Consider the following 57,671-nt stretch of genomic DNA (forward strand, 5'->3'; position numbering starts at 1 on the left):
AGTATGTGATTATTGTAAAAGTGAAAATTTGAAACAACTTACAATTAAGGCTCCTGTAAATGTTATTGGAACTAAAGTAAAAGGAAAGGTTTTTAAACTTAAGGATGGAAAAGTAGATATTTTAATAAGAAATGAAGCTAACGAAAAACTTTTAAAAGAATATGAACCTGCACAATTAAAGAAACTATTGTAATTTTTGATACAAAGAGACTATTTTGGTAGTCTCTTTTTGTATGCATAAAATTAATTTGCTTAATAAATTAGATTTTGCACATACAAAAGGTGAGTAATTAAGTTTTCGTTTTTATGCATAGTTAAATTATGATAAGATATAAATAACGATAATACATATATAATTTAAAAAAGGGGGATTTTTACTTGAGATATGATTTGATTTTTAAAGATGATGTTGAAGTTGATACAGAATATCCAGCCTGTATAAAAACAGTAATTTTGAAAAGTGAAGAGAAGAGATGTTTAGGTTCAATGTACATAGCACAGGGGAAAGGTCCACACCCTACTATAAATTTACTTCATGGATTTCCGGGATATGAACAAAATATTGATTTGGCACAGGTTTTAAGACGTGTAGGATATAATGTACTTATATTTCACTACAGAGGTTCTTGGGGAAGTAGTGGTAGTTATTCCTTTGGTAATATACTTGAGGATGTACAAGTATCTATGGAATTTTTAAATTCAGAAGAAGCGTTAAATGAATATAGAGTAGATAAAAACAAGATAACTCTTATAGGCCATAGTATGGGAGGGTTTGCTACTTTAATGACTGCGGCTAAAAGTTCTCAAATAAGAGCTGCAGTATCCATATCAGGATTTAATTTAGGAGCTTTTGCTGAAGATATTGAAGACAGTAAAGAAAAAATAAGTAAATCAATAGGTGAATGGATAGAAAATATATACCCTCTTAATGCAACATGTGCTAAAAGATTAGTCAATGAAGCTTTAAATAATCTGCATAATTATAATGTTATAAATTATGCAGATAATCTATCTAAGATACCATTGTTATTAGTTGCAGGAACTAGGGATAGTGATGCTCCTCCAAGCATTCACCACACACCATTAGTAAATGCTTTAAGGGAAAGGAATCCTCATAATTTAGAAGAAATTATATTGGATTCAGACCATGCCTTTTCGGATAAAAGAATTTCACTTATTCAAGCGGTAGTTTCATGGCTTGAAAAACATCAATAACACATTGATACATTAATTTATGTCCAAGAGCAGTTGGATGAAGACCGTCTACATATAACTCTCTTGGATTTTTATTTTTTAAGGCTTCTTTAAAACATTTATGAAAGTCTATATAATTTATTTTGGATTTATTGCAAAAGTCCATTATCCAATGCCTATAATCTTCTTCTATGCTATTTACTAAATCATAATTTACATCGCCACTCCACTTTTTTTCTGCTAATACAGCATCTATAGGAGGTTCTATACCTACTATAGGTACAATATTGTAGTTTAAAGCTTCCTTCAATAATTCTTCTAAATTGTCTTTTACCATATTTAATTTACGTCCACACATAAAATCATTGCATCCACCCATGATAATTACATGAGAAGGATTAAGACTAATTACATCTGCATAAGACCTAGATAGCATTCCAGCAGTAGTGTCTCCATTTACGCCTTTATTTACGATTTCCATTTGAAGTTTATTACTTAATATTGATACCCAACAATCTTTTTTAAAAACTCCATAGCCAAAAGTAATACTATCACCTATACATACTAATTTCATATAGACAAATCCTTTCTTTTTAAATTATTTTTTTGAAGATGCCTTAAGTTCCATAAGAAGTTCTTGCTGTTTTAGAATTTGTTGCTGAATGGACCAAGCATTGGCACCATAAATAAAGCTGTTATTTAAAATACTTTTTAAATTTGTCTGGCTTTCACTGGTTAATGAATTTAAAAGATTTTCCTGATGAACTTCAGGTATAGAATAAAAAACTTCTTTTATTTCTTCATTGAAAGCTTTTAAATTACTTGTTAATTCTTCTGTCCTTTTCTTGAAATTATTTTTACATACAAAAAGTGAAGCTGCAACTATAAATATAAAAAAAATTAAAACACCCATTAAAAATACCTTCCTTTAACACTGCAGTTATTCTAAATTTGTACTCTAATATCAAATTTATTAAGTATATTATAACAAAGTTGGAACATTGATGTTAAGCTTTTATTTTTAATGTTAAATTTTGTGTTATAATCTATAGTTCGTAATGGTACGAACTATAAAACTTAAAATTAACATAAGAAACTATTAAAATACGAATATTTTTATATATAGTGATGAAAATATATTGATTTTTAAAAAATAATATGCTACCATGAATACGTAAGATGAATAAAACGTCCATATAATCCTGATAATAAGGTTCGGGAGTTTCTACTAGGGAACCGTTAATTTCCTTTCTATGGGTTAATCTGAAGAATATGATACTTTTAGTTTTTTCTGAAGGTATCTTTAAAATTCTGCTGCCAGATTCCCTGTGAATTGGTGGTGGAATTTTTTATTATAAATATTGGAAAATGAGGAGGAACTTTAATGAAAGTTGCTATTATTTTTGGAAGTAAGTCTGATACAGAGAAAATGAAGGGAGCTGCTAATGCATTAAAAGAGTTTGGCATAGAGTATAAAGCTTACATACTCTCAGCGCATAGAGTCCCAGAAAAACTTATGGAAACAATTAAAAATATAGAAAATGAAGGTTATGAATGTATAATAGCAGGAGCAGGTCTTGCAGCTCATTTGCCAGGGGTTATAGCCTCACATACAATTCTTCCTGTTATAGGAGTTCCTATTAACGCAGCACTAAATGGAATGGATTCACTTTTAGCTATAGTTCAAATGCCAAAATCAATTCCAGTGGCAACAGTAGGTATTAACAACAGTTATAATGCTGGAATGCTGGCAGTTCAAATGTTATCTTTAAAATATCCAGAAATTAAAGAAAAACTTAAAAAATATAGAAAAGATATGAAAGAAAAATTTATAAAAGATAATGAAGAGGGAGTGGAGTTATAAAATGGAAAAGAGAGAAATGATATACGAAGGAAAAGCTAAGAAGGTATATGCTACAGATGATAAGGATAAGGTAGTTGTTTATTATAAAGATGATGCTACAGCTTTTAATGGTGAGAAAAAAGGACAAATAGAAGATAAAGGAGTTATGAATAATTCAATTACTTCAGCATTATTTGAACTTTTAGAGAAAAATGGAGTAAAAACTCACTTTGAAAAGAAATTAAACGAAAGAGAACAACTTTGCAAAAAAGTAGAAATAGTTCCTCTTGAAGTTATAGTAAGAAATGTTGCAGCTGGAAGCATGGCTAAAAGATACGGTTTACAAGAAGGATTTGAACTTAAAACTACAGTATTAGAATTAAGCTATAAAAATGATGATTTAGGAGATCCTCTTATTAATGACTATCATGCAGTAGCTATAGGAATTACAACTTTTGATGAATTGAAAACTATATATGCTATGGCATCAAAGATTAATGATATTTTAAAGGAATTCTTCTTAAAACAAAATATAAAATTAATAGATTTTAAATTAGAGTTTGGAAGATTTAATGGAGAAATACTTTTAGCAGATGAAATATCACCAGATACATGCAGATTCTGGGATGCAAAAACTAATGAAAAATTAGATAAAGATAGATTTAGAAGAGATCTTGGTAATGTAAAAGAAGCTTATATCGAAATATTAAACAGAATAGGTGCAAACAACTAGTAAAGTTACTAGTACTATTTAAAAATTAAAAAGAGGGGAATCTAATAATGTGCAATTTAAAAGAATGTATTAATAAGTCTTTAGTATTTGATTTAGAAGAAGATAAATTCAAAGATGAATGTGGTGTTTTTGGTATTTTTTCACCAGATAATTTAGACGTAGCATCTATAACTTACTATGGACTTTATGCACTTCAACATAGAGGACAAGAAAGTGCTGGAATAGCTGTATCAGATGGCAAGGAATTAAAATGTTATAAAGATATGGGTCTTGTTTCGGATGTATTTAATCAAAATATAATAAAGGATTTAAAAGGAATAAGCGCAATAGGTCATGTTAGATATTCTACTACTGGTTCAAGCAATGCAAACAATGCGCAGCCTCTAGTTGTAAAATATAAACTAGGTTCCCTTGCAATTGCCCACAATGGAAATTTAGTTAATACGGATATAATAAGAGAACTTCTTGAAGAGGGAGGATCTGTTTTCCAGACTTCCATTGATACAGAAGTAATCCTAAATTTAATAGCTAAGGGTGCAAAAAAAGGCATAGAAACAGCAGTGGTTAATGCTATACAGGCAGTAAAAGGATCTTATGCAATTGTGCTTTTAACTCAAGATAAACTTATAGGAGTACGTGATCCAAATGGTATAAGACCACTTTGTATAGGTAAGATAAATGATAGCTATATATTATCTTCTGAAAGCTGTGCACTTGATTCTGTAGGAGCAGAATTTATAAGAGATGTAGAACCTGGTGAAATTGTAATTATAGATAAAGAAGGAATTAGATCTATAAATTTTGCAGAAAAAACAAAGTGCGAAACTTGTTGTTTTGAATATATATATTTTGCAAGACCAGATAGTACTATAGATGGTATAAATGTTTATAGTTCAAGAGTAAAGACAGGCAAAAAACTATATGAAGAATGTCCAGCAGAAGCAGATATAGTTATAGGAGTACCTGATTCCGGTATACCAGCAGCTGTAGGATATGCAGAAGCTTCAGGAATACCTTATGGAACAGGATTTATAAAAAATAAGTATGTAGGAAGAACATTTATAACTCCTTCACAAGAATTAAGAGAAAGAGCAGTTTCAGTTAAACTTAATCCTTTAAAGGTAAATGTAGAAGGTAAGAGAGTTGTAATTGTTGATGATTCTATAGTAAGAGGAACTACAAGTAGAAAATTAGTAGAAGCTTTGAGAAAGGCTGGAGCTAAGGAAGTTCATTTTAGAGTTTCTTCACCTGTAGTAAAATATCCTTGTTATTTTGGAATAGATACTCCTTATAGAAGTGAACTAATAGGAGCTCATGCTGAAATAGAAGAAATAAGACAGGAAATAGGTTCAGACAGTTTAGGGTATGTAAGTATTCCAGGACTTTTAGAGGCTCTAGATATAAACAAAGGTTTTTGTCTTGGATGCTTTAGCGGAGTTTATCCAGTATCAGCTCCTATGGAGCAAGCTAAGAACCATTTAGAATAAATAGGAGATACTTATAGTATCTCCATTCTTGAATTAAATAAAATTTTGAGGGGTGCAGTTATGATAACATATAAAGATTCAGGTGTTAATATAGAAGAAGGATATGAATCAGTAAAACTCATTAAAGATCATGCAGCAAAAACTTTTATACCAGGTGTATTAAATAATCTTGGAAGCTTTGCAGGTATGTTTGAAATTGGAAATTATAAAAATCCTATTCTTGTTTCAGGAACAGATGGTGTTGGAACAAAGCTTGAATTAGCTTTTAAAAGTAAAAAATATGATACTGTAGGAATTGACTGTGTGGCTATGTGCGTAAATGATATATTGTGTCATGGTGCAAAGCCTATATTTTTCCTTGACTATATAGCTTGTGGAAAATTAGAAGCAAATGTTGCTGCAGATTTGGTTAAGGGTGTATCAGATGGCTGTCTTCAAGGCGGATGTGCTTTAATAGGCGGCGAAACTGCAGAAATGCCAGGCTTTTATCCAGATGGAGAATATGATATGGCAGGATTTGCTGTAGGTATAGTTGAAAAAGACGCTGTAATAGATGGAAGTAAAATAGAAGATGGAGATGCCTTAATAGGTATAGCTTCAAGTGGTCCTCACAGTAATGGATATTCATTAATCAGAAAGCTTATTAAAAACTATGATGAAGATTTTAATGGCAAGAAAATAGGTGATGTACTATTAACACCTACTAAAATATATGTTAAACCTGTATTAAAGCTTATGGAGAAATTCGACATAAGAGGAATGGCTCATATTACAGGCGGCGGTTTTTATGAAAACATACCAAGAATGTTTAAAGAAGACTTTACATCTGTTATAGATAAAAACAGCTTTGAAGTACCTGAAATATTTAAACACATAATAGAGCTAGGCGTAGATGAAGACCATATGTTTAATACTTATAACATGGGTATTGGTTTTGTTTTATGTGTAAAGAACGAAGATGTAGAAGGAATCATCAAAGAACTAGATACCATGGGCGAAAAAGCATATAAAATTGGATATGTTGAAAAGGGAGATAAAAAAGTATGTTTAAAATAGGAGTACTTGTATCTGGTGGTGGTACAGATCTCCAATCAATTATAGATGCAGTAAACACTGGATACTTAACAAATTGTAGTATTGAAGCAGTTGTAAGTGATAGAGATGGTGTATATGCTCTGGAGAGAGCAAAAAACAATAATATAAATGCTTATGTAATTGAAAGAAAAATATACAAAGGTACTGTTTCTGATGAAATACTTAAATTACTCTATGGAAAAGTAGATTTAATAGTTTGTGCAGGATGGTTATCTATACTTAAAGGTGAGCTTATAGAAAAATTTGAAAATAAAATAATAAACATACATCCTTCATTAATACCAGCATTTTGTGGAAATGGTATGTATGGAATGAAAGTTCATGAGTGTGCTTTAGAATATGGTGTAAAAATATCAGGTTGTACAGTGCATTTTGTGGATAATGGAACAGATAGTGGTCCAATAATTTTGCAAAAAACTGTACCTGTATATGCAGAAGACAGTGCAGAAGAATTACAAAAAAGAATTTTAACTGAGGAACATAAAGCTCTTCCAGAGGCAGTAAAACTTATTTCTGAAGGTAAAGTTAAAGTAAATGGAAGAATAGTTATAATAAAATAATAATTTAAATTGGAGGTATATATAATGTTAAAGCGTGCTTTGATAAGTGTTTTTAACAAGGAAGGTGTGTTAGATTTAGCTAAATTTTTAGTTAGTAGAGAGGTTGAAATACTTTCTACTGGTGGTACATACAAACATTTAAAGGAAAACAATATACCTGTAACAGAAGTTTCAGATGTAACTGGATTTGAAGAAATATTAGATGGAAGAGTAAAAACTCTACATCCATTTATTCATGGTGGAATTTTAGCTATAAGAGATAATAAAGAGCATATGGCAACTATAGAGAAAAAGGGAATAAAACCAATTGATATGGTGGTTGTAAACTTATATCCTTTCTTTGATAAAGTAAAGGAAAATCTAGAATTTCAAGAAAAAGTTGAATTTATAGATATCGGCGGACCTACTATGATAAGAGCTGCTGCTAAAAACTTTCAAGATGTTATAGTATTAACAGATGTTAATGATTATGCAAATGTTATGAAACAAATAGAAGAAAATGGTGATGTAGATTTTAATACAAAGAAGAAGCTTGCTGGAAAAGTATTTAATCTTATGTCTGCTTATGATGGAGCTATAAGTAACTTTTTGTTAGCAGAAGAAGAATATCCTGAATATTTGTCAGTTTCATATAAAAAGTCTATGAATTTAAGATATGGAGAAAATCCACATCAAAGTGCAGCATATTACACTTCTACTGCAGAAAAAGGCTCTATGAAGGATTTTGTACAATTAAATGGAAAAGAATTATCTTATAACAATATAAAAGATATGGATATAGCATGGAAAGTAGTAAATGAATTTGAAGAAATAGCATGTTGTGCTGTAAAGCATAATACACCTTGTGGTGCAGCTATAGCAGATAATGTATATGATGCTTATATGAAGACTTTTGAATGTGATGATACTTCAATATTTGGAGGAATTGTGGCAGTTAATAGAACTTTAGATAAGAAAACAGCAGAAGAATTAGTAAAAATATTCCTTGAAATAGTTATTGCTCCTGAATTTGATGAGGATGCTTTAGAAGTTTTAAAAACTAAGAAGAATTTAAGAATTATAAAGAGTGATATGAAACCTCAAAGCAAAGTTGAATTTGCAAAGGTAGATGGAGGAATATTAGTTCAATCATCTGATGATAAATTAGTAGATGAAGTAAAAGTAGTAACAGAAAAAGCTCCAACAGATACGGAAATGAAGGACTTAATGTTTGGAATGAAAGTATGTAAATATGTTAAATCCAATGCTATCGTTGTAGTTAAAGATGGTGCTGCAAAAGGAATAGGCGGCGGACAGGTTAATAGGATTTGGCCAGCTTGTGACGCTTTAAAGAGAGCTGGAGACGGAGTTGTTCTTGCTTCAGATGCATTTTTCCCATTTGGAGATATAGTTGAAGAAGCTGCAAAATACGGAATAAAAGCTATAATTCAACCAGGTGGATCTTTAAAAGATGATTTATCCATAGAGGGCTGTAACAAAAATGGAATAGCTATGGTATTTACAGGTGTAAGACACTTTAAACACTAATTATAATGAATAGTTTTGGAGGAAAAGTATGAAAATATTAGTAATTGGTTCGGGTGGTCGTGAGCATGCCATTGCTTGGAAGATAGCTCAAAATTCTAAAGTGGAAAAAGTTTATTGTGCACCTGGAAATGGTGGTACGGCAGTAGAAGATAAATGCGAAAATGTAAATTTGAAGAGCAATGAAGAGTTAGCTAAATTTGCTAAAGACAATGGAATATATCTTACTGTAGTTGGACCAGAAGTTCCTCTTACAGAAGGTATTGTAGATTTATTTAAAAGTCAGGGATTAAAGGTTTTTGGACCTTCTAAAGAAGCTGCAAAGCTTGAAGGTAGTAAGGCTTTTTCAAAAGAATTCATGAAAAAGTATGGTGTTAAAACTGCGGAATATGAAGTTTTTGAAAATGAAGATGAGGCTCTTAAATACTTAAAAACATGTGCATACCCAATAGTTATAAAAGCAGATGGATTAGCTGCAGGAAAAGGCGTAGTCATTTGTGAAGAATATAAGATGGCAGAAGAAACTATAAAAGACTTCATGGTTAATGATATTTTTAAGGGTTCAGGAAAAAAAGTAGTAATAGAAGAATTTTTAGAGGGACCTGAAGCATCAATACTTTCTATAACTGATGGAGAAACTATAATTCCTTTTATATCAGCTAAAGACCATAAACAAATATATGATGGTGGAAAAGGTCCAAATACAGGTGGAATGGGAGCTATAGCGCCTAATCCTTACTGCAATGAAGAAGTTCTTAAAGCTTTCGAAAAAGAAGTAATTGAACCTACACTAAAAGGCATTAAAGAAGAAAAGTTTGACTACACAGGTATAATCTTTTTTGGAATAATGATAACTAAAAAAGGACCTTATCTTTTAGAGTATAATGTAAGATTAGGTGATCCTGAAACTCAAGCTGTACTTCCTATAATGGAAAGTGATTTATTAGAACTTATAGAAGCAGCTTTAGATAAAAAACTTTCAGAGTTTGATGTTAAATGGTATAATGGAGCTTCTTGTTGTGTGGCTGCTGTTTCTAAGGGATATCCAGGAAAATATGAAGTTGGATTTGAAATTAAAGGTACAGATAAAGCTAAAAGAGTTTTTGTAGCCGGAGCACAATATGAAGATAATAAGCTTAAAACAAGTGGTGGAAGAGTTTTATGCACACAATCCTTAGGAAGTACATTAGATGAGGCTATAGATGCTGCATATGACGATTTGAACAAAATAGAATTTGAAGGTATATATTACAGACACGATATAGGAAGAGTGAAATAGATTATATAATTTCTTATTAAATTTTAAACATATTTATTAATTTAAAAATTTAAGGTTAAGTTTCTATATGAAATTGTACCTTAAATTTTTTTTATTTATAATTTAGACACAAATATATCTTATAATAAATACGTGTATGGTTATAATTAAAGAAAAAATAGTATGAAATTATGTAATGTTAAAAGGTGGTAGAAATAATTTCAATTTAATAGTAAAATGTGATATGTATTTATTTTTTGTTGTAGAACTGAAATGTTTAAATTGTTTGGAGGTAAGTATGCAAAACAATAGGAGAGTAAGGAAAAAAGTAAAAACAAAAAAATTATCTTTAAAAAGACTTATATGCTTTATAATTTATGAGTTGATAGTAGTAATTATAGCTGCACCACTCCTAATATTCTATGGTCCTTTTAAAAATGTTAGAACTAAATTTGTAGGTACGGCTATGGCTACTTTTACTCATCAATATTTTGCCACAACGTTTTTATCAAAGGATAAGATAAATGAGATATTAAATGATAATAAAAGTGGTGGAGTTTCAGGAAGTGAGTCTGAGAATTTAGGTGGTGTTAGCGTAAATTACTCTAATGATAGTGGAATAGATAGATATGAAATAGATGATACTAAATTTCACGCATGTATACTTGAAGTAAAGAACCCTACAAGAATGAAAATTGGGTACACAAATAAATTAAAGGAAGTAGGGCAAAAAACAAGTGAAATAGCAGAAGAAAATGGAGCAGCAGCTGCTATTAATGGAGGAGGATTTACTGATAAATCTTCAAATGGAAAGCTTTGGACTGGAACTGGAGCATATCCTCAGGGAATAGTCATATCCAATGGAAAAGTCGTTTATAGTGATGTTAAAAATAATGAAGCAGTAAATGTTACGGCCTTTACCAAGGATGGAAAATTGATAGTAGGGGATCATACTGTGAGTGAATTATTGAGAGATAATGTTACGGAAGCTATATCATTTAGAAATAGTCTTATTATAAATGGAAAGCCTGTTGCTTTAGCGGAAGAAGGGCTAAATCCTAGAACTGCTATAGGACAAAAAGCAGATGGTACTATTATAATGTTGGTTATTGATGGAAGAAAAGGCTTAAAGGCAGGTGCGTCATTAAAAGAAGTTCAAAATATATTGCTTCAAAGAGGTGCTCTAAATGCAAGTAGTCTTGATGGAGGATCTTCTTCTACTATGTATTTTAATGGAGAGGTTATTAATGACCCTTGCGATTGGAATGGCGAAAGAACTGTAGCTACGGCAGTATACGTAAAGTAGTAGAGAGGAGTTTAATTAATGAAGAGATTAAAGAGAATACTAGCTTGGACAATTCTCCCTATAATGTTAGAGATTTTTGCATTTTTCTTTGTGGATAATTTCTATTTAAATGATAAGACTACTTTTAATGCAAAAAAAATAGATTCAACTAAAAAAACGTCTAATAAAATCAGTTTTAAAATACCAGATGATGCTAAAGACATATCTGCTTCTTATAATGGAAACTATGTTGCCTACTGTGTTGATGGAGTAATTAATGTAGTGGATACATCAAATAATAAGAAGAAGGAAATAAAACTTGATGATGATGCTAAATTGTCTGCATTTAAATGGTGGCCTAATGAAAATATTATACTTATAGCGGAAAAGTATAATGATGGGGATTCTAGTTATCTAAAATTTGAATCTTATAATGCTAAGAGAGATGAAAAAAGTGCATTAAGCAATGAAAAAAATAAGGAATTGAAAATATCATTGCTAGATAATAAATATGATGTTTCTGATATAGCTATGTCAACTGCTAGTAATGTAACTTATGTTAAAATTTCAAAAGAAGGATCAAGAAGTAGGCTATATTGTATAAATGTAATGACAAATACAGAAGAAACTAAGTATCCTAGCTGTAAACTTGGAAAGATATTTGTTGAAAATAAGCAGGATAGATTAATATATGAAGACAATACAAATAATAGAATAAAGGGTATTGGATTAAAAAGTCCTATAGCAACAGGCGAGAACGGAATTCATTATTTACTAGGTATAGATGGTGAAGATAGAATATATATTGGAAATGGTGAAAATCAAAAAGTTAAGAAAATATTTGTTATAAATTTGAAAAAGACATCAGAAAATCAGAAATACTCTTTGTCTGAAGCTGCAGAAAAAAGTAATATACATATTACTCGAAATGGAAAGATATATGTAAATGATCAATCGAAAAATGTAGTAACGGAAGTATCTAGTGGTAAAACAATAGAGTATAAGGGAAATTTGGTAGAAATATACGATTTTGGTATATTGTCAAAAAATGATGGAAAAATAGTTAATACCTTATTTTAAAGAAAGATAATTTTGCACAACTATAATATTAGTTGTGCAATTTTTTTGAAAGAATTTTATTAATATCACATGTAAAAGAGAATAATTTAAATAGTTAGAAAATAAATATAATTTAAAACTTGGCATATATATGTATATATAAAATCAATAATTATGCAAAAAAATTAAAAAAATTAACTGGAAAATATTTTTTTTTAAAATAATCGCGATGAAAATGTTTACTGCACAAGTTGAAATGATTGAATTTCAAGGGCTAAATGAATTTTTTTATGCTGTTACCAGAAATATTCAGAATATTGCGAATAATAAAAGAGTGGCTTAAAAATATGCTATAATTACACTAATTAAAAAATTCATTATTTTATATTATTTTATTTATTTTGAAAGGGGTGTTTTGGAAAATGGCTAGTGACAACAAATCAATCTTTAGAACTAAGTCTATTGAGGCAATGTTATCTGAGTCAGGAAAAGGTCTTAAAAAGGTGCTAGGAGCATTTGAACTTACAATGCTTGGCATCGGTGCAATTATAGGTACAGGTATATTCGTATTAACAGGTGTTGCAGCAGCTGATTATGCTGGACCAGCGCTTGTGCTATCATTTGTATTTGCAGCAATAGCGTGTACATTTGCAGCTTTGTGTTATGCAGAATTAGCAGCCATGATACCAGTAGCTGGTAGTGCTTATACATTTGGGTATGTTGGATTAGGTGAAATTTGGGCCTGGCTTATAGGTTGGGATCTTATTCTGGAATATGTAGTTGCAGTTGCAGCAGTTGCAGTTGGATGGTCCGGATATATAGTTGCCTTACTTAAAGCAGGTGGCATAACAGTACCAGCAGCACTTTGTAATCCACCAGGACAAAATGGAGGTATAGTAAATCTTCCAGCAATTATAGTTTTATTTGTTGTTATGTTATTCTTAATTAAAGGTGTTAGTGAAAGTACTAAGTTAAATAATATACTTGTTATAATTAAATTAGCAGTTGTTATATTATTCATAGTAGTTGGAATAGGACATGTTAATCCTGCTAACTGGCATCCATTCTTCCCATATGGAGTAAATGGTGTATTTACAGGAGCATCTATAATATTCTTTGCTTATGTAGGATTTGATGCAGTTTCAACAGCAGCAGAAGAAGTTAAAAATCCTCAAAGAGATTTACCAATAGGTATAGTAGCTTCATTGTTAGTATGTACAGTATTGTATATTATAGTTTCAGCTATATTAACAGGTATGGTTCCTTATAAAGAATTCCATGGTAATGCAGCTCCAGTTGCTTATGCTCTTGCAAAAGTAGGAATTAATTGGGGTTCAGCTTTAGTATCAGTAGGTGCAGTTTGTGGTATATCTTCAGTTTTACTTGTTATGACATTTGGTTCATCTCGTATACTATTCTCATTATCAAGAGATGGATTATTACCAACAGTATTTTCAGAAGTACATCCAAAATTTGGTACACCTATAAAGAGTACTGTATTAGTTGGTGTAGTAACAATGGTACTTTCAGGATTCTTACAAATAGGAAGACTTGCAGAAATGACAAATATAGGAACACTTTGTGCATTCTGTATAGTTTCAGCTTCAGTTATAGTTCTTAGAAAGAAAAGACCAGACGTTACAAGACCATTTGCTTGTCCAGGAGTTCCTATTACTCCAGCAATTTCAATTTTATTCTGCTTATACTTAATATACAAGCTACCACAATTTACACACATGGTATTTGTAATCTGGATAGCAATTGGAATTGTAGTATACTTTATATATGGTAAGGGCCATAGTATAATGAATTTTGAAGAACAAAAATAATGATAAATAAGTAATTAAAAAAGGAATCTTTACAATACCACTTGTAAAGGTTCCTTTTTAAAACTAAAGTTTCCATTAAGATTTTCTAAAATAGTACAGCTTACCAGATTCTATGGAATATTCTATTAGTGATTTAGAATAAAGGTACGCAAGAAAAGCAGAAACCCCTCCTAAATTAAGATGGTATTGATAAAAATTAAAAGATAGATCATTTAAAACAGCTATGTTTTCTAAAATGTCCTCACGGGTTAAAGGCTGTTCTAAAAGTTCGAGAATTTGATTTTTATAGTTTTCTATATTATTTAAATTTTTATCACAAAGTTCTATAATTTCGTCTTTGCATAAAACTTTATCTGCATGGCTTATAACAAAATAATCTGCATCAATTGTTTTTATACTGTTTAAAGTATTTAAACTTTCTTCTATATCATATAAATAAGGGAAGGAGTATTTCTCCATTATTTCTGAACTAAATATGGAATCACCTAGGAAACATACTTTTTCTGGGGTTATAATTCCTATTTGCTCTATAGAATGACCCTTAAGAGGTATTATTTCGAACTTTTCATCATTAATTTTATTTGTACCATAGTCTAATATAAAGTCTACTGGCAAAGGTTTATTGCTAATATCTATTCCTTTAATAGGAGTGGAGGAGGATAATATTGCTCCTTGGATTTCCTGGTTTTCCATGAATAATTTTTCCTTTAAGGAGGTATATACTAAGCATCCAGGATAGTTTTTTTGAAAATAAATGTTTCCGCCACAATGATCTAAGTGGTTATGGGTATTTATTATATATTTAGGATGAAGACTATTTTTTACTAATATATCTTCTATTTTTTTAGCATCAGAATTATTTGAACCTGTATCTATTATGAGACAATTTTTATTCTTAAATACAAAAATTCCAGAATTGGTAACTGAATTTATATAATATGTATTTCCTTTAATTTTATCTAAAGACATAAAAGTCACTTCCTTATTAATTTTGTTTATTTATAATGATATCATATGTGAAAATAAATTTAAATTATTGAGGTAAAAATTACACATGATAAAAACACTAAAAATTTTGAATTTTAAACATATGCATGCTATAATTTATAATAGTATATTATATTTACTTATGTGGAGGTATAAAAATGGATTCTTCAGCAATGACTAGCCTAATGACACTTCTTGCTTTTACAGGTATTATTCAGGGATTAGGTATGAAATATAGCAAATCTGTTAGAAAGAAGCTTATGCTAGATGCAAAAGGTGTAGATACAAAGTATATTAACATGAAAATAAATTATTTAATAATAGTAGGAACTGTTTTGTTAATGGTTCAAGTTGCATCTTATTTTAGACCTGAATTATCAGAAAAATTGAATATAGTATTTTCAGCATTTTTATTACTTTCTATAACAGTAGATATGGTTTATAGAAAGATAAGAAGAAAGAAAATGTTGAAAAAGAATTAGATTTAAATTAATGCTGTTGATAATTTATTGTATCAACAGCATTTTTAATAAATAAAATAGAATGAATTATTTATATTGTTTTAAAGTTTTCGTAGTTTTCAGTATAATAATTTTTATCATAAGGTACTTCTCTTAAAGGACATTGCAATCCAGGGCACATGAAACAATTTTTATAATTATTCTCATTATGAAAATAAATGCCTGAGTAGGTTTTACTAGGAGCCATATAAAATTTATCATTAAGTGATACTACTATATATTTCATAGGATCTTCTAGAATTTTGAATATTTTTCTTAATTCATCCATATTCCAATCTATAGTAGAACCGGGGTTTACTCTAGCTAAGCTGCCAGTATTAAATTTACTTTCTATATATTTTTGTAGTTCTAAATGCACTTGTATTAAAATAGATTGACTTATATGTTCTGCTACTTTACTAATAAGTTTATCTTCCTTTGACTCACACCATTTTTGAAGTTCTATTCCAGATGTAATTATATAAGGAAAAGCTATAAGTTCATTACGTAGATTTACACTTATAACTCTGCTAAAAAACTCTTCACCACCAATTATGGTAGAATTATGAGATTTTTTATCTATAGTACATTTTTTTAATAATGCCTTAGGCTTAGCAATTTTTTCAGCTTCAGCTATGAGCTCTTTTAGTACAATAGATTGCTCCTTGCTACTCACATTTAATTCATTGTATAGCTTCGAGTATTCTATATTAAATTTTAAATCGTCTAATAAAATACATCCATTAGTTAAAGTTTTCATAATATTAATCAACTCCTTGATATATTTTAGTGCATGTTTATGCACATTACATTTCTATTTATTTCTTTCTCATACTGCACTGTTCCTTATTCGGGCATCTACTGCAGTCATGGTCTACATTACTTAAAGGTTTATTTTTATCTGCGCCATAGATATAAGCCATAGATCGCAGTGATGTAAGCATGAAATCTTCGTTTACATATATATCTAGAAAATTTTTAGAATCAAGTTCATCTAAAATGTTTTTTTGGTACCATAGAGGAATTTCACCATCTCCAGGTGCTATTCTATAACTAAGACCTAATCCTAATTCCTCGGCTTTATCATGTATGTGATTAAATAATTGAGAGCTTATTTCAAACAAATAGGAAGCAGCCATAGCATCTAATACCATTCCCTCCTTCATTTTAGCATAGGAAAAAAATTCGTTTACTTTTTCAGAAATTTTATCACCAATGGTGACTAGACAGTAAAAGACATATTTATAATCTTCTATTACTTCGAAAGTAAAGTCTTTATTTTTTTCTGCTATAGTGAATATAGCAGAGGGTTGTACACATTCATATAAATTAGGTAAAAGCTTTTCATATAAAGAACTTATCTCTTCATCAGTTATAGTTTCACAATAGGATTTTAAAGTATCTATAACTTGCTGCTTATCCAATTTAAAATCAAAGTCGAGCACTACTTCCATTTTCATATACCTCCATTAATTAGCAAATACATACAAGTATATTATACACTTTTTAAAGATGCCTAAGTTGAAAATTTAGAATTTAATTAATAATTGACAAAATTATCAGAATGGTGTATATTAAACCTGTAATAAAACTTAATATAAAAGCTTTCAGGGCAGGGTGAAATTCCCGATCGGCGGTAAAGTCCGCGAGCTGATAATTCAGCATGAACTGGTTAGATTCCAGTACCGACAGTAAAGTCTGGATAAAAGAAAGAAAGATGCAATTTTAGTACTAAGCAATTAGTATGCTTTTAAATGTTTTGCATATAATAATCCCTGAAGGTTTCTTCAGGGATTTAGTTTTTTTATAAACTATTTTAGAAGAAATTAGCAATATTTATAATCATCTATTTCAAAAATTTACAAAATAAGTAATTAAATTGAAAATATATATTAGGAGGAAGGGGAAAGTCTTGAACGATAATAAAAAAAATTTAGATGAATATTACATGAAGATGGCTTTAAATTTGGCATTAAAAGGACAAGGAAATGTAAATCCCAATCCTTTAGTAGGAGCAGTAATTGTCAACAATGGAAACATAGTTGGACAAGGGTACCATAAATTTTACGGAGGACCTCATGCAGAAGTATATGCTTTGAAAGAAGCTGGTGAAAGTGCAAAGGGGGGAGAGCTTTATGTATCTTTAGAACCATGTTCGCATTATGGGAAAACACCTCCTTGTGCAGAAGCTGTTTTAAAGGCTGGTATTAAAAAAGTAGTAATAGCTATGAAAGATCCTAATTCCTTAGTAGCAGGAAATGGAATTAAACTTCTAGAGAAAAATGGAGTAGAAGTAATTGTAGGAGTTTTAGAGGAAGAAGCAAAAAAAGTAAATGAAATATTTATAAAATATATTACAGAAAAAACTCCTTTCGTGATATTGAAAACGGCTATGACTTTGGATGGAAAAATAGCTACTAAAACAGGAGAATCACAGTGGATAACAGGAGAAGAATCCAGAAAATATGTGCATACTATCAGAAACAGGGTAATGGGCATAATGGCTGGAATAGGAACTATTAAAAAAGATAATCCACTACTTACTACTAGGTTTATAGAAGATGGTAAAAGTCCTACAGCTATAATTGTAGATTCTAAACTTTCAATACCTGTGGAATCAAAAATATTTACAACTTTAAACGAAAGAAAAATTATAATAGCATGTACTGAAGAATTTGATGCAAAAAAGAAAGAAGAGTTAGAACAAAAGGGGATAAAAATAATAATAACTCCTAAAGATAATAATAGAGTAGATTTAAAATACTTGATGAAGGAATTAGGAAAAGAAGGTATAGATAGTATTCTTTTAGAAGGTGGAGGAGAACTTAATTTTTCTGCACTAGATTCTAAAATAGTAGATAAAATATTATGCTTTATAGCACCTAAAATTTTAGGAGGTGCTTCAGCTAAAACTCCAGTTGAAGGCAGCGGTATTGAAATTTTAAAGAATGCTGTATTAATCAATAAAATGAATTGTAAAAACGTTGGAGAGGATTTACTCATTGAAGGGTACTTTAACAATTAGAATATATAGATTAGTAATTAATACTTAAAAGGAGGTGTCTCGTTGTTTACTGGGATTATAGAAGAGGTTGGAAGAATTTTAAGTATATCTAAAGGCATAAATTCTGCACAAATTAATATAGAAGCTAAAAAGGTATTAGAAGATGTTAAGCTTGGAGATAGTATTGCTGTAAATGGAGTTTGTCTTACAGTAACAAGTTTTAAACATAATAGTTTTACTGTAGATGTTATGCCTGAAACTATGAGAAGAAGTAGTTTAAATAATTTAAAAAAAGGCAGCTTAGTAAACTTGGAAAGAGCATTGGCTTTAGGTGACAGATTAGGTGGACATATAGTTAGTGGGCATATAGATTGCACAGGAAAAGTAGTTAACATAAAGAATGAAGATATAGCTACCTGGATTACTGTAGAAGTTCCTGATGATGCATTAAAATATATTGTGCTTAAAGGATCAATAACTATAGATGGTGTAAGTCTTACAGTAGCAGAAGTAAATGAAAAATCTTTCAGTGTTTCTCTTATACCACATACTAAAGGAGAAACCACTCTCTATGAAAAGAACCTTGGCGAAGAGGTAAATATCGAGTGTGATTTAATAGGAAAATATGTAGAGAGATTAGTTTTTATGAAGCAAAAGGAAGAAAAAAAAGAATCTAAAATAACAGAAGCTATGTTAAGAGAAGCTGGATTTATGTAGATGATTAATTAATGATTTGTAATAAAAATTTAACTATAGAGCAGTTAATAACTAAAGTGTTGAAGGAGAGATAGAAATGGAATTTGAATTTAATAGTATAGAAGAAGCTTTAATGGATATAAAAGAAGGAAAAATGATAGTAGTAATAGATGATGAAAGTCGTGAAAATGAGGGAGATCTTCTTATGTCTGCAGAGAAGGTAACCCCTGAGGCTATAAATTTTATGGCTAAGTTTGGAAGAGGCCTTATATGTACACCTATGACAAAAGAAAGACTTAAAGAGCTTAATATAAATCATATGGTAAGTAATAATAGTGAGAAATTTTCAACAGCATTTACAGTATCTGTTGATGCAGTAGAAACTTCTACAGGTATATCAGCTTATGATAGAGCTTTAACAATACAGAAACTTGTAAATCCAGAGTGCACAGGAGAAGAATTTGAAAGACCAGGTCATATTTTCCCTCTTGAAGCTAAAGATGGAGGAGTACTTGTAAGAAATGGACATACTGAGGCTGCTGTAGATATATCAAGATTAGCAGGTCTTTCTCCAGCAGGCGTAATTTGTGAAATAATGAATGAAGATGGCACTATGGCAAGAACTCCACAGCTTATGGAGTTTGTAAAAAAACACGATTTAAAGATTATAACTATAGAGGATTTAATAGTTTACAGAAAGAAAACAGAAAAATTTATAGAAAATGCAGCTGAGGCTCATATACCAACAAGATTTGGAGATTTTAAGGCTGTAGGATATAAAAATATTTTAAATGGAGAACATCATGTAGCATTTGTAAAAGGAGAAAACTTTGAAGATGAACCAGTATTAGTAAGAGTTCATTCAGAATGTCTTACAGGAGATGCCTTCCATTCTTTAAGATGTGACTGTGGAGATCAATTAGCAGCAGCTTTAACTCAAATAGAAAAAGAAGGCAGAGGAGTACTCGTATATATGAGACAAGAAGGAAGAGGTATAGGACTTTTAAATAAATTGAAAGCTTATGCACTTCAAGAACAGGGTATGGATACAGTAGAAGCAAATCTTGCATTAGGATTCCCAGCTGATTTAAGAGATTATGGTATAGCAGCTCAAATTCTTAAAGATTTAGGAGTAAATAGTGTAAGATTACTTACTAATAATCCTAAAAAAGTATCAGGACTTTCTGAATATGGAATAAATATAGTAGAAAGAGTACCAATAGAAATGGAATACTCAAAAGAGAGTATGGATTATATGAAAACAAAAAAAGAAAAGTTAGGACACTTACTTAATTTATAATACAGAAAGTGATTAATTTTATTTAAAATTTGGAGGTATAAATATGAAAATTTATGAAGGAAAATTAAGTGCAGAAACATTAAAATTTGGTTTAGTAGTTGGAAGGTTTAATGAATTTATAGGATCTAAGCTTTTATCAGGAGCATTAGATTGTTTAAAAAGACATGGAGCAACAGAAGATAATATAGAAATAAGCTGGGTTCCAGGAGCTTTTGAAATTCCACTAGTAGCAAAAAAAATGGTAGCTATGAAAAAATATGATGCTGTTATATGTCTTGGCGCTGTAATTAAAGGTTCTACACCACATTTTGATTATGTATCTAGTGAAGTATCAAAAGGAGTAGCACATGTATCTTTAGAATCAGAAACACCTGTAATATTCAGCGTACTTACTACAGATAGTATAGAACAGGCTATAGAAAGAGCTGGAACTAAAGCAGGTAACAAAGGTTGGGATGGAGCTATGTCTGCTATAGAAATGGCTAACCTAATGAAGGAATTAAAGTAATATAATAAGTACATTACGATGTAGGTTGCAGTAGAGGTTTGGATTTTAACTTTCATTCCGTGATATGTGATAAGGGTGTCATCACGGCTAAATGTTTTAAGCAGAGAGCCAAAATCTATGATTTTGTGCGAATCGCTTACTCCTCTGAGGAAACGAAGAGGAGTTTCTGATTTATTCTAAAGCTCGAAATTTTTGAAAGCCTAAGAACTTTGTCAAACTCGGTTCCCTCAGACAGGACTAAAGTTCTAAGGCTTTCAAAAATTTTGAGCTAAGAATAATATTAAAACAATTTAGCTAATGTGATGACACCCTTATCATATATCACTGCATAAAAGTTAAAATCCAAACTAGTAACTTCAAATGTACGCATCTAATTGCATTGTTATATATACTTTTATTAAGTAAAAAGTATATTTGTAACAATAATCTATTATATGTACACGCAATGCACTAAAAAGTATATAATTTATTCATTCTTAAGCTCCGATGGAGGAAGAATCTTCGTCTTCTAGTTTTAACGCACTTTTAGCTGGAGTTTTAAATTTAGGTACTCCAAGTATTATAGCAAATATAGATGCTATGCCTAAAAGATACGGATAGCAAAGATATTTCATTATCAGGAATGGTGAAATTGCTGCAAGACCAGAGGCAACTAAAAGTTGAGCTCCATAAGGTATACAGCCTTGTATAAAGCAAGCAAAAGTATCTAAAAGACTGGCAGTTTTTCTTCTATCTACACCGTAGCTTTCAGATAAATCTTTGGCTAGAGAACCAACTATAATTATAGAAACGGTATTATTAGCAGTACATAAATTTACTAAACTAACTAATAATCCTATACCAAATTCAGCACCTCTCCTAGAATGAACTCTTTTTTGTATTGTATTTAATAGATAATCTATTCCGCCATTGAATTTTATTAATTCGCCAATACCTCCAATTAATATGGATATCATAGATATGTCTTCCATACCTGCAATACCTTTGGCGCAAAGCTGAAATACTGTGAATATATCAAAAGATCCATAAATAAGACCAATTGTAGATGCAAGTACAATACCTCCAATTAGTACTAACACTACGTTAAAGCCTGTTAAGGCTACTCCAAATACAGCTATGTAAGGCAATATTTTAATAAATTGATAATTATAAGGTCCTGAGTGATTAACATGCATACCAAAAGTTAAAAATGCATATATCAATAATGTTAAAATAGCTGCAGGAAGTACTATTTTAAAGTTAGCTTTAAATTTATCTACCATTTCACAGTCCTGGGTTTTAGTAGCGGCTACAGTAGAATTTGATATCATAGATAGACCGTCACCAAACATAGCACCACTGACTACAGCAGCAATTAAAAATGCTATAGGAAGACCTGTTTTTTGTGATATTCCAACTGCAATAGGTGATAGAGTTACTATTGTTCCAACAGAAGTTCCAAGTGACATGGATAAAAAAGAACCAATTACAAATATACCAGCTACCATAAAACTAGGTGGAAAAACAGCTAGTCCTAAATTTACAGTAGAATCTACAGCACCCATAGATTTGCTGACTTCAGCAAAAGCACCTGCTAAAATAAAAATTAAACACATCAGTATGATGCTAGAATCTCCAGCACCCTTGCAAAATCTCTCAACTTTTAATTCTATAGGTATATTTTTGTTTTGAAGTATAGCTATAGTAGATGCAATTATTAATGCTACAATTACAGGCATTTTATAAAAATCTTTCATTATAATTGAAACGCCAAGAAATAGCAGCATAAATATAACTAGTGGCAATAATGCCATAGCATTACCTTTTTTTTCTTTCATTATTTTGAATACCTCCCTTTATGCTTTTGCATGATTTAATGCAACAGATATATAATATCACTTATTATATTCAAATATTGGTATAATAACTATATTTTATAATAAGGTTCGGAGATATTATAAAAAACTATATATAAATTTTATTACAATTATTGAATATTGTTTATACAATATATATGTAGTATAATGTACTGACTAAACTTATGAAGGGTATATTTTAAATATGAATTTAATACAAAACATAGATATGAATATATTAATATTTATACAAGAAAAAATGCATACATCATTAATGGACAAAGTAATGCCTGTAATAACGTCTTTAGGAAGTGGCGGATTAGTTTGGGTTTTCATAACCATATTGCTTTTAATGAGTAATAAATATAGAAAAGTTGGAATAATTATGGCATTAAGTTTAATGCTAGTTACTATTTTAGGAGAAGGAATAATAAAGCATGTCGTTCAAAGGACAAGACCATGTGTAGACGTGCCTACAATGAAAATGCTTGTGAAAAGTCCTAAGTCCTATTCATTTCCTTCAGGACATACTGCTGCTAGCTTTGCAGCCGCTGGGGTTGTGATGATTAATTCAAAGAAGTATGGTTTATATGCATTATTATTAGCAAGTTTAATTGCTTTTTCAAGATTATACTTATTTGTTCATTATCCTTCAGATGTGCTTGCAGGAGTGATTTTAGGATTAGCTTGTGCTAAAATGTCCAGCATGGCTGCTAAAAAGTTTTTTTAAGTTATTAATTAATCGGAAGAAAATTTACAATAAGTACATTTTATCTTTGTAATGTGACGCAAAAGCACCACGTAATTCAACTTTTTGAATTATGTGGTGCTTTTGCGAATTGTTCATTTTTTTAGTTGCTGCGTGAAATGAGAAAAGAAAGAACCTTTTTTTCATGAATAACGTCTCCTTATAGTGCTTAAATTATATAAAACAAATAGATTATTTAAATCTTAAAAACAAAAGCATAATAGGTATGGTGATTATAGATAGAATGTGTGTAGCTAAAACACACTTTGAAGCTAAAATCGTATTATAATTATACTTTTCACAAAACAGCACCGTAACAGTAGCGGTTGGAATTGCCTCTGCTGCTATGCAGATGTTTTTTATTAAAGGTGTCCAATTAAGAAAGCTTATTATAACAAACATTATAATAGGAGCAATTATAAGTCTCATAAATGAACAAAAGTATACATCCTTATCAAATATAATTTCTTTAAATTTCATTGAAGCAACCTTCTCACCTATTATCATCATAGATAAAGGCATTGTAACAGCTCCTATATCACTAAGTGTTTGTTTTATTATGAAAGGTACTTTTATAGATAACATAAATATGAATAACCCGACTACTACAGCAATTATATTAGGATTATTTAAATACTTCTTTAAGGCAATGCCACTTGATTCATGAGAGAAAAGCCCTTCCCCATATGTCCAAAATAGTATCTGATATGGGATTAAAAAAATTGATAAGTAGAGAACTCCAATTTGACCATAAAGTCCATATATTAAAGGCACTCCCATTGCCCCGCCGTTAGGAAATATAAACATAAATTTAATTATTTGCTGTTTATCAATGTTATATTTACCTAAAACAAACCTACTAACTAGTATGATAGCAACATGAAATATAACTGATATAATAAAAATCTCTAGCATGCTGCCCAATAATTCTTTAGAATAACTTATTATAAAGGAACTTACTACTAATGCAGGTAATGCAATATTCGTTAATATGTTAGATAACCCTCTACTTAGTTCATCATTAATTAAATTCTTCTTTCCTGCAAAAGAACCAACGCCCATTATCAAAGCTAAGATTGCAACTTGATTTATAGCATTAATATAATTATTCAATTTATTAGCACCTTTCAAATTATAAAATAAAACTGAATGGTGTGGATTTATAACTACACACCATTCTCAATTAAATTATTTATCATTATTTAATATTTTTTTCATAGCAATAGAATGGCTTTTCCTTTCCTAAAAAACTCATCTCTCCAATTAAGTGATAACCACATTTTTTAAATAATGCGTTCATTTTAGTATTTATTGAATAGGTATCTGTTTTTAAATATCTTATATTGTTAGCTAAAGCTAATTCATCAGCAAATTTCATTAATTCAGTACCAATCCCACTTCTTCTGTAGTTCGGATTAACTGCCATTCTATGAACAACCATACAATCTTCTTTCAATGACCAGTTTAACCCAGTATACTCAACTGGTTCTACTTTATTAATGCATACGAAACCAACCAACTTTCCTTCTCTTTCTGCTACATATAAGTCTCCTCTTTGGATATCCTTCATAAAATCTTTTTCCTGAGGATAATTTTCATCCCACTGCGTATTATTGTAGGTTCGCATTTCTGCAATAGTTTCCTTTATGATTTGCATAATTTCTTTTGTATCTTCAATAACTGCTTTTCTCATTCTAAAATCCTCCTAAAAATTTTTTATTTCTTTCCAATCACTTTCAATATTTTCTCTCATTTTCTTAACTAATTTATTGACTAGTTCCTTTTCCTCGCTGTTAAAATTCTTAAAGCAAACCTCAATATTTCTATTTTCTTCTTCAATAATAAATGTGTATACTTCCAGTGCTTTTTCCTTTGGATAAAGTCTCCACATTCTTTTATCAATGTCATCCCTTTTTTTATCTATATATCCTGCTTCAATAAGTTTCTGTATAGCTTTTGTTGTAGTAGTTTTATCTACTTTTAAAAGGTTTGATAAATCAATTTGATTAATTCCTTGATTTTCACATATCCTTGTTAAAAATGTAAATTGACCTTTTTGTAGATGTATTTCTTTAAATTTCAGGTCGCTTATAGAATTAATGCAGCGAGACAGAGCTCCTATCTCTCTTAATATAGGGCTATCTAAATCTTTAATAAGACTTCACCTCCTATAAATGTAGTTGAAAGTTCAACTATGTTATATTTATAATAGCATATATTAATTGAACTTTCAACTATTATATGCTATATTCTTTCCAACCCAATCTACATAATTTATAGAATCTTCTTAAGCATTAAATTTTAACAATCTGTTATCGCTGATTTCTCTGGCGATCCACCTATAGAATATAGAAAGCAGCTTAGTGTGATCTTAACCACAATAAACTGCTTTGGTTTATTTTTTTGAAAAGAGTGATATTTTCTTTATAACGTCACAATTTTTTAAAATTGTGAAAGTTAAATAACTATTTAACGGCACCATAAAGTATTTTTAAAGCTACACACAAAGACATGGTTACAAAAAGTGGCTTTATAATTTTTGCACCATTTTTAAGCGCTACTTTAGTACCAAATTTCGCTCCTATTATCATAAATATAGCAACAGGAACTCCCAGCTTGTAGTTAATTTGACCTCTAAAAGCAAACATTATTAAGGATGCAATGTTGCTTCCAAAGTTCATTACTTTTCCATTTCCAGCAGAACGCACAAAATCGAATTGATATATACCTATAAGTCCAAATATTAAAAAAGATCCTGTTCCGGGACCAAAAAATCCATCATAAAAGCCTAAAGAAAAAGCAAGGAGTATACCTAAAATTAAGCTTTTTTTACACAAACCTTTAAACTTGTCCTCTTTGCCAATACTTTTGGAAAATAAACTATATATTCCTACAAATAATAATAGTGTTAGAACTATCATATTAAGATATTTTGCATCTATAATAAGTACTGTATTTACACCTAAAACAGCACCTATAACTGTAAAAGGAAGCAAAAACTTTAAAATTTTTAAATCTACTTTTCCGGACTGCATAAATTTAAGAGAACTAGTAAATGATGCACAAGTAGAAGAAAATTTATTGGTACCAAGAGTTATATGAGGTGGAACTCCTGCTAGTAAAAAAGCTGGAACACTTATAATTCCGCCTCCTCCTGCAATGGAATCAACAAAAGCAGCAAAAAAACCAGCCACACACAAAAAGATTAGATTCATTGTCATAAAAAACACCGCCAATACTTAGTCATTTTAATTATCTCCATTAATTCTAACATAAAATTATCAGGCTGGCTTAAAAAGTTCTATTAGTTGGATTTAAATTTTTTTAACAAATTATGCTTTAATATTTCATCTGAATATTGAAGTTGATTTAATACATCTTCCTTTTTCTTTTTTAGAGCATCAGTTTCATCAATTTTTTGGTTTGTGGATATATTATAGTAAGAATTTTTTTGGCTAACATAATAATAGTTATTATATATAAAAGAACCATCTCTAAATATAATATTCCCTTCAGAAGAATTAAAAAGATCTTTTCCCATAAAATTTTTATCAGATAAATTAAAAAGGTTAGCTATTGTAGGATATATATCCATTTGACCGCTATATATATTGTTTACTCCCTTAATGGATTCATCAGGAAAATGAATCATCATTGGAACCTTTTGAAGTTTCAACCATTCTATATCAGATAGAGAGTTTTTACCTAAAAATTTACATAGTTCTTGTTCATGCTCCTTAGGGATAGCATAATGATCGCCATATAGTACTACAACAGAATCTTTTAGAATACCTTCCTTTTCTAATTTATCAAAGAATATTCCTAGCTGTTCGTCCGTGTAATGTATTGATTTTAAATAGTTACCTAAAAGAGAGTTTTCATAAGAACCTACATTAAAGTTACCATAATTATCAACATCATCATAAGGAAAATGACTGCTTAAGGTTATTAAAAATGAATAGTAGGGTTTATCTAATTTTTTTATTTTATCTATAGATTGATTTAGGAAAGATTTGTCGCTTAAACCTAAACCAACATTTTCATCAATATTATAGCTTTTTTCACCATAGAAATTATCAAAACCAAATTTTTTATATACTACATTTCTATTCCAAAAGCTTTCTCTGAATCCGTGAAGTGCAGCTGTATTGTAACCAGATTTTTTAAAACTTTTAGGCATAGCATTAAATTCATTTCCGCAATACAAAAAATACGCAGCACCAGATGAAGCTGGATATAAGGAATTGTTAGTCATAAATTCAGCATCAGAGGTTCCTCCAGCAGATATTTGATAATAAAAATTATTGAAGTATTCACTGCGTTTTATCCATTTATTTAAATTTGGAGTGATCTCTTTGTCATCTACTTTAGCATTAATAACAAATTCTTGAAGAGCTTCAACTTGAATCATAATGAGATTTTTACCTTTTGCAGCTCCATTTAAATTATTGTTATGAGAAGAATTATCTTGAAAAAAAGTTTGTATAGATGTTTCTTCTGATTTAGATACAGGAGATTTTCGGCTTATATTAAAGGATATGAAATTATAAAAATCTAAATAGTGATAATTAATACTTCCTAATTTTTTTGTTATGTATACTTTATTATACATGGTGGTTAAAAGTTTTGGCTGATCCTTTGATAGGGAATAAAAGTTATGGGTATCGATAATTATACCTACAATTAATAATACTGAAAAAATTAGAGCTTTTGAAAGCTTAGTTGTAATTTCAGCTTTTTCAGATTTATATTTATTAATTATTATAGGTATAAATATGAGATCTAAAGCATAAAAAAAGTCAGTGAATTTTATAATACTGCTTACACTGGATTTTACTGCTCCAAGTTGAAAGCCATTTATAAGCACAGGTATTGATATTACATCTTTAAAATATCTAAAGTAATTTAAGTCACTTATTAAAAAAATGGTTATGATTAAATTGCATATATATAAAAATTTAGTACGAATTTTGCTGTTTAAAATTAAAGAAAATGATACAAGGATTATAATAGAGGCGAATATTGGGTAAAGTAAAGAAGTATATGAAAAGTAACCGGATTCCAGCTGTCTTCCGTATATGAGTGCTTTTGCACATACCAAAATTATAAATAATATTACATCTATATATGTACTAATAAGTACTTTTGCTTTTTTCATTTCATTTCCTCCGAAGCATTAAGTGATTCTTAGACTCAGGTGGAGTTTGCTTGTGAGGAATACCTCTCTACATCTGAGTCTTAGAAGAACTTATCCAGGCGCGTAGCAGTGCTTATCCCCCACTTTGAAAAAGATGGGGGGTGTTAGCAATGGTAGCGATCGGATAAAAAACACATTATAAATGATTATAAAACTATTATGTGTATAATTCTATAATAATATATTAACAAATTGTTTCAAAAAATTTAATAGTTATAAATAGAAGTTTCATTTAGAGAAAATTGTATTATAATTAAAAGGAGCTCAAATTTATTTATAAATGTGATTATAAGGTGTTTTTATGGAAGTGTAAATATTTTTGAATTTTATTAAATAAGAGTTAAAATATTAAGTTGCATATTTTTGTTTAGTAAAATAGCTATTTACATAAAGACAATAGTATAGCATAATATACTTGTTACGGAAACAGAATTTTTTGGGAGGAATAGGAAGATGGATGAGAATAAAGAAGAGATTAAAGAAGAAATGTTAATAGATGAAGCAGAAGCAAAAAAGCAGTTTTTAGAAGAGCTTAAAAATAAAAACAAAGAGGAACAAAAAAGATTAATAGAAGAAGAAGAAGCAAAACTAGCAGCAGCTAAAGCAGCAGAAGAAGCAAAATTAGCAGCAGAAGCTAAAGCACTAGAGGAAGCTAAAGCATTGGCATACAAATCAGAAGAAACAGATGTAGTTGTTGCTGAAGATAAGAGTGCTGCAGTAGTAGTAAATGAAGTTGAAAAACCTCATACAAAATTCAGCTGTAATTCTTTAAAAGCAGCTGTTGTAGATACAGCAGTAGTAGGAATTGTTTCAATTGCAGGTGTAGGTTTGCTGGATCTTATATTAAGACTTATATTTGGATATTATGTTGTAGATTACAAAGGATTTTTCATAATATTTATGATAGTATTATTGATTTTATATCCAGTAATAATGGAAAATACAAAAGTAAAAGAAACTTTAGGACAGAAATTAAGTAAAAAGGAAGTTCAAGAAAGGAAAGAATAAGAATTGAAAAAAGGCAAGGAATACGAATTTTATATAGAAGAAACTCAATTCCCTGGCACTGGAGTAGCAGTTCAGGATGGCACGAAAGTACTTATTAAGAATGGAATTCCAGGACAAAAGGTACTAGCTAGAATTACTAAGAAGAGAAAAGATACAGCAGAAGCGAAATTATTACAAGTAATAGAAAACGTGGATTATGCAGTGGAACCATCATGTCCTCATTTTAATTTATGTGGAGGATGTACAACTCAATTTCTGCCTTATGAAAAACAGCTTGAATTAAAACATAAGCAAGTATTAGACCTTTTTCATAATGCAGGTATTGAGAATTATGAATTCTTAGGAATAGAAACAAGTCCTGAAGAATTTGAGTATAGAAATAAGATGGAATTCACCTTTGGAGATGAAGAAAAGGGTGGAGAATTAACCCTTGGAATGCATATAAAAGGAAAAAGTTTTGGAATAGTTAATGTGGATAATTGCAAAATAGTAGATGAAGATTTTAGAAAAATTTTGGATTTTACAGTAAATTATTTTAGAAAAAATCCACTTCCTTATTATAGAGTTATGAAAAGAGAAGGATACTTAAGAAACTTAGTAATAAGAAAAGGTAAAAATACAGGTGAAATATTAGTAAATCTAGTAACTACATCACAGATAGACTTCAATTTAGAAGAATTTAAAGAAAGTCTTTTAAATTTAAGTTATGCTGGAGAGTTGAAAGGAATTCTACATACTATAAATGATAGTTTTTCAGATGTGGTTCAAGCAGATGAGATAAAAGTACTTTATGGTAGAGATTATATAATTGAGGAACTTATGGGCCTTAAATTTAAAATAGCCCCAGAATCCTTTTTTCAAACTAATTCAAAGGGTGCAGAAAAGTTATACAGCATAGTTAAAGAATTTTTAGGAGATGCTTCTTCAAAGGTGGTTTTTGACCTTTATTGTGGTACTGGTACCATTGGCCAGATAGTAGCACCTAATGCTAAAAAAGTTCTAGGTATTGAACTTATAGAAGAAGCCGTTAAAGCTGCAAATGAAAATTCTAAATTAAATGGTTTAAACAACTGTGAATTTATAGCTGGCGATGTGGCTAAGGTTATAAAAACTGTAACTGAAAAACCAGATGTTATAATATTAGACCCACCAAGACCAGGAGTTCATCCAGTGGCTTTAGATTATGTTATAAAGTTTAATGCTCCTGATATAGTTTATGTATCCTGTAATCCTAAAACCTTGGTTACGGACTTAAAGGGCCTTATAGAAGCTGGGTATACGGTTGAAAAGGTTAAGATTATGGATATGTTTCCACATACACCGCATGTGGAGACAGTGGTTAAATTAAGCAAATAAATGTAGCCAACGAAAAAATCCTTGCCACTTCTAAAAAAACTGTGTAGAAGTTTGTGGATAGAAGAAAGAAAAAGCAAATGGCTGTGGATAGAATCAAGCATATTAAGTGAGAATTGAACAGGTAGCTGGTATAAATTGCGAAGTCACTTATACCAAAGGCTAAGATAGAAATATGATAGGATTAAGGATAGAATTTCCTTAGTCCTATTTTCATGCCTTTTTTTCCTTTGTTTTTTGATTCACAACTATAATTGATAGAATGTTACGATACACTATAAAAATGAGAATAATGCTTGTGGCTTATAGTATTAATATCTTCAACAATTGGGTCTAATTCTTTTATTTCAAGAACATAAGTTTTCTATTCACATAATTGGTGTTTACTTGGATACAATAAAATATAATAACATATTTTTTATAACTTTATTAATATCCATAAGTTGTCTAAGGATGTGAGAAATTCTTGATTACTAACAGAAATTTAGTGACCAGCTTAAATGATAATCTACGAGAGCTAAATATTGAATTTATAGATTGCCCAGATATTATTCAAAAACAAGTAATGCTAAAGAAAATGAAGAAGGGTTGCTTTATATTTTTAAAGGATTTTGTCAATATAGATTTGATACAAAGAGATTTTGTAAGCCCTTTATTGACAATGGATTGTTCTGCATTATCAGAGAAAAATATCACAGAATACTTACCAGCCTTAAATAACTCAGTGTGTTATGACATAAACTCTGTAGTAACTTCAGTATTAGAAGGAAAGACTGTTTTTTTAATAGATGAGTCTAATTTTGCTATTGTATGTGATATGGTTGAAATAGAAAAAAGATCTATAACTGAACCTGAAGGTGAAAAAAATGTACGTGGTTCTCATGATGGTTTTATTGAATCTTTAAGTATAAATATTACTTTACTAAGAAGAAAGATTAAAAGTAACAGACTTAAATTTAAATATATAGTTTTAGGGAATATAACTAACCAAAGTTTAGTTATTTCCTATATTGATGGTATAGCGAATCGGAAAATAATAAACGATCTTTATAATAAAATCAGTAACATTAAAATCGATGGTTTACTATCTATAGGGCACATTGAAGAGTTAATAGTAGATTCTAAATATGCACTATTTCCACAATATATTACCACAGAAAGAACGGACAAAGTAATAGGTGCCCTTCTTGAAGGTAAAGTTGCAGTACTTTTAGATGGTACACCATTTGCACTAATAGCACCGACATCATTTTTTTCTTTTTTCCAAGCTCCAGATGATTATAGTAGTAACTGGATACCTACTACACTAGTGAGGAGTGTTAGATTTTTCAGTTTCATTACTACATTAACGCTACCTGGATTGTATGTTTCAATCACAGCATTTCAATATTATTTGATACCACTTAATATATTAGTACAGTTAGGTAGATCAAGATCAACTGTTGCTTTTCCACCTCAAGTTGAGGCACTTTTGATGGAATTCACAATTCAAATGCTTAAAGAAGCTTCAATAAGGTTACCTACATATATAGGTACAACTGTAGGTGTTGTTGGTGGTATAATAATAGGTCAGGCAGCCGTTTCTGCTGGTATTGTAAGTAACCTATTTATTATAATTGTTGGGATAATGGCGATAGCATCTTATACTACACCAAACTATGAATTTGGGATATCTATGATAGTTATAAGATTAGGCATATTATTAATGGCATCAGTATTTGGTATCGTTGGGATGATAACATGTTTTTCCTTATTGTTGATGCATCTACTGTCATTAGATTCTTTAGGTCAACCTTATCTTATGCCAATGATGCCTCTCAAGCTAAACGGCATTAAAGATACAATAATAAGAGCGCCATTACAGCTTATGAAAAGAAGATCGAATATTTCAAAGCCTATAAGAAAATGGAGAGGTAGTAAAAATGAATGATACTAGACATGATATTACTTCAATGCAATTAATGGCTTTTTTGATATCAGCACAAATAGGGATAGGAATTTTAAATTTACCAGCTATTCTTGCACAAAAGTTAGGTCATGATGGCTGGATTTCAACTATTGCAACAGGTATCATATGCTTAGTTTTGGCATTAATAATCACATACTTGTTAAAAAGGTATTTAAATAAAACAATTTTTCAAATATATAATGAAGTATACGGTAAAATAATAGGGTTTATACTTAGTTTGTATTTTATACTATATATGTCATTTATTACAGGAATAACCTTAAGGATATTTATGGAGGCTGTAAATATTGGTGTTCTAAAGATTACACCTCCTTTAGTTATAACTATCTTAATTTTACTATCAACAATATATGGTATTTCCAAAGGGTTAAAAGTCATATGCAGGTTTTCAGTTATATTATTTTTTTCATATTTTATACTGATACTTACTTTATTATTAGGCAGTAAATATGCTAGATTTACATATTTACTGCCGATTGGGGAATCTGGCTTAAGGTCTATAGTACAGGGAATAAAAATGAATATCTATGCATTTCTTGGGTTTGAGCTAATAGCTCCAATCTATCCAAACATAAAAAATAAGGAAAAGACTATAAAATACATGGCAATATCAATAATTTTTACAACAATATACTATGCCTTAGAGGTGGTTGTTTCAACTATGATATTTGGTGAAATAAAGTTAAGCATGCTTGTAATGCCTGTTTATAATATCGAACAATCAATACAAGTGCCAGTTATTGAGCGATTGGATACATTATATATTTTATTTTGGTTTCCTACAATGGCTTCTACTGTACGTGCTTACCTTTTTTCAACATATTATAGCATCCAACAGTTGTTTAAAGTAAAAAAAGAGAACCTTTTGATTTTTATTATAGTTGTAATAGAAATAATAATAAGTAGAATACCAAGAGACTTTGAAGACACCTATATATACTCAGAGTATGCTGGAAATATGGGTGCAATAGCAATACTTATTATTATAATTACTTTTTTTATTTCTATTTTCAAGAGGAAGGTGACTAAACTGAAATGAAAAGAATGTTCATTTTTATACTTCTTGTAATAGTAACTATAAGTTCTACAGGATGTTGGGATCAAAAGATATATGAAGAATCTGGATTCGTGATGCAAGTAGGTTTTGATCCATCTAGTTCGAATGGTATACTAATGTCGTTTGTTCTTCCTGTATTTGATGTTACAGCAAGAGAACGAACAGAATTGATATATGCAGATGCGAATTTACTAAGAGAGTTTAGAGAGATAGCAAGACATACAGCAGCAAAAGTTACTGAGGGAGGAAAGATACAACAAATTCTAATTTCAGATTCTTTAGCAATCAAAGGAATTCATGATTTATTTGAAGTAGCTGAACGAGAAGCATCAGACCCATCAACTGCCTTTGTTGTAATAACAGAAGGAAGTTCCAAAGATTTAATCGAAGCACTTCAAACAGTTGGTGATAAACCACCAACTTATGCATATATACACGATTTAATCAGAAATAATATTAGATTATCTTATATACCTGAAACAAGAATATTTCAGTTTTCTACACTATACTTCTCACCAGGTATAGACCCTGTAGCGCCAATTATAAAATTGCAGCACGATAAGGGAAAAGGGATTGAGCTTACAGGGTCTGCACTATTTGCTGGTGATAAAATGGTGGGAAAAATTGATATAAAACAAACCTCCTTACTGTTAGCAATGATGGGAAAAATGAAAAAAGGTGAATACATTTCCAAAATCATGCCCGAAAGGGAATCAGAAAATGGACGTAGGGGATGTGCAATTTCTATTACTAAAGCTAAGCGTAAACTTACAGTAGATATAAAAAATGATATACCTGTAGTTAATATAGATTTAAATTTTAAAACTAATATTGGAGAATATAAATGGAATAAGATGTATGGCGAAAAAATCGAGCAATCTATTGAGGAAGCTTTATCAAAAGATATCAAGGATGTATGTGAAAAGCTCTTAAAGTATACTCAAGAAGTAGGTAGTGATCCATTAGGAATAGGAGATATTGTGCGTGCAAGGCATAATAGTTATTGGAAAAATATTAATTGGGAAAGTGTATATAGAAATATAGTTTTTAATGTCAAAGTTAATATTGATGTTAAAAACCATGGAGTTATACAATAATAATTTGAGAAAAATATCACATAAGAGCTTAGTTCAAATTGGTTTATAATAGCAAACATAAACTTCTAATTTTTGTAACTACCCCAGGGATGATTGCGAAGACTGAAAGGTTGAGATTGCTATTCCGTCTAGGATGATATTACTGACAGCCTTGTCGGGAGTTATTTTTTATTTCGAATTTCATTTATTGAGGTCATGGAAAGCTATTGTACTCTGATGATTGTTGAGTTTAGGAAGTTGTTGTTTTATATATCGATAAAATGCCAACATATTTTCAGTCAACACTTTGTTTTTTTTCTTTACGAAATATACGTCCCAGCTAAAGGTATCATCCGGGAATTTATAATATCTGAGCTTGGAATCATCTGGACGTATGGTATGTGCCGGAACAACAAACAGAAGGTTATTATGTTGGGCAATCTCTATTAAGGAGTTGAAATCACCAGAGGATATATCAATAATTGGGTTAAATCCTGCATTTCGACAAGTGGCAACGAAATTGTGGCGTATGTGAAATTGTGTGTTAAACATGGCATATCGTTGATCTTTCAAATCATCTATCTGGATATGTTTTTTGCGGTATAATTCGTGTGTACACGGAATACACAGATATGTATGTTCTTGAATTAAACATTCAGCAGAAAAGCGGTCTGTATCTATGACACCAGTTGTAATACAGAAATCATATTCGTCTTTTTTCAAAAGTTCTTCCAGATAAAAGTCTGCATGATCTGCATATTCAATATTCACATGTGGATGTGTATTCTCGAAATCTGTAATCAGTTTATAAGGCAGTACAGAAATTACGCCAAAGGCCATACCAAGAAAAATGGTTTCCTGAGGCACATCCTTTATCTGAGAAATATGAGAATACATATATCTTTTTCGCTCCAAAATAATACGACATTCATCCAGAAAATACGCACCATATTTTGTGGGAGATACTCCATTGACATTTCTGTAAAGCAATTGGCATCCAAGCTCTTCTTCCAGTTCTCGGACTATTTTGGATATACCTTGCTGGGACACATGATATACAGCAGATGCCTTATTGATACTTTTGCACTCGCATACTTCTATAAAGACTTCCATTTGTCTGAATGTCATAACTCATCCTCATTCATAACTTTTTAAATATAGTAAATTATCACACATCGTATAATAAATTTCTTATAGAAAATAGCACAACTATAATTAAAAATCGCAAATGTTCACGGAACAGTCTTCTGCATACAACCTTTTGGTTGTAGATATACAATGATTTTTCTTCTTTTTTGTCTTAATTTTATCATATATACTTAAGGTGTCAAGGAATTATCAAACTCAGATAAAAAAGGAGTAAGAAGATATGAAGAACAAATATTATCCACATCTTGCCAGTCCTATCAAAATTAACGGAGTTACTTTTAAAAACAGAATTTTTGGTGCGCCTATGTCCAATCCGGAATTAGACGCAGACTGTAATATGAGAAAAGAAGAAATAGCATTCCATGAAAATCGTGCACGCGGTGGTCTTGCTAGTGTAACCATTGGTCTTGGTATTGTAGATGCTATTGGTCGTACACATACAAAGGAAATAAAACTCTATGACATAATGTCTCTCCCTTCACTTAAGGAAGCTGCAAACGCTATGCATCGTCACAATTGTAATGCAGTAATGGAACTTGCACATGGTGGAAAATATGGGAATGCCCGTGGTCATGGCAATGCTGAGGGCACATTAATTGGCCCTAATGATGAAATAAATCCAGAAGGACTTCAGGTTCGCAGCATGACAGATGAGGATATCTACAGAGTTGCGGATTGTTTTGCTGAAGGTGCAAAACTGGTGAAAGAAGCTTGCTTTGACATGGTACTTATCCACGGTGGTCATGGATGGCTGCTTGGTCAGTTCAGCTCTCCAACCATGAATCACAGAACAGATAAATGGGGGGGCAGTCTGGAGAATCGTATGCGTTTTCCACTGCTGGTAATAGAAAAAGTACGTGAAGCTGTTGGACCTAATTATCCAATTGAATTCCGTATGAGTGGAGCAGAGTATACGAAAGACGGATACACAATCGAAGAAGGCATCGATATGGCCAAAATGCTGGATGGGAAGGTCGATATTATCCATGTTTCTGCTGGTATTCATGAAGACCCGGAGGTATTTACACTTACTCACCCATCTATGTTTATTGAACATGGATATAATGTATATCTTGCGTCTGAGATTAAAAAGCATGTTAAGACACCAGTTGCTACATTAGGCGGACTAAATGATCCGGACATGATGGAAGAAATTATTGCTTCAGGAAAAGCAGATATCATACAGGTTGCACGTCAATCACTGGCTGATCCATATTTCCCAGAGAAAGCATTTTCAGGAAATGCAGATGATATTAATCGCTGCTGCCGCTGCTATACCTGTTTCTTCAATTATTTAACAAATAGAACATTCTGTTGTGCGTTTAACCCGGTTATCGGTAATGAGCTGGAAAATAAGCATGCATTCCCAGCCACAACGCCAAAGAAGGTTATCGTAGTTGGTGGTGGCTCAGGCGGTATGGAAGCAGCTATTACAGCAGCTCATCGTGGTCATTCTGTTACTCTTTATGAAAAGAGCAGTGAACTTGGAGGACAGCTTCTTTCTGAACAGTATATTCCTTTTAAGCAGGATATGTTCAACTTTGTAAAAGTATTAAAAGGACGTTTGGAGAAATCAGGCGTTGAGGTTTGTTTGAATACAGAGCTTACTGCTGAGCAGGCTGCAGCAGAGAATGCTGATGTGATTATTACAGCTATTGGCGCTAAACCGATTGTTCCACCAATCCTTGGAATTGATAATGAGAAAGTTGTTGGTCTTGAAGCTCTTCATCAGGCAACTCCTGCACTTGGACAGAAGGTTGTTATCCTTGGTGGAGGTCTTGTTGGATGTGAATGTGCAATTTATCTGGATAGCCTTGGAAAGGATGTTACAATAGTTGAGATGAAAAGCGACTGGGCAGCAGATTCTTACTTTATGCACAAAAGTGCAATGGTAAGGGCAATGCGCGGCAGCGATATCAAGATTAATGTAAATACAAAGGCAAAAGCTGTTACAGCTGAAGGACTTGTCTGTGAAACGACTGATGGTGAAGTTACTTTTGAGGCTGACAGCATTTTATTAGCAGCAGGTATGAAAGCTGACCGTGAAGTTGCAGACAGCTTTTATAACGCAGCACCACGTGTATTTGAAACAGGCGACTGTATTAAGCCTGGTCGTGTTGTTGAGGCAGTTACAAACGGATACTATCGTGCACTAGATATTTAAAGAAAGGGGATTATTATGAAAATAAAAGCGGCAGTAGTTCATGAAAAAGGACAAGATTTTAAAATTGAAGAGGTAGAATTAGCACCACCAAAGGCAGATGAAATACTTGTAAAAATAGTATCAAGTGGTGTTTGTCATACTGATGAAGTTGCAAAATTACAAGTGATTCCGGTACCTTTACCAGCAGTATTTGGACATGAAGGTTGTGGTATTGTAGAAGAGGTTGGTAGCAGTGTTACTGAGTTTAAAAAGGGTGACCGTGTTGGATTTTCCTTTGGATTTTGTGGACATTGTGAAAACTGTCTAAGTGCACATCAACATGCATGTGAAAATTTTAATGAAATTAATTTTGGTGGGGTTATGAGTGATGGTACAAAGAGACTTTCACAAAATGGAAAAGAAATATCTTCATTCTTTGGACAATCCTCCTTTGCAACTTATGCAGTGGTAAATCAAAACAGTGCAATAAAGGTTGATGATGATATAGATCTTGCATTGGTAGGCCCTCTAGGTTGTGGCATCCAAACAGGTGCAGGTGCTGTATTAAATAGATTAAATCCAAAATTTGGTTCTACCATTGCGGTATTTGGATGTGGAACTGTAGGAATGAGTGCTATTATGGCAGCTAAAATTACAGGATGTTCAAAAATTATTGCAGTAGGAGGAAATCCAAGCAGTTTAGAACTTGCAAAAGAGCTTGGAGCAACTCATACTATAAACAGAAAAGAAACTGATGATATAGTTTGTGAAATTAAGAAGATCACAAATGGAGGATGCCACTATGCAATTGATACTACTGGAGTTGGTGATTTTGTAAAGAAAGCTCTTGCTTGTGTTCGTTTCTTAGGTACTGCAGTAGTGTTAGGAGCAACTGGAGATTTGACCATTAATGTACAAGAAGAATTAATGGGTGAAGCAAAATCTTTAATTGGGATTGTAGAAGGTGATTCTATTCCAAAGTTATTTATTCCTCAATTAATTCAATACTATAAAGAAGGTAAATTTCCATTTGATAAATTAATTAAATTCTATGATTTTGAAGATATTGACAAAGCCTTTGAAGACTCTCACAATGGTAAAGTTATTAAAGCTGTATTAAGAATAAATGATTGTACAATGTAGATTTTATAGAATATTTAATATTAATTTTAAGATAGAACTAGCGTATTATGATTTATAATAAGCTAGTTTTTTATTGCTGAAAGTTAGAATGAAGAGGTGATAGAATTATATGCATACTAAATAATAAAATTATTAGAGGAAATTTTATTATTTAGTACCCTAGGGGTCATTATAAAAACTGGAAATTTATGTTTGCTAATTGCATACAATAGCTGGTATAGAAAAATTTATAGATCAGGATTTAGTAGCTTATAAAATAACTTATGAATCTTAAAAATTCAATATTATTTGACAATAAAAATAACATGAATTTTTTGATTCTTATATTTTGCAAAAAATGTAGGAAAATTCAGGAAAATGACATATTTGCGTTGACAAAGACAAATATTAACATTATAATTTTAAATAACAATATAAGTATCTATTTACTTTATTTAAAATATATTGAGTATTCTTAAGCATTTCTTTAGGGTTCCTCATTTTAGAATTTTAATTGTCTGAATTTATTGAATATAATAAATAGAACAAAAAATGATGAAATATAAAAACTTAGTGAAAGAAGGGAGCTGGTATTATGAATAAAAAGGCTATTGGAATAAAGGGAAGGATTTTACTATCTTCAATGGTAGTTCTTTTGATAACCTTAGTAAGTATTAGTAGTATTCTAATTTATGAAATTAATAAAAAGTCTCATGAAGATTATTTTGCTAATTCTAAAGAACAAATGAAGATCGTTTCTCAAGCAATTAACATTTTTTATGATCAAATTGACAAAAATATTGATATGCTAACAACAAATCCATCAGTAATGATGGCTGATAACAGTATTACAACCTATAAAAATACAACTCAAGATACTCCAATGAAACCTTCAGCTAAAGCAGGAATTGAACAGGAAATTTATAAAGTGTTCGAGCAATATGCAAACAGCCATAAAGGTACAAGCTATGTGTATTTAGGAACAGAAGATGGGGGATATATACAATGGCCGGAAGAGAGTCTACCAGCAGGATTTGATCCTTCAAAAAGACCTTGGTTTAATGATGCAATGAATAAAAAGGGAAGTGTTATTAGAACAGCTCCATACAGTTATAAGTCCCAACTGCTTACAAGTAATGCTCGTACAATTACTGATAAAAATGGGAAAATTATAGGTGCCATAGGAATAGACGTACAGCAAACTAATATTAGCGATATGTTAAATAAAATGAAAATTGGTAAAACAGGATATTCAATGATTGTACATAGTAATGGTCTTATAATGGCAGATGGAAAAAATCCTAAAAACAATTTTAAAAAGGTTGGAGAAGTTGGTATTAACGGATTAGATAAGCTTCTAGCTAAAGATCTAAAATCATTTGATGTTGTTGTTGATGGCGAAAAGTATATTGTTAATCCTTATAAAGTAGAAGGAACTGATTGGATACTAGCATCATTTATGACAGAAAAAGAGTTAGGAGCTGGTGCAAAAGAAATAGTAAATATAATGATATTTTCTGCAGGGGCCATGTTAATATTGGCAACTATTTTATTTAATTTTCTTTCCAGTAGTATAACAAAACCTATCTTAGCAGTAACAAAGAGAGTACAAGATTTTGCTAATTTGGATTTTTCAGTAGATGAAAAGGCAGACACACTAAAATACTTAAACAGGAAAGATGAAGCAGGAGATATGATAAGAGCCTTTGTAAGTATGAGAGAGAATGTATCAGAATTCATTGTGAAAACTGCACATTCAACAGAAAAGGTTGCAGCTTCATCGGAAGAATTAACTGCTACTTCGGAGCAAGCAGCTACTGCATCAAATGAAGTAAGTAAGGCTATTGAGGAAATCGCAAAAGGAGCTACTGATCAAGCTAAAGATACTCAGATGGCAGCCCATAATGTAGAAGATTTAGGTAATTTATTAGAACAAGATTTAAATTATATTGAAGAATTGAATGTTGCGGCAGTTGAAATTGAAAGGCAAAAATCAGAAGGTTTTTTAATTTTGAAAGAACTTGTTGAAAAAACTAAGAAAAATAATGATTCTGCAAACAATGTTTACCATATTATCATGAGTAACAATGAAAGTGCAGAAAAAATTGAAAATGCTAGTACTATGATTCAAAGTATTGCAGACCAGACAAATCTTTTAGCTTTAAATGCTGCAATAGAAGCAGCAAGAGCTGGAGACGCAGGTAAAGGCTTTGCAGTTGTTGCTGATGAAATAAGAAAGCTTGCAGAACAATCAAATAACTTTACAAATGACATTAAAACAGTAATAACTGGGTTAAAGATAAAATCACAAAATGCAGTTGATTTGATGCAGCAAACTAAGCAGATAATTGAGGAACAAGCTTCTAGTGTTGGAGAAACTGAAGGAAAATTTGAAGGGATAGCAGAAGCAATAGATTCTATAAAATCTGTAGTTAATAAACTTAATAATTCTGCCAATTTAATGACAGAAAATAAAAACAAAATCATTGAATTAACTCAAAATTTATCTGCAATCTCTGAAGAGAATGCTGCTGGAACAGAACAAGCATCATCATCTATGCAAGAACAAGTCAATACAATTGAACAAATTGCCATAGCAGGAGAGAGCTTAGCTACAATCTCAGAAGAATTAAGAGTGTTAGTAGACAAATTTAAAGTCTAGTTAAAAAGGGTGTACCTGTATTTTTTCAAATGCAGGTACACTTTTTTACTTAATACTTTGTTTATCTAAAATATAGTTTAAAAAGTCATCATTATCATTAAAAATAATAATTCATTTGGAGCAGACATTATGAAAAGGATAGGTAAATAATTATGAATATAGGAGCTTTAGAAAATAGACTAGGAATTAATGGCTTTAAATATCCGGAATCATTTGTAAAAGATATAGAATTAAACTTATTAGACTTTGGTTTATGGTATATAATAGATGAAGAAAGAGTATTAAACAGGTTAAAAAGGCCTGGAATGAAGGTATTAAATTTTTCTAATATATAGTTGAGGTGCGAATTATGATAAAACCAATTGTAAAAGATGTATTGTTTTTAGGACAAAAATCAGAAAAGGCAACTAAAGATGATATGGCAGTAGTTGATGATTTAATGGATACATTAAAAGCGAACTTACAGAATTGTGTTGGACTTGCTGGTAATATGATTGGAGTAAAAAAGCGCATATTGGTATTTACTGTAGCGAACCTTATTGTGCCTATGATAAATCCAGTTATATTAAAGAAGGAAAAGCCTTATGAAACAGAAGAGAGTTGTTTATCTTTAATTGGCGTTAGAAAAACAAAAAGATATGAAATGATAGAGGTAGAATATCTTGATAGAAATTTTAAGAGTCAAAAGCAAGTGTTTACTGGATTTACAGCACAAATAATTCAACATGAAATGGATCATTTTGAAGGTATAATAATCTAATTGAATAATTAAAGAGTTATAAATATCCTAGGAGTAGAAAAATTCCTAGGATATTTTTATAGATGATAAAATTATAAAAGTAGGATACCATTGACAAAGTAAAAAGATAAATATATAATAGTTTACACTAAGTAGATGATTTACAATATGTAAATCATTTACGCAATGTAAATTAGGAGTGATAACTATGGAAAATTCGTATTTTAAAAAACTACCTTTATTTATTTTGATGATAAATTTATTTATAGCTCTATTGGGACAGGGGATGGTTATACCAATTTTACCTGAATACCTAAAACAATTTAATGCTGCCGGGAGTGCAGCAGGGTACTTGGTGGCTGCCTTTGGAGCGGCTCAATTCCTATTCTCACCTATAGGTGGGAGGCTTTCAGACAGATATGGAAGAAAAATAATGATTTTCTCTGGTATGATTCTTACTGTTATATCTGATTTTATATTTGCAGTTTCTCCTTATCTAATGCTATTATATATAGCAAGGTTTATAGGAGGAATTGGTTTAGGAATAATGATTCCATCAGTTCTAGCATATGTGTCAGATGTGACTTCAAAAGATACCCGAGCAAAAGGTATGGGTTACTTAAGTGCTGCTATGAATTTAGGTATGGTGTTAGGCCCAGGAATAGGCGGAATGATAGCTAATTTTGGAATAAGAGTTCCTTATTTTTTTGCAGCAGCTTTAGGAATAGCTTCTACATTGTTAACATTAATACTTCCAGAAACTTTGCCTATAGAAAAAAGAACTGCATCAAAAGGATCTGAGCAGCAGGAATCTATTGTAGAACAACTTGTTAAGTCTGCTCATACTTCTTATTTTAGATATTTGATTCTCATTTTTATTATGACTTTTGGTTTAGTAAACTATGAAACTGTTTATTCGCTGTTTGTAGAGCATAAGTATGGATTCACCACTCAACAAGTTTCTGTACTAATAACTCTTGGAGCAGCCATTGGTATTATTGTACAGGTATGGCTTATAGATAAGGTAATAAAGCGTTATGGAGAATACAAAACCATAAGATTTTCCTTAGTTATGGCTGCTATTGCACTTGTATTGATGCTATTAAAAGTAAACTTTATATATCTTATACTAGTTTCATCAGTATTCTTTACCTTTAACTCATTACTTAGACCAACAGTAAATACTATGCTTTCAAAAGAGGCAGGGGATCAGCAAGGCTTTGTATCAGGACTTAATAATATGTATACAAGTTTAGGTAATATAATAGGCCCAATATTGGCTGGAAACTTATTTGACAAACAGATAAATTTGCCTTATATTTTAGGTGCTTTTATTCTTTTGATAACAACATGTCTAGTGAGAAAAGAAAGTAAAATGCAAAATAACGAGGTAATTATAAATGAGTGATAATTGGCATGAAAAAGTAAAAAATAAAAATAGAGATGAAATAATTTCAGCAGGAAAAGAGTTGTTTTTAAAATATAATTTCCTTAATGTTAATATTAAGGATTTATGTACACTTGCAGGAGTCAGCAGAGTTACATTCTATAAATATTTTGATTCAATTGAAGAACTCATATTCGAGATTCATGTAGATATTTTAAATAATATGAAACAATGGATAAAGTCAGTTGATAAGTTAGATGCTAGTGGCATAGAGAGGCTTAGATTGATACTGAACGCATGGGTGGATTTTGGAAAACAGAACAAGGATCAGATGAAGTTTATTATCTTATTTGATCTTTATTATGAGTGCTATAACCCTAATGAGGCTTTGAAACTAAGGCGAGAAAATTTCTTAAGTAAAGAAATAAATGATCATTTTCTTAACTCAGTTATTAACACTGGAATTAAGGATAGATCACTAAGGGGAGATTTAGACGTTATTAAAACCGGATGTTATATCTTTTCAACAATTATGGGTGTGCTGCAAAGAATGAGTTCTACTGCATTGCTTTATGAAAATCAAGATACGATATTTGAGGAAGTTGCACAGTCAGTTGTGGAGAGTATTTTAAATTATATCAAAAATAATGATTCTACAGTATAAAATTATATATTTTTAAGCAATAATTTTTATGAGAGGACAATTGACAAAGGACAGTGAAGGAGAGTTTTCTTCCTTACGGCAGAAAACTAAATTTATCTTTTAGGCTTGTTTTGCTAAGGCAAAACAAGCCTAATCTATATAAATTAAAGATTTTTCATAGTATAGCGGAGAAAAATCCTCCTTGTGAACTCACTGATTTCAGCTAGTGTAGTGGTAAATGTCTTTGGATTTATCGATAAAATAGTATAATATAAATATAGAATGCTGTTCGAGAAAATAAAATGTACTACATGACAACAAGACAAGCCTATGAAATTTGGGATATTTCTCAAAGATGCGAAGAATCCTGTTTACAGGCGAAGAAAGGAGTTTCGAAATGAGTAGAGTTTTGATTATAGACGATGATAAAGAGCTTTGTACTCTTATGAAAAAATGTGTAGAGAAAGAGAATTTATCTGCTATTATTGCACATGGTGGTATAGAGGGGATTCGTTTGGTTGATGAAAATAAAAGTAAGGGCTCTCTTTCTCTCGTAATTTTGGATGTAATGATGCCGGATATAAATGGCTTTCAAGTTCTTAAAATAATTAGAGAAACAAGCAATATCCCTGTGCTCATGCTTACTGCTAAAAGCGACGAGGACGATAAAGTTTCCGGACTACGGTTAGGTGCTGATGATTATCTAACAAAGCCGTTCAGTATTAGCGAGCTTATGGCTCGTGTAAATTCTCTTATTCGTCGGTATACTACTTTAAACCCTACTTTTCCAATGGAAACAGATTTAATAGCATTACAAGGTATGTTGATTGATAAAGTAAACCGCATTGTTTCTGTCAATGATATTCTAGTTGAACTCACAGGTAAAGAATTTGATTTACTTTCATTTTTGGCTTCAAATAAAGGACGGGTGTTTACCAAAAAACAGATTTACACACAAGTGTGGGAAGATGAATATTCTTTTGACGATAGCAATATTATGTCTTTTATCAGTAAATTACGCAAAAAGATTGAACCAGACCCTGACCGTCCATTTTATATTTTAACAGTTCGAGGTGTAGGATATCGTTTTAATAAGGAGGCTTGACGTAAATATGAATGTTTATCTGATTTTTGCCTTGGTTCTTGCCCTGATTAGTATAGCGTATCTAGTTTCTGTCTTACGGCGTGTCCAAACACAGCTTGCACTTATGAAAGACGCTTTAGAAGATATAAAAAATGGAAACCTTAATCGACGTGTTTTAGCAAGGGAGAGCGATATGACAAGGCAAATTTGTTATGGTATTAACGAAATTGCATTAAGCAGCCAATCACAGCTTATTAAGCAAAAGCAATCAGAGCAGGCATACAAAGGTCTAATGGCAAGTCTTTCACATGATGTGAAAACACCACTTGCTTCATTGGTCGGTTATTTGGAAGCAATCGAAAGTAAAATTGTTGTAGGAGAAGAAAAGGACGAATATATACATGTTGCCTATGATAAATCCCAGCACTTAAAACATTTTGTAGAAAATCTGTTTGAATGGGTTAAATTAGATTCTGGGGAACAAATTTTTCATTTCGAGATTTTTGATTTAAATGAGTTAACCCGTAATATTATAGCTGATTGGATTCCAATTTTAGAAAATAGCCATTTTGAATATGAATTTGATATACCTGAAACAGAGTATTCCATGCGCATAGACGCAACTGCGTATACCCGTATTCTCAATAATCTATTACAAAATATTATTACCCACAGTGAGGGGGATAATATGTCGCTGTGTATTTTTGAGAATGAACAACAGGCTAAAATTGTAATAACAGACAACGGGAAAGGTATATCTTCTGATAATCTCTCACTTATTTTTGAAAGAATGTACCAATGTGACCATTCACGAGCTGCCAAAGGAAACGGGCTTGGCCTTTCTATTTCCAAAGAACTTGTCAGCGCTCACAAAGGGACAATTACAGCAGCCAGCATTCTCGGCTGTGGAACTACATTCACCATTTTATTGCCAAAAGCCCTGTGACAGCACACAGGGTTTTCTTACTGTTAAAACAAGATAAAAACAAGGTTACGGCAAGGTTTTGGCAAGGTTAATGTTGTATACTTTTAGCTGTGAGCCTGTATATCGGTTATCACATTTGGAAAGCACAGTTATTGAAAGTGAGGAATTTTTATATGAATGATTTTGTGATTGAAACGAAACAGCTGACAAAAATTTACGGAGAGCAGACAGTAGTTAGCTCAGTGAATCTCCATGTAAAAAAAGGTCGGATTTATGGTCTGTTAGGGCGCAACGGAGCTGGGAAAACCACTATTATGAAGATGGTTTTAGGGTTAACTCCAATCACATCTGGTGAGGTAGATGTGTTAGGACGAAATATCAAAGGTCAAGAAAAACGAGTATATCCTCGTATCGGTGCTATTATCGAAACACCAGGATTTTATCCAAATTTGACAGGAACGGAAAACTTAGAGATTTTTGCGAAGCTGCGTGGTACAGCCGCCCCACACGCAGTTGAAAACGCATTGAAAGTAGTAGGATTACCTTATAAAGATAAAAAGTTGTTTAGTAAGTATTCCCTTGGAATGAAGCAGCGTCTTGGTATTGCCAATGCTATTCTGCATGACCCAGAACTGCTGATTTTGGACGAGCCTACAAACGGTCTTGATCCTATCGGCATTGCAGAAGTAAGAGATTTTATTAAGAATTTGAGCGTTGAGCGTGGAAAGACAATTCTTATTTCCAGCCATATTCTTTCGGAAATCTCATTGCTTGCGGATGATATTGGAATTATTGACCATGGTGTTTTGCTTGAAGAAAGCAGCATGGAGGAACTTAAACGAAAAAACGGTAAGTATATTCTACTGCAAGTTTCTGATGTTTCTAAAGCGACCTTAATTTTGGAACGTCAATTCGGCTTGAAAGAATATTCTGTGCAAGATGATCATACGTTGAAGCTCTATGACACCTCTTTGGATATGGCGTCTGTCAATAAGACACTTATGCTTGGTGAGGTGTCAGTTATCAGTTCGGGGCTTTGTAATGATACTTTAGAGGACTATTTCAGAAAAATTACAGGAGGGGATGGCATTGCTTAGACTTATTCAAATAGAATTTCTTAAACTGCGACGTAGAAAATTTGTGTGGATTATGATGTTGTCAGCTTTTGTAATGCCATTTCTAGCATTCTTATTATTCAAATATGCAAAAAAAACAGTTGGTGACCCTGTACAATTTTATAGATGGTCAGCGTTTGGTTATACGATGTTTATTATATTGCCCTTTGTTTTGGGAGTACTTTGCACCATGCTTATGTATGAAGAAAATCAGTATGATATGCTCAAACAACTTTGGATTGTGCCTATCAGCAAAATGGGATACTTTTTCAGTAAATTTTTTGTTGTTTTGATTTACTCCATTGGTTTCATGCTGATTACAGCTGCTGCTTCTGTTATGTTCAGCGTACTTACCGGACATGTGGTATTTCAATGGGGAAGCGTTTTATTCTTGCTGAAAAAATGTTTAGAGATTGGTGTTATTACTGCTTTTGCAATGCTACCGATATTTGCAATAGCTGCGTCGCAAAAAGGATACATCCTCCCAGTTTCTATATCATTGGTTTATGCCTTTCTTGGCTTTATTTTAATGACGGTAAATATGTATCTACACCCGTTATCCAGTATGTCAGTTATTGTCCTTGGAAATATTCCCAGTATTGCATTTCCACGACCAATTAACGTTCCTTTAGCGTTTCTTTGTATTTTTGTTTGGGATATTATTGCAGTATTCCTTGCAAATATCGCATTGAAGAGAAGTGGGGTGTGAATAATGCGAAATTTACTTTGGGCTGAACTCCAAAAGATTCGCCGTTCAAATATTGTTGGGATTACAATTTTTGCAACAGTTATGGTAGCTGTCATTGTTTTTATACAGGGATGGTTTACGTATAATGGTTCAAAGGATATAGACAGTGCAGGATGGTATATGACTATGGCTCAGCCTTTGGCAACAATTTTTGTTCTTCCCGCAGTTATTTCTCTTTTGGGAAGTTATATGATTTGTCGTGAAGAAGATGAGGATACTATAAAATCTTTGCTGCTTATTCCCGTAAATGAAACAAAGTTAATTGCTGCAAAAATGATTATTACTTTTTTATTCAGCATTTTCATTTATTTACTGCTCTTTGCAATAGCATTTTTGACTGAGGCAATATTACATCTTTCACATTTATCAGTAGGAATGGTTTTAGATTTTCTGAAAATATATTTTCTTCAAGGTGTGGGTATATTCCTTGCTATCTCGCCTATTATTGCCTTGGTATCGTATATGAAAAAAGGCTATTGGATTGCATTAGTATTAACTGAAATGTACTCTTTTACGGGAACATTCATGAGTATGTCAAACACCCTAAAAACATTTTATCCTATTACAGCAGTATTTGGGGTTTCCGGTTATTATGAAACTACTGCTCAAAATCGGATAGAAAGTATTATAATCTTGTTGTTATGTGGTTGTCTTTCTGTTTTTATACTGAAAAATTTAAAATATAGTGAAAAAAATTAGTTATATGCTTAGATGTATGGCAAAAAACAAGGAGAGGATTACAAACCAATACATGGTGTAATCCACTCTTTGTTTAGATATTTATTTTTAAATAACTTTGAATATACTTCCAGTGTAGAAAAAAACTTATTTCTCAGCAATAGCTCTATCAAAGGTACTGTCTTGAAGCTGTTCCTTTTCATTCTCTTTATCTTTTATATGTTTCATTTCAAAAAACACAACTATTCCAGTTATAAGAGCAGCCAAAATATCTGCTATAGGTGGAGTTCTCCAAATACCTTCAATACCCCAAAAGCGTGGTAATATCAATAATAGTGGAACCAATAAGAACAATTGTCTGGATAACCCCAGAATTGTGGATTGAATTGGTTTGCCAACTGCTTGAAAGTACTGGGAACAGACAATTTGAAAACCAGCCACAGGAAACATAAGAAAGAAGATACATATTGCGTGAGCAGTTAATTGAGTCAGCTTAGGATTATTGTTAATGAACATATTGGCAATTTGAGTAGGCCATAAATGAACTACTGCAGTACTGAATGCTGCTATAATTGTACCAACAATAACTGCTTTTTTCAGGGCTTCTTTTACTCTGCTAAATTCCTTGGCACCATAATTAAAGCCAATGATTGGCTGAGCACCTTGGCTAATACCAAGAATAGGCATAAACATTAATGTGGCTATACTTCCAACAATACCCATAGCGGATAGTGCCATATCTCCACCATAACTCATTAATGCTTTATTCAAGATAGTATTTTGAAGACTGTTAGCTAATTGCATTGCAAAAGGAGCGAAACCAATAGACGTAATGCTAATAACTAAGTTTTTCTTCAACTTGAGATTTTTTAACTTTATTTTTACAATACTAGGGCCAAATAGGAAATAACTTAACACCCAAATAGATGAAAATATCTGACCACAGACAGTTGCAAGAGCAGATCCTCTAATTCCAAAACCTAATTTCATAACGAAAAGGTAATTTAAGATTACATTGATAACAGTTCCTATTACTTGAGTATACATGGACATCCTAGGATTACCTTCAGCTCTAATAAAATTAACCATTCCCATGCTTATAGAGCCTAAAGATGATGCCATCATTATAATATTGGTAAAGGCTTTAGCATAAGGCAAAACCTGAGGGCTTGCACCAAAAAAAGTTAAAATAGGAGTGCTAAAAAGAAAATAAATAATGCTAATACAAAGAGGAAGTAAAACCAACAATACTACAGCATTTCCAGCTATTTTATTAGCTTCTTCTGGTCTTTTTTCACCTAATCGAATGGAAATAAGTGATGTAGCACCAACTCCAATTAATGCGGATACTGCCAGAAGAGTAAGCATAATTGGAAAGGCTACAGTTGTGGCTGCAATGGCAAGTGAGCCAACACCACGACCTACAAATATACGATCGATAATGTTATACATAGAATTTACCAGCATAGCTATAACAGCTGGCCATGAAAACTTCCATAATAGAGGACCAATTTTTCCATTTCTAAGTTCATTTGTGTTATCCATTTTTAATTCACCTTCTTAAAATTTTTCCATAAATTCAACAGCATATTTGAGATTGTCAGCAAATTTTGTTAATTCATTAGGATCTGCAGTACCTAGAATTTCGCTCATACGGTGAATGGAGATTTCCATAATATCTTCCATTTCTTTTTTTCCAGCATCTGTGAGGGATATCAGTGTTTTTCGTCGGTCATTAGCATCACTGCAGCGAATAACAAGACCTAATCCTTCCAATTGATCAATCAAGGTAGTTAAGCTGCCTTTTTCTATATTAAGCACCCTTGAAAGTTCTGTTGCAGTAAGAACCTTATATTGATAAAGAAATCCAATGATTGCAGTATGATTTTTTTTTAGTTCTGGATGCTTTGGGCTTTCCGTGCAAAATTTACGGATAAATTTTGAATGGAATAAGCCAATAGTTTTAAATAATAAGTCGTGTATTTCTCGAAATTCATCTTTTGCCATAAACATCACCTTTCAGATAGTTAGAATACTTAAAGTAAGAATTCTAACTAAATTTTATGCTATTAGTTTCCATTTGTCAAGATACCAACAGGTATATCAGATAATTGTACAAGACCTATTTCTTTGAAACATATATTAGGAAGTGCCCTATGTAGCAAGAAAACTGCATTCAAAAAATATATTGACATATAATATAAAAAAGAATAAAATGAATTTGAATTCAAATTCAATAAAGTTTATACGAGGAGAGAAATATAATGAAGGATACTAGTTCTAGCAAAAGTTCTTTAAAAAGAAAGAATATTCTTGAAGCAGCTGCAAAAGTTTTTTCAGAGAAAGGATACATTGAAGCTTCTATAAAAAACATAACAGATGAAGCTAATGTAGCAGTAGGAACCTTTTATAATTATTTTAATGATAAAGAAGAGGTTTTGGAGCAAATTTATGAAGAAATTTCTAATATGAGTCTGAAGGCAGCTTCTGAAGTTTCTATGAATAAGGATGATAGCATTTCTCAAAAGTTTACTTTGGCAATGGCATATGTAATTAGCATATATGCAAAAAATAAAAATTTATCCAAGATATTATTGGTGAAATCCATGGGAATAAATGAAGCGTTTGAAAAGAAGCGTTGGGAGATATTAGATAGAACAAATGTATATTTAAGGCAGATATTAGAACATTTAAAAAAACAGCATTCCTTAAATATTCAGGATGTTAATGTAACTTCGGTTTTACTTACACAAAGTATATTTGGTGTTATTACATATTGGCTTAATGAAAAGCTTACTAGTGATTTGAAAGATATAATATTTTCCTTGTGTACATATCATCTAAAAGCACTTAACATTGATTTTACATATGAAGAGATAAATAAATGTATAAATGAAATAGAAATATGAGAGCATGACACAACTGGATAAAGCAAATGAAAAGAAAAATAGCTTTTCACACTTGAAACAATTAATAATTTTATTAAATTTAAGGAGATGGATGTTATGAAAGAATATAGAAGTAAAGAGATTTATGGTGATTTTTATGAAAATGAAGGAAAACCGTTAGTTGTTATTATAACAGGAAGTTTACCTGGACTTCCACCTGTAAGTGAAAAATTAATGGATTATTTAATGCCTGATTATAATGTTTTACGATTGGCATATTATGGAGTTCCTGAACTTTCTGAATCTCTAGAGAATGTTCCATTGGAGTACTTTATAAATGCTGCTAATTTTATTAAAAAAAATTATAAAGTAGCTGATAATAAAGTGATTTTTATTGGATCCTCTAAAGGTGGAGAAGCGGCATTATTATTAACAAAATATATGGAGTCGGCAGTTACTATTGCTTGTGTAGCTAGCTGTTATGTATTTCAAGGGTTACCAAAGGATCTTTACAGCATGTCACAGGTACCGCCTAGATCTTCATGGTCTTTTAATAATAAGGAACTGCCATACATCAAGTTTGAATTTAATGAAGATGATATTGAAGATACAAAGAAGAAATATTTTTGTAAAATTCATGAAAAATCTATAGAGAAAAATTTTAATCAAGAAGCATTGATAAATATTGATAACTATAAAGGAAAGTTATTTCTTCTTTCTTCGGAAAATGACAGGTACTGGCCAAGTAAAAAAATGAGTAATATGCTAGCGCAAAATAGTAAGAACAAAAACAATATAAAGCATGTTTGCTTAAATTTAGAGGGGCATGGTTTTTTGACTTATGATGAGTCAGTTAATGAAATGATTCACTATTTAGAAGAAATAAAACAAGCATAGTATTTCTTATATTAATTGAAGCAAGTTCAGCCAAGGCTTCGCAATGCCTCACTGGTGGTAATTAGCAAACAAAAAACTTCCAGTTTTTGTAACGACCCCAAGGGTGGTTGCGAAACCTGAAAGGTTGAGCTTGCTAATACTTTAAGCACTCCGACTTTAGGCAGCCTTGCCAGTTTACTTTCAATAAATACTCTATCGAGTTGACCAATACGCCTTAGCTTGTTCTTCTAATGCTTTCAATCTTGTATAATAATCAGGAAACTCACTAAGATGAGCTAATGCAATTTTTCCAGTAGTAATAGGCTCATCTGCAGTGACATTTGTTTGATTATATTTTTTTCCATGTTCTAGTTCAGTGTTTACCCCCAACCAGAATTGGTTTAAATCAAATTTACTTTTTGAAAAATTAATACCAAGAAGTAAAGCAATAGCTGCAGCTTCTTCTTTAGAAAATTCATTTTTATAATCTGTCTGGTTAATTGTTTCTCTATTATTAGATTGAATGATATTTGAATTCTTGTTTAGTGTATAGTTATACTTGGTTGCTTCCTTCATAAGCCTTAGTGCTTTATTAAAAGCTCGCTCGGTAAAATCCATGTTATAGTATGAGCAATTCCTACATGTTGTCATATAAGGGTTAGCATACTTGTACAAATACATCACTCCAATAAAAGTATTCAGTACTAATATATGCTAGGGTACTATCAATGAGCATGTCCACAATAAGGATAAAAAATTTAAGAATTTAGCAACAGAAACTGGAAGTGAAACGAGCAATCTTTATTGATAATATTAAATATAAAAAACAACAATTAAGAATTATTAGTTCCTAATTGTTGATAAAAAAGCAGTTTAGTGACAAAGCTTTAAATTACAAATATAAAGTATTCCTATATTACTATTAAAAAGTACTCATAATAAAAATACAAAGGTGTAATAAAAATATTGTCCAACAATATGCTCATTTTGGAATTATTATACCATATAAGTAGTAATTTGTAAATACTAGTTAGTTTTAGGAAGTGAAAAGATGAACAATGATAGCAAACAAAAAACTTCCAGTTTTTGTAACGAACCCAGAGGTGGTTGCGAAACCTTAAAGGTTGAGCTTGCTAAAAATTTCCCCAATATCATTGTGTAAGTTAATCATATATATTATTCCTTAATTTTTTGCTTCGCCTTTGTAAACAACTGTGATTTAATTTACATCAAATATATAAGATGTAATATAACATATAAATACAGAACTTAATAATAGGATTTGATATAAGTTAATTTTTACCTTATATCAAAATTCTTATATAAATTTACTTTGCCTACCTCAGTAATCTCTAATTCTCTATTTATTTGAGATTTTTTAATCCAACATAATTCAATTAATCCATTAGCAATGATATATCCTAGCTTACCAGCTACATGATAGTCTTTTTCACTCCAATCATAACATTTAGTACCACTTAGCCCTTTTATATCTTTTATTCTGCTTTTTATAATTTCTAGTTCAATAAATTTTTCATACCCTAATTCAGTAATATAGAATATATCTTTTTCTAATTCAATATAGTTAAATTTTAAAAGAGCTTCCGTAAGCTTTATTCCTAATTTTCCAGAAATATGGTCATAGCAAAGTCTTGCGTTTCTTAAAGCTTCTGAATGTATAGACTGGCTTAATGAAGTTATTTTAGGTGATTTTGAAAGCTTCATAAGCAATTGAAGTAACGTTACAATATCCTCATTAGCTAATTTAAAATATCTATAGCGACCATATACATACTTTTCAATTATTCCAGCATTAACCATTTTGGATAAATGAAAGGTTGCTGTTTGTGGTTTTATACTAGCTGCTTTAGCTAATTCTCCTGCTGTGCGTTGTCCTCCAAGCAGACTCATAAGCATTATACATCTAGAAGAATCTGCTATTAATGATGCTATATCATCTATCATAGGGTCTGGTTTCAATATGATCACCTCAAATTTATATAAATTAAATACATTACTTCCACATATATCGAAATAATTTCGTTATATAATAATATCATAAATTTATTTAAAATTATAGTTTGGGAGCATTTTTGTATAAAATTTGAAAGTAGTAGATGAATAATCTCCCTCATTAGAATTTGAATGAATATATATTAGGAGTATATTAAAGAAATTTAAAGATTATAGGGAGGAATAAAATGAACAAAGAGTACTTAATAAAAATAGCATCAGACTTTGTTGAAAACTCAAAAGACAATTATATAGCAGATGAAATTGCCATTTCTGAAAATGTTGCGGGAATGAAGATTTTTGAAGCACCAATTTTTGCATTTGGTGCTTCAGATGATGAATATTTTACATTATTAAAAAAACCTTCTGCAGTTGGGGAACATTTCTTGCTTCCTAAAGAGTGGTTACCACAGTCAAAGACTGTTATTTCCTTTTTTTTGCCCTTTAGTGAAACCGTTAAAAAGGGAAATAGACGGGAAAAATCATGGCCTTCTGAAGAATGGTTGCATGGACGTATTGAGGGCCAATCTTTTATAAATAAGTTATGTATGTATCTGAAATCAGAATTAATGAATGCTGGATATAATACTGTAGTGCCTGCTCTAAATGAAAGGTTTTGGGCTAAGGAGTATTCACCAGAACCAGAAGTATCATTTACAAGCAATTGGTCCGAAAGACACGCAGCTTTTGTATGTGGACTTGGAACATTTGGACTTTCTAAAGGTCTTATAACCTCAAAAGGTATGGCTGGAAGATTTGGGAGTATCATCACAGAATTATATTTGCCGCCTCAGAAGAGAGGGTATGAAAATGTCTATGAATATTGTTCAATGTGTGGTGCATGTGCAAAAAAATGTCCAGTCAATGCAATATCTATAGAAAATGGTAAAGATCACATGATATGCTCTAAGTTTTTGAATAAAACAGCTGAAAAATATAAGCCTAGATATGGTTGTGGGAAATGTCAGATAGGTGTACCTTGTGAGAGTAGGATACCTAAGCAACACACCATAATTTAATATCGTATTATTTAATTTTCAACGAGCATCCATATATTTAGATTTATAGACTAATGTATATAAATTTCAACATATATATCTAGATTAGCTGCATATGTTTTTGTATTGTGAAGATAAAAAAACATAGCTAATTTCTCTTGAACAATAGATTAGGCTTATTTTTCATATATAAACAGAGGACTTATGGTACTGTACCATAAGCCTCTGTTTATATATCAATTGAATTAAAGTCTATTTCAAGATTGTCATAAATGCTAACTTTAATTTTGTTTTGAGTTGAACTTCATCATTACTTCTCAAACCAACTATTGTTGTTATGTTATTATCTAATAATAGATCTATATCATCATCTGATACTTGAATTGAATTCAATAGAAGAACTTATCCAGGCGCGTAGCAGTGCTTATCAACCACTTGAAGAAGATGGAGGTATTAGCAATGGTAGCGATAGGGTAAAATATATAAATATTAGCAAAACGAATTGTAACAATTTGTTAACGACCCCTGGGGGTCGTTGTGCAGATGTTTTATTTTATGATTAACCTATTATAGATTACCTGAATTATACTGTTTTTTGCTCAATTATTCTAACACTTCAGAAGAAATATCCGGAATTTTCATTCTTTCTTCAAACCCATCCATTGGAACACCATCATAACTATATAGCTTTTTTAAAAGTTGCCATAGTGTTTCCAATTCTTCTTTCTTAAAATCTTTAAATATATCAACCATAAAATTTTTCTTAGCATCCTTTCCATTTTTTGAAAGAGAACGGATATTTACTATTGCTGAAAAGGATCCTGAAACTCTTGATAATAAGCTGTATGATGCTGTAAAAAAAAGCTCTGAATTTCGATGGAAAATATCTCAAGGCATGTATGTATTCGGATGCAGCACTCCAGCCGAATTTGTCATAGCTGCAGAAAAATATGTAATGAAAGGCATTGCAGAAAAGATTATATGCTCTTTACAGGCAAAGAAGGTGCAGGTGCACACTGTCAGTGTGGTGCAAAACTTATTGGCAACGAGAGAATTTTCAGCTGGATAGAAGATATTCTTTCAGGAAAGTAATTAGCATTTAGAGGAATTTATGACATCAGATCATTATTTATATACAGATATTGGAAATAAGAACGGCAATCTTTATTGCTAAAAATATAGAAAGAGGTTCTGCAAGGATACACTTCTTGGAGAATCTCTTTCTATAGGGAGGCGAGCTAAATGCAATTAAAGGATTTTACTGTTGAGGAAATTGTATAAATATGTTATTATGCTTTTTTAAAGTAGAGTTTATACAACTAATTACACAGGAAATACAATGCTTCCAAGAAAGATTGGCTGCGTACTCTGCATATAATAATCCCAGAGACTTGCC

At 31.1% G+C, this 57,671-nt stretch carries 58 protein-coding genes, 1 pseudogene and 2 riboswitches (2 of these 61 running past the window's edge); of the genes and pseudogenes, 39 read left to right on the forward strand and 20 right to left on the reverse strand.

The genetic code is table 11. The features are described from left to right. Together Ccar_RS23815 and Ccar_RS23820 are read left to right on the forward strand one after the other, a co-directional pair. Window positions 1-193: the 3' portion of a hypothetical protein gene (locus Ccar_RS23815; protein ID WP_007062859.1), read on the forward strand. 53 nt of this gene lie to the left of the window's left edge; only the last 193 of its 246 coding nucleotides appear in the window; its start codon lies off the left edge, out of view; it ends in the stop codon at window positions 191-193. A gap of 185 nt (window positions 194-378) precedes the next feature. Further along, window positions 379-1,215: an alpha/beta hydrolase family protein gene (locus Ccar_RS23820; RefSeq protein WP_007062858.1), complete on the forward strand. Its 837-nt coding sequence runs from the start codon at window positions 379-381 to the stop codon at window positions 1,213-1,215. Here Ccar_RS23820 and Ccar_RS23825 read toward each other — a convergent pair. Beyond that, the gene (locus tag Ccar_RS23825) at window positions 1,175-1,768 is read right to left on the reverse strand and encodes an SGNH/GDSL hydrolase family protein (protein WP_007062857.1); all 594 of its coding nucleotides are present in this window, start codon (window positions 1,766-1,768) and stop codon (window positions 1,175-1,177) included. The genes Ccar_RS23820 and Ccar_RS23825 overlap by 41 nt on opposite strands. A gap of 24 nt (window positions 1,769-1,792) precedes the next feature. Further along, window positions 1,793-2,107: a hypothetical protein gene (locus Ccar_RS23830; protein WP_007062856.1), complete on the reverse strand. Its 315-nt coding sequence runs from the start codon at window positions 2,105-2,107 to the stop codon at window positions 1,793-1,795. 259 nt (window positions 2,108-2,366) lie between these two features. Further along, window positions 2,367-2,468: riboswitch (purine riboswitch) on the forward strand. Window positions 2,469-2,578: 110 nt separating this feature from the next. Here Ccar_RS23830 and purE point away from each other — a divergent pair. The 10 genes from purE to bcaP all read left to right on the forward strand — a co-directional run bounded on the left by purE (window position 2,579) and on the right by bcaP (window position 13,867). Continuing rightward, on the forward strand, window positions 2,579-3,058 hold the full coding sequence (purE, locus tag Ccar_RS23835; RefSeq protein WP_007062855.1) for a 5-(carboxyamino)imidazole ribonucleotide mutase: 480 nt from the start codon (window positions 2,579-2,581) through the stop codon (window positions 3,056-3,058). Between the two features lies 1 nt (window position 3,059). Further along, window positions 3,060-3,770: a phosphoribosylaminoimidazolesuccinocarboxamide synthase gene (purC, locus tag Ccar_RS23840; protein WP_007062854.1), complete on the forward strand. Its 711-nt coding sequence runs from the start codon at window positions 3,060-3,062 to the stop codon at window positions 3,768-3,770. Between the two features lie 47 nt (window positions 3,771-3,817). Then, window positions 3,818-5,257: an amidophosphoribosyltransferase gene (purF, locus tag Ccar_RS23845; RefSeq protein ID WP_007062853.1), complete on the forward strand. Its 1,440-nt coding sequence runs from the start codon at window positions 3,818-3,820 to the stop codon at window positions 5,255-5,257. Between the two features lie 60 nt (window positions 5,258-5,317). After that, a complete protein-coding gene (gene purM / locus Ccar_RS23850; protein WP_007062852.1) occupies window positions 5,318-6,313 on the forward strand; it encodes a phosphoribosylformylglycinamidine cyclo-ligase in 996 nt (331 codons plus the stop codon). After that, window positions 6,301-6,912: a phosphoribosylglycinamide formyltransferase gene (purN, locus tag Ccar_RS23855; protein WP_007062851.1), complete on the forward strand. Its 612-nt coding sequence runs from the start codon at window positions 6,301-6,303 to the stop codon at window positions 6,910-6,912. The genes purM and purN overlap by 13 nt, the downstream gene beginning before the upstream one ends. Before the next feature lie 24 nt (window positions 6,913-6,936). Further along, window positions 6,937-8,439 (forward strand): bifunctional phosphoribosylaminoimidazolecarboxamide formyltransferase/IMP cyclohydrolase, encoded by a 1,503-nt coding sequence (purH, locus tag Ccar_RS23860; RefSeq protein WP_007062850.1) that lies wholly within the window; start codon window positions 6,937-6,939, stop codon window positions 8,437-8,439. A 28-nt stretch (window positions 8,440-8,467) separates the two neighbouring features. Then, complete coding sequence (gene purD, locus Ccar_RS23865; protein ID WP_007062849.1) at window positions 8,468-9,715, forward strand: phosphoribosylamine--glycine ligase; 1,248 nt, start codon at window positions 8,468-8,470, stop codon at window positions 9,713-9,715. 277 nt (window positions 9,716-9,992) lie between these two features. Next, on the forward strand, window positions 9,993-11,000 hold the full coding sequence (locus Ccar_RS23870; RefSeq protein WP_007065085.1) for a phosphodiester glycosidase family protein: 1,008 nt from the start codon (window positions 9,993-9,995) through the stop codon (window positions 10,998-11,000). Between the two features lie 18 nt (window positions 11,001-11,018). Next, entirely contained in the window at window positions 11,019-12,059 is a 1,041-nt protein-coding gene (locus Ccar_RS23875; RefSeq protein WP_007065084.1) for a hypothetical protein, read from the forward strand. A 401-nt stretch (window positions 12,060-12,460) separates the two neighbouring features. Continuing rightward, on the forward strand, window positions 12,461-13,867 hold the full coding sequence (bcaP, locus tag Ccar_RS23880; RefSeq protein ID WP_007062845.1) for a branched-chain amino acid transporter BcaP: 1,407 nt from the start codon (window positions 12,461-12,463) through the stop codon (window positions 13,865-13,867). Between the two features lie 75 nt (window positions 13,868-13,942). Here the strand turns inward: bcaP and Ccar_RS23885 are convergent, their stop codons facing one another. Further along, entirely contained in the window at window positions 13,943-14,836 is an 894-nt protein-coding gene (locus Ccar_RS23885; protein ID WP_007065082.1) for an MBL fold metallo-hydrolase, read from the reverse strand. 176 nt (window positions 14,837-15,012) lie between these two features. Here Ccar_RS23885 and Ccar_RS23890 point away from each other — a divergent pair, with 176 nt between their 5' ends. Beyond that, the gene (locus tag Ccar_RS23890) at window positions 15,013-15,336 is read left to right on the forward strand and encodes a hypothetical protein (RefSeq protein WP_007062842.1); all 324 of its coding nucleotides are present in this window, start codon (window positions 15,013-15,015) and stop codon (window positions 15,334-15,336) included. Window positions 15,337-15,406: 70 nt separating this feature from the next. On the opposite strand, the gene Ccar_RS23895 is transcribed toward Ccar_RS23890, so the two are convergent. Beyond that, complete coding sequence (locus Ccar_RS23895; protein WP_007062841.1) at window positions 15,407-16,114, reverse strand: hypothetical protein; 708 nt, start codon at window positions 16,112-16,114, stop codon at window positions 15,407-15,409. A gap of 58 nt (window positions 16,115-16,172) precedes the next feature. Further along, window positions 16,173-16,808, reverse strand: coding sequence for a hypothetical protein (locus Ccar_RS23900; RefSeq protein ID WP_007062840.1), 636 nt, complete (start codon window positions 16,806-16,808; stop codon window positions 16,173-16,175). 145 nt (window positions 16,809-16,953) lie between these two features. Beyond that, window positions 16,954-17,072: riboswitch (FMN riboswitch) on the forward strand. Window positions 17,073-17,302: 230 nt separating this feature from the next. Between Ccar_RS23900 and ribD the strand changes: the two genes are divergently transcribed. From ribD to ribH, 4 genes are all read left to right on the forward strand, one after another. Further along, the gene (gene ribD / locus Ccar_RS23905; protein ID WP_179945266.1) at window positions 17,303-18,379 is read left to right on the forward strand and encodes a bifunctional diaminohydroxyphosphoribosylaminopyrimidine deaminase/5-amino-6-(5-phosphoribosylamino)uracil reductase RibD; all 1,077 of its coding nucleotides are present in this window, start codon (window positions 17,303-17,305) and stop codon (window positions 18,377-18,379) included. 42 nt (window positions 18,380-18,421) lie between these two features. Then, window positions 18,422-19,075 carry a riboflavin synthase gene (gene ribE / locus Ccar_RS23910; RefSeq protein WP_007064230.1) on the forward strand — a complete coding sequence of 218 codons (654 nt, stop codon included), beginning with the start codon at window positions 18,422-18,424 and terminating at the stop codon, window positions 19,073-19,075. A gap of 76 nt (window positions 19,076-19,151) precedes the next feature. Beyond that, entirely contained in the window at window positions 19,152-20,354 is a 1,203-nt protein-coding gene (locus tag Ccar_RS23915; RefSeq protein WP_007065081.1) for a bifunctional 3,4-dihydroxy-2-butanone-4-phosphate synthase/GTP cyclohydrolase II, read from the forward strand. Window positions 20,355-20,397: 43 nt separating this feature from the next. Beyond that, a complete protein-coding gene (gene ribH / locus Ccar_RS23920) occupies window positions 20,398-20,862 on the forward strand; it encodes a 6,7-dimethyl-8-ribityllumazine synthase (protein ID WP_007064228.1) in 465 nt (154 codons plus the stop codon). 476 nt (window positions 20,863-21,338) lie between these two features. Here the strand turns inward: ribH and Ccar_RS23925 are convergent, their stop codons facing one another. Beyond that, window positions 21,339-22,679, reverse strand: a complete 1,341-nt coding sequence (locus Ccar_RS23925; protein ID WP_007063939.1) for a Na+/H+ antiporter NhaC family protein — start codon at window positions 22,677-22,679, stop codon at window positions 21,339-21,341. A gap of 223 nt (window positions 22,680-22,902) precedes the next feature. Here Ccar_RS23925 and Ccar_RS23930 point away from each other — a divergent pair, with 223 nt between their 5' ends. Next, complete coding sequence (locus Ccar_RS23930) at window positions 22,903-23,427, forward strand: phosphatase PAP2 family protein (protein ID WP_007063938.1); 525 nt, start codon at window positions 22,903-22,905, stop codon at window positions 23,425-23,427. A 210-nt stretch (window positions 23,428-23,637) separates the two neighbouring features. Here Ccar_RS23930 and Ccar_RS23935 read toward each other — a convergent pair whose 3' ends face one another. The 6 genes and pseudogenes from Ccar_RS23935 to Ccar_RS23955 form a co-directional block, all read right to left on the reverse strand. Then, window positions 23,638-24,558 carry an AEC family transporter gene (locus tag Ccar_RS23935; protein ID WP_007063937.1) on the reverse strand — a complete coding sequence of 307 codons (921 nt, stop codon included), beginning with the start codon at window positions 24,556-24,558 and terminating at the stop codon, window positions 23,638-23,640. An 85-nt stretch (window positions 24,559-24,643) separates the two neighbouring features. Further along, on the reverse strand, window positions 24,644-25,138 hold the full coding sequence (locus Ccar_RS23940) for a GNAT family N-acetyltransferase (protein WP_007065080.1): 495 nt from the start codon (window positions 25,136-25,138) through the stop codon (window positions 24,644-24,646). Window positions 25,139-25,150: 12 nt separating this feature from the next. Continuing rightward, on the reverse strand, window positions 25,151-25,336 hold the full coding sequence (locus tag Ccar_RS27695; protein ID WP_007063934.1) for a hypothetical protein: 186 nt from the start codon (window positions 25,334-25,336) through the stop codon (window positions 25,151-25,153). 45 nt (window positions 25,337-25,381) lie between these two features. Next, window positions 25,382-25,600 (reverse strand): annotated as a pseudogene (locus Ccar_RS27700) (MarR family transcriptional regulator); the annotation flags it as partial. A gap of 310 nt (window positions 25,601-25,910) precedes the next feature. Then, window positions 25,911-26,666, reverse strand: coding sequence for a sulfite exporter TauE/SafE family protein (locus tag Ccar_RS23950; RefSeq protein ID WP_034826684.1), 756 nt, complete (start codon window positions 26,664-26,666; stop codon window positions 25,911-25,913). Window positions 26,667-26,749: 83 nt separating this feature from the next. Then, window positions 26,750-28,603 (reverse strand): LTA synthase family protein, encoded by a 1,854-nt coding sequence (locus tag Ccar_RS23955; protein ID WP_007063931.1) that lies wholly within the window; start codon window positions 28,601-28,603, stop codon window positions 26,750-26,752. A 492-nt stretch (window positions 28,604-29,095) separates the two neighbouring features. Between Ccar_RS23955 and Ccar_RS23960 the strand changes: the two genes are divergently transcribed. The 5 genes from Ccar_RS23960 (at window position 29,096) to Ccar_RS23980 (ending at window position 35,126) form a co-directional block, all read left to right on the forward strand. Then, on the forward strand, window positions 29,096-29,650 hold the full coding sequence (locus tag Ccar_RS23960) for a hypothetical protein (RefSeq protein WP_007063930.1): 555 nt from the start codon (window positions 29,096-29,098) through the stop codon (window positions 29,648-29,650). Window positions 29,651-29,653: 3 nt separating this feature from the next. Further along, a complete protein-coding gene (rlmD, locus tag Ccar_RS23965; protein ID WP_007063929.1) occupies window positions 29,654-31,006 on the forward strand; it encodes a 23S rRNA (uracil(1939)-C(5))-methyltransferase RlmD in 1,353 nt (450 codons plus the stop codon). 463 nt (window positions 31,007-31,469) lie between these two features. Further along, window positions 31,470-32,933 (forward strand): spore germination protein, encoded by a 1,464-nt coding sequence (locus tag Ccar_RS23970; protein ID WP_007065078.1) that lies wholly within the window; start codon window positions 31,470-31,472, stop codon window positions 32,931-32,933. Further along, complete coding sequence (locus tag Ccar_RS23975) at window positions 32,926-34,011, forward strand: GerAB/ArcD/ProY family transporter (protein WP_007060979.1); 1,086 nt, start codon at window positions 32,926-32,928, stop codon at window positions 34,009-34,011. The genes Ccar_RS23970 and Ccar_RS23975 overlap by 8 nt, the downstream gene beginning before the upstream one ends. After that, entirely contained in the window at window positions 34,008-35,126 is a 1,119-nt protein-coding gene (locus Ccar_RS23980; RefSeq protein WP_007060978.1) for a Ger(x)C family spore germination protein, read from the forward strand. The genes Ccar_RS23975 and Ccar_RS23980 overlap by 4 nt, the downstream gene beginning before the upstream one ends. A 180-nt stretch (window positions 35,127-35,306) precedes the next feature. On the opposite strand, the gene Ccar_RS23985 is transcribed toward Ccar_RS23980, so the two are convergent. Continuing rightward, a complete protein-coding gene (locus Ccar_RS23985) occupies window positions 35,307-36,233 on the reverse strand; it encodes a LysR family transcriptional regulator (RefSeq protein WP_007060977.1) in 927 nt (308 codons plus the stop codon). 241 nt (window positions 36,234-36,474) lie between these two features. On the opposite strand from Ccar_RS23985, the gene Ccar_RS23990 reads away from it, so the two are divergent. The 12 genes from Ccar_RS23990 to Ccar_RS24045 all read left to right on the forward strand — a co-directional run bounded on the left by Ccar_RS23990 (window position 36,475) and on the right by Ccar_RS24045 (window position 49,521). After that, on the forward strand, window positions 36,475-38,418 hold the full coding sequence (locus Ccar_RS23990) for an oxidoreductase (RefSeq protein ID WP_007060976.1): 1,944 nt from the start codon (window positions 36,475-36,477) through the stop codon (window positions 38,416-38,418). A 15-nt stretch (window positions 38,419-38,433) separates the two neighbouring features. Beyond that, entirely contained in the window at window positions 38,434-39,540 is a 1,107-nt protein-coding gene (locus tag Ccar_RS23995; RefSeq protein ID WP_007060975.1) for an NAD(P)-dependent alcohol dehydrogenase, read from the forward strand. 574 nt (window positions 39,541-40,114) lie between these two features. Next, window positions 40,115-42,181, forward strand: coding sequence for a methyl-accepting chemotaxis protein (locus Ccar_RS24000; protein WP_007065077.1), 2,067 nt, complete (start codon window positions 40,115-40,117; stop codon window positions 42,179-42,181). A 152-nt stretch (window positions 42,182-42,333) separates the two neighbouring features. Next, entirely contained in the window at window positions 42,334-42,516 is a 183-nt protein-coding gene (locus tag Ccar_RS24005) for a hypothetical protein (RefSeq protein WP_007060972.1), read from the forward strand. Between the two features lie 14 nt (window positions 42,517-42,530). Next, window positions 42,531-42,941, forward strand: coding sequence for a peptide deformylase (locus tag Ccar_RS24010; RefSeq protein WP_007060971.1), 411 nt, complete (start codon window positions 42,531-42,533; stop codon window positions 42,939-42,941). Between the two features lie 187 nt (window positions 42,942-43,128). Next, window positions 43,129-44,328, forward strand: coding sequence for an MFS transporter (locus tag Ccar_RS24015; protein ID WP_007060970.1), 1,200 nt, complete (start codon window positions 43,129-43,131; stop codon window positions 44,326-44,328). Continuing rightward, window positions 44,321-44,971, forward strand: a complete 651-nt coding sequence (locus Ccar_RS24020) for a TetR/AcrR family transcriptional regulator (RefSeq protein WP_007060969.1) — start codon at window positions 44,321-44,323, stop codon at window positions 44,969-44,971. The genes Ccar_RS24015 and Ccar_RS24020 overlap by 8 nt, the downstream gene beginning before the upstream one ends. 376 nt (window positions 44,972-45,347) lie before the next feature. Further along, window positions 45,348-46,055: a response regulator transcription factor gene (locus tag Ccar_RS24025; RefSeq protein WP_007060968.1), complete on the forward strand. Its 708-nt coding sequence runs from the start codon at window positions 45,348-45,350 to the stop codon at window positions 46,053-46,055. A gap of 7 nt (window positions 46,056-46,062) precedes the next feature. Continuing rightward, window positions 46,063-46,980 (forward strand): sensor histidine kinase, encoded by a 918-nt coding sequence (locus tag Ccar_RS24030; protein WP_007060967.1) that lies wholly within the window; start codon window positions 46,063-46,065, stop codon window positions 46,978-46,980. A 152-nt stretch (window positions 46,981-47,132) separates the two neighbouring features. Then, the gene (locus Ccar_RS24035; protein ID WP_007060966.1) at window positions 47,133-48,056 is read left to right on the forward strand and encodes an ABC transporter ATP-binding protein; all 924 of its coding nucleotides are present in this window, start codon (window positions 47,133-47,135) and stop codon (window positions 48,054-48,056) included. Next, window positions 48,043-48,783, forward strand: coding sequence for an ABC transporter permease (locus Ccar_RS24040; protein WP_463438867.1), 741 nt, complete (start codon window positions 48,043-48,045; stop codon window positions 48,781-48,783). The genes Ccar_RS24035 and Ccar_RS24040 overlap by 14 nt, the downstream gene beginning before the upstream one ends. A gap of 3 nt (window positions 48,784-48,786) precedes the next feature. After that, window positions 48,787-49,521 carry an ABC transporter permease gene (locus tag Ccar_RS24045; RefSeq protein ID WP_007060964.1) on the forward strand — a complete coding sequence of 245 codons (735 nt, stop codon included), beginning with the start codon at window positions 48,787-48,789 and terminating at the stop codon, window positions 49,519-49,521. A 126-nt stretch (window positions 49,522-49,647) separates the two neighbouring features. On the opposite strand, the gene Ccar_RS24050 is transcribed toward Ccar_RS24045, so the two are convergent. Beyond that, the gene (locus Ccar_RS24050; protein WP_007060963.1) at window positions 49,648-51,045 is read right to left on the reverse strand and encodes an MATE family efflux transporter; all 1,398 of its coding nucleotides are present in this window, start codon (window positions 51,043-51,045) and stop codon (window positions 49,648-49,650) included. A gap of 15 nt (window positions 51,046-51,060) precedes the next feature. Beyond that, the gene (locus Ccar_RS24055; RefSeq protein WP_007060962.1) at window positions 51,061-51,507 is read right to left on the reverse strand and encodes a MarR family winged helix-turn-helix transcriptional regulator; all 447 of its coding nucleotides are present in this window, start codon (window positions 51,505-51,507) and stop codon (window positions 51,061-51,063) included. Window positions 51,508-51,764: 257 nt separating this feature from the next. Here Ccar_RS24055 and Ccar_RS24060 point away from each other — a divergent pair, with 257 nt between their 5' ends. Continuing rightward, window positions 51,765-52,409 (forward strand): TetR/AcrR family transcriptional regulator, encoded by a 645-nt coding sequence (locus Ccar_RS24060; RefSeq protein ID WP_007060961.1) that lies wholly within the window; start codon window positions 51,765-51,767, stop codon window positions 52,407-52,409. A gap of 96 nt (window positions 52,410-52,505) precedes the next feature. Beyond that, on the forward strand, window positions 52,506-53,285 hold the full coding sequence (locus Ccar_RS24065; RefSeq protein WP_007060960.1) for an acyl-CoA thioester hydrolase/BAAT C-terminal domain-containing protein: 780 nt from the start codon (window positions 52,506-52,508) through the stop codon (window positions 53,283-53,285). A 192-nt stretch (window positions 53,286-53,477) separates the two neighbouring features. Here the strand turns inward: Ccar_RS24065 and Ccar_RS24070 are convergent, their stop codons facing one another. Together Ccar_RS24070 and Ccar_RS24075 are read right to left on the reverse strand one after the other, a co-directional pair. Next, a complete protein-coding gene (locus Ccar_RS24070) occupies window positions 53,478-53,939 on the reverse strand; it encodes a DUF5661 family protein (RefSeq protein ID WP_007060959.1) in 462 nt (153 codons plus the stop codon). 624 nt (window positions 53,940-54,563) lie between these two features. Next, the gene (locus tag Ccar_RS24075; RefSeq protein WP_237737371.1) at window positions 54,564-55,253 is read right to left on the reverse strand and encodes an ArsR/SmtB family transcription factor; all 690 of its coding nucleotides are present in this window, start codon (window positions 55,251-55,253) and stop codon (window positions 54,564-54,566) included. 212 nt (window positions 55,254-55,465) lie between these two features. Here Ccar_RS24075 and Ccar_RS24080 point away from each other — a divergent pair, with 212 nt between their 5' ends. Next, window positions 55,466-56,296, forward strand: coding sequence for a 4Fe-4S binding protein (locus Ccar_RS24080; protein ID WP_007060957.1), 831 nt, complete (start codon window positions 55,466-55,468; stop codon window positions 56,294-56,296). Between the two features lie 231 nt (window positions 56,297-56,527). Here Ccar_RS24080 and Ccar_RS26930 read toward each other — a convergent pair whose 3' ends face one another. Further along, window positions 56,528-56,668: a hypothetical protein gene (locus Ccar_RS26930; RefSeq protein WP_007065075.1), complete on the reverse strand. Its 141-nt coding sequence runs from the start codon at window positions 56,666-56,668 to the stop codon at window positions 56,528-56,530. 210 nt (window positions 56,669-56,878) lie between these two features. Next, window positions 56,879-57,028, reverse strand: a complete 150-nt coding sequence (locus Ccar_RS24085; protein ID WP_007060956.1) for a hypothetical protein — start codon at window positions 57,026-57,028, stop codon at window positions 56,879-56,881. Between the two features lie 142 nt (window positions 57,029-57,170). On the opposite strand from Ccar_RS24085, the gene Ccar_RS26935 reads away from it, so the two are divergent. Beyond that, window positions 57,171-57,344, forward strand: a complete 174-nt coding sequence (locus Ccar_RS26935) for a hypothetical protein (RefSeq protein ID WP_007065074.1) — start codon at window positions 57,171-57,173, stop codon at window positions 57,342-57,344. A 254-nt stretch (window positions 57,345-57,598) separates the two neighbouring features. Here the strand turns inward: Ccar_RS26935 and Ccar_RS24090 are convergent, their stop codons facing one another. Further along, window positions 57,599-57,671 carry the final stretch of a choloylglycine hydrolase family protein gene (locus tag Ccar_RS24090; protein ID WP_007060955.1) on the reverse strand. It continues 899 nt past the right edge of the window, so 73 of the gene's 972 nt are visible here — the last part of the coding sequence; its start codon lies off the right edge, out of view — the gene reads right to left on this strand; the stop codon is at window positions 57,599-57,601.

It is taken from the genome of Clostridium carboxidivorans P7, assembly GCF_001038625.1.
GTDB classification, from domain to species: domain Bacteria; phylum Bacillota; class Clostridia; order Clostridiales; family Clostridiaceae; genus Clostridium_AM; species Clostridium_AM carboxidivorans.

Coding starts and splice junctions, on each gene's coding strand:
- Ccar_RS23825 (WP_007062857.1), bottom strand. CDS start 1,768: ATGAAATTAGTATGTATAGGTGATAGTATTACTTTTGGCTATGGAGTT.
- Ccar_RS23830 (WP_007062856.1), bottom strand. CDS start 2,107: ATGGGTGTTTTAATTTTTTTTATATTTATAGTTGCAGCTTCACTTTTT.
- purE (WP_007062855.1), top strand. CDS start 2,579: ATGAAAGTTGCTATTATTTTTGGAAGTAAGTCTGATACAGAGAAAATG.
- purC (WP_007062854.1), top strand. CDS start 3,060: ATGGAAAAGAGAGAAATGATATACGAAGGAAAAGCTAAGAAGGTATAT.
- purF (WP_007062853.1), top strand. CDS start 3,818: ATGTGCAATTTAAAAGAATGTATTAATAAGTCTTTAGTATTTGATTTA.
- purM (WP_007062852.1), top strand. CDS start 5,318: ATGATAACATATAAAGATTCAGGTGTTAATATAGAAGAAGGATATGAA.
- purN (WP_007062851.1), top strand. CDS start 6,301: ATGTTTAAAATAGGAGTACTTGTATCTGGTGGTGGTACAGATCTCCAA.
- purH (WP_007062850.1), top strand. CDS start 6,937: ATGTTAAAGCGTGCTTTGATAAGTGTTTTTAACAAGGAAGGTGTGTTA.
- purD (WP_007062849.1), top strand. CDS start 8,468: ATGAAAATATTAGTAATTGGTTCGGGTGGTCGTGAGCATGCCATTGCT.
- Ccar_RS23870 (WP_007065085.1), top strand. CDS start 9,993: ATGCAAAACAATAGGAGAGTAAGGAAAAAAGTAAAAACAAAAAAATTA.
- Ccar_RS23875 (WP_007065084.1), top strand. CDS start 11,019: ATGAAGAGATTAAAGAGAATACTAGCTTGGACAATTCTCCCTATAATG.
- bcaP (WP_007062845.1), top strand. CDS start 12,461: ATGGCTAGTGACAACAAATCAATCTTTAGAACTAAGTCTATTGAGGCA.
- Ccar_RS23885 (WP_007065082.1), bottom strand. CDS start 14,836: ATGTCTTTAGATAAAATTAAAGGAAATACATATTATATAAATTCAGTT.
- Ccar_RS23890 (WP_007062842.1), top strand. CDS start 15,013: ATGGATTCTTCAGCAATGACTAGCCTAATGACACTTCTTGCTTTTACA.
- Ccar_RS23895 (WP_007062841.1), bottom strand. CDS start 16,114: ATGAAAACTTTAACTAATGGATGTATTTTATTAGACGATTTAAAATTT.
- Ccar_RS23900 (WP_007062840.1), bottom strand. CDS start 16,808: ATGGAAGTAGTGCTCGACTTTGATTTTAAATTGGATAAGCAGCAAGTT.
- ribD (WP_179945266.1), top strand. CDS start 17,303: ATGAAGATGGCTTTAAATTTGGCATTAAAAGGACAAGGAAATGTAAAT.
- Ccar_RS23915 (WP_007065081.1), top strand. CDS start 19,152: ATGGAATTTGAATTTAATAGTATAGAAGAAGCTTTAATGGATATAAAA.
- ribH (WP_007064228.1), top strand. CDS start 20,398: ATGAAAATTTATGAAGGAAAATTAAGTGCAGAAACATTAAAATTTGGT.
- Ccar_RS23925 (WP_007063939.1), bottom strand. CDS start 22,679: ATGAAAGAAAAAAAAGGTAATGCTATGGCATTATTGCCACTAGTTATA.
- Ccar_RS23930 (WP_007063938.1), top strand. CDS start 22,903: ATGAATTTAATACAAAACATAGATATGAATATATTAATATTTATACAA.
- Ccar_RS23940 (WP_007065080.1), bottom strand. CDS start 25,138: ATGAGAAAAGCAGTTATTGAAGATACAAAAGAAATTATGCAAATCATA.
- Ccar_RS27695 (WP_007063934.1), bottom strand. CDS start 25,336: ATGTGGAGACTTTATCCAAAGGAAAAAGCACTGGAAGTATACACATTT.
- Ccar_RS23950 (WP_034826684.1), bottom strand. CDS start 26,666: ATGACAATGAATCTAATCTTTTTGTGTGTGGCTGGTTTTTTTGCTGCT.
- Ccar_RS23955 (WP_007063931.1), bottom strand. CDS start 28,603: ATGAAAAAAGCAAAAGTACTTATTAGTACATATATAGATGTAATATTA.
- Ccar_RS23960 (WP_007063930.1), top strand. CDS start 29,096: ATGGATGAGAATAAAGAAGAGATTAAAGAAGAAATGTTAATAGATGAA.
- Ccar_RS23975 (WP_007060979.1), top strand. CDS start 32,926: ATGAATGATACTAGACATGATATTACTTCAATGCAATTAATGGCTTTT.
- Ccar_RS23980 (WP_007060978.1), top strand. CDS start 34,008: ATGAAAAGAATGTTCATTTTTATACTTCTTGTAATAGTAACTATAAGT.
- Ccar_RS23985 (WP_007060977.1), bottom strand. CDS start 36,233: ATGACATTCAGACAAATGGAAGTCTTTATAGAAGTATGCGAGTGCAAA.
- Ccar_RS23990 (WP_007060976.1), top strand. CDS start 36,475: ATGAAGAACAAATATTATCCACATCTTGCCAGTCCTATCAAAATTAAC.
- Ccar_RS23995 (WP_007060975.1), top strand. CDS start 38,434: ATGAAAATAAAAGCGGCAGTAGTTCATGAAAAAGGACAAGATTTTAAA.
- Ccar_RS24000 (WP_007065077.1), top strand. CDS start 40,115: ATGAATAAAAAGGCTATTGGAATAAAGGGAAGGATTTTACTATCTTCA.
- Ccar_RS24005 (WP_007060972.1), top strand. CDS start 42,334: ATGAATATAGGAGCTTTAGAAAATAGACTAGGAATTAATGGCTTTAAA.
- Ccar_RS24010 (WP_007060971.1), top strand. CDS start 42,531: ATGATAAAACCAATTGTAAAAGATGTATTGTTTTTAGGACAAAAATCA.
- Ccar_RS24015 (WP_007060970.1), top strand. CDS start 43,129: ATGGAAAATTCGTATTTTAAAAAACTACCTTTATTTATTTTGATGATA.
- Ccar_RS24020 (WP_007060969.1), top strand. CDS start 44,321: ATGAGTGATAATTGGCATGAAAAAGTAAAAAATAAAAATAGAGATGAA.
- Ccar_RS24025 (WP_007060968.1), top strand. CDS start 45,348: ATGAGTAGAGTTTTGATTATAGACGATGATAAAGAGCTTTGTACTCTT.
- Ccar_RS24030 (WP_007060967.1), top strand. CDS start 46,063: ATGAATGTTTATCTGATTTTTGCCTTGGTTCTTGCCCTGATTAGTATA.
- Ccar_RS24035 (WP_007060966.1), top strand. CDS start 47,133: ATGAATGATTTTGTGATTGAAACGAAACAGCTGACAAAAATTTACGGA.
- Ccar_RS24040 (WP_463438867.1), top strand. CDS start 48,043: ATGGCATTGCTTAGACTTATTCAAATAGAATTTCTTAAACTGCGACGT.
- Ccar_RS24045 (WP_007060964.1), top strand. CDS start 48,787: ATGCGAAATTTACTTTGGGCTGAACTCCAAAAGATTCGCCGTTCAAAT.
- Ccar_RS24050 (WP_007060963.1), bottom strand. CDS start 51,045: ATGGATAACACAAATGAACTTAGAAATGGAAAAATTGGTCCTCTATTA.
- Ccar_RS24055 (WP_007060962.1), bottom strand. CDS start 51,507: ATGGCAAAAGATGAATTTCGAGAAATACACGACTTATTATTTAAAACT.
- Ccar_RS24060 (WP_007060961.1), top strand. CDS start 51,765: ATGAAGGATACTAGTTCTAGCAAAAGTTCTTTAAAAAGAAAGAATATT.
- Ccar_RS24065 (WP_007060960.1), top strand. CDS start 52,506: ATGAAAGAATATAGAAGTAAAGAGATTTATGGTGATTTTTATGAAAAT.
- Ccar_RS24080 (WP_007060957.1), top strand. CDS start 55,466: ATGAACAAAGAGTACTTAATAAAAATAGCATCAGACTTTGTTGAAAAC.
- Ccar_RS24085 (WP_007060956.1), bottom strand. CDS start 57,028: ATGGTTGATATATTTAAAGATTTTAAGAAAGAAGAATTGGAAACACTA.
- Ccar_RS26935 (WP_007065074.1), top strand. CDS start 57,171: ATGTATGTATTCGGATGCAGCACTCCAGCCGAATTTGTCATAGCTGCA.